The following is a 57671-nucleotide window of genomic DNA, read 5'->3' as shown; positions in this document are numbered from 1 at the left end:
CGGCCGCCGCGATCCGCCGCACCAAGGCCGGCAACCAGGTCCTCGTCGGGTACGTCGTCCCCGGCGACGCGGAGTTCGACCACGACCAGGCCGCGACCCGCCTGCGTGAGCAGCTGCCCGCCGCGCTGGTGCCGCTGCTGGCCGTCGTCGACGACCTGCCGACGCGGACGTCCGGCAAGGTCGACCGCAACGCCCTCCCGTGGCCGCTGTCCACAGTGGAGGCTTCCGGGCTGACCCCGACCGAGACGTGGCTCGCCGAAGGCTGGGCCGAAATCCTCGGCGTCTCGGTCGACAGCCCGAAGGCCGACTTCTTCACCCACGGCGGCGGCAGCCTGACCGCCGCGCAGGTGGTCGCCCGCATCCGCACCCGGCACCCGCAGGTGTCGGTCGCCGACATCTACGCCCACCCCAAGCTGGGCGCACTCGCCGCGATGCTGGACGCGCTGAGCGGCCAGGCCACCGAACGCCGGGACATCGCGCCGACCAAACGCCGCGCCGGTGTCGTCCAGACGCTGCTGATGGTCCCGCTGATGGGCCTGGTCGGCCTGCGCTGGGCGACGCTCGCCGCCGCGCTGTCGAACGTCCTGGCCCTGCTCGGGTTCGCCTGGGCGCCGACGCTGAGCTGGGCGTGGGTCGGCCTGGCCTGGCTGGTGCTGTTCAGCCCGGCGGGCCGGATCGCGATCGCCGCCGGTGGCGCGCGCGTGCTGCTGTCCGGCGTCCGCCCCGGCACGTACCCGCGCGGCGGGAGTGTCCACTTGCGCCTGTGGACGGCCGAGAAGCTCGCCGAGTTCAGCGGCGCGGACAGCGTCGCCGGCGCGTCCTGGATGACGACGTACGCGAAGGCGCTCGGCGCGCGGATCGGCAAGGACGTCGACCTGCACTCGCCGCCGCCGGTCACCGGCTTCCTCAAGCTGGGCCGCGGCGCCGCGATCGAGCCCGAGGTCGACCTGTCCGGCCACTGGGTCGACGGCGACGTCGTGCACATCGGCAAGGTCCGCGTGGGCGCCGAAGCCCGCGTCGGCGCGCGCAGCACGCTGTTCCCGGGTGTCCGCATCGGCAAGGGCGCGGAGATCGCGGCGGGCTCGACCGTCCGCGGCGCCGTCCCGGCCGGGCAGCGCTGGGCCGGTTCGCCCGCCACCCGCGTCGGCAAGGACGAGCGGGACGCGCTGAAGTGGCCGTCGAGCCGCCCGCCGCGGTCGCACTTCTGGGCCGCTGTCTACGGCGCGACCTCGCTGCTCCTCGGCTTCCTGCCCGGCATCGCGGCGCTGGCCGGTGTGGCGGTGCTCGGCTACGCGATTTCCGGCGCCCCGACGCTGCTCGACGCCTTCACCCGCGCGATGATCTTCGTCCCGGTCGCGACGGCCGCGTACTTCCTGGCGTACATGCTGCTCGTGCTCGTCGGCGTCCGGACGCTGAGCATCGGCATGGTCGAGGGCTACCACCCGGTGCACGGCCGCGTCGCCTGGCAGGTCTGGGCCACCGAGCGCCTGATGAGCATGGCCCGCGAAGGCCTGTTCCCGTTGTACGCCAGCCTGTTCACGCCGGTGTGGCTGCGGCTGCTCGGCGCGAAGGTGGGCCGCAACGTCGAGGCGTCGACGGTGCTGGCGCTGCCGAAGATGACCAAGGTCGACAGCGGCGCGTTCCTCGCCGACGACACGATGGTCGCCACCTACGAACTCGGCCACGGCTGGCTGCACGTCGCCCCGGCGCGGATCGGCAAGCAGGCCTTCCTCGGCAACTCGGGGATGACCGCGCCCGGCCGTTCGGTGCCGAAGCGCGGCCTGGTCGGCGTGCTGTCCTCGACGCCGCTGAAGGCGAAGAAGGGCTCGTCGTACCTCGGCATGCCGCCGCTGCCGGTCCGCCGCGCGGTCGGCGAGGCCGACACGAGCCGCACCTACACCCCGGCGCTGCACCTCAAGGCGGCGCGGGCACTGGTCGAGCTGTGCCGGATCATCCCGGTGATGTGCGGCGTCGCGCTGACCGTCGTGGTCGCCTTCGGCCTGCTGTGGACGGCGTCGGCGTTCGGCTTCGGCGTCGCCGCGCTGCTGGCCGGACCCGCGCTGCTGGCCGCCGGGATCGTCGCGGCGCTGACGGCGACGGCGATGAAGTGGCTGCTGGTCGGCAAGTTCCGCGAAGTCGACCACCCGCTGTGGAGCTCCTTCGTCTGGCGCAACGAGCTGGCCGACACGTTCGTCGAGGCCCTCGCGGTGCCGTGGCTGATCGGCTCGGTCGGCGGCACGCCCCTGCTGACCGCGTGGCTGCGCACGATGGGCGTCAAGATCGGCCGCGGCGTCTGGCTGGAGACGTACTGGCTGCCGGAGGCGGACCTGGTGTCGCTGGGCGACGGCGCGACGATCAACCGCGGCTGCGTCGTGCAGACGCACCTGTTCCACGACCGGATCATGAGCATGTCCCGGGTGACCCTCGGCGAGGGCGCGACGCTCGGCCCGCACGGCATCGTGCTGCCGGGCGCGGGCATCGGCGCGCGCACCACGGTCGGCCCGGGTTCGCTGGTGACCCGCGGCGACGAGGTGCCGGCCGACACCCGCTGGCTCGGCAACCCGATCTCGGCCTGGCCGGGTAAGTAACGAAAGCAGGGCCAGGCGCGCCGGACTCACCCGTTCGTGCGAGCCTGGTTCCAGCACGCACGACGAAAGGTTCGCCACGGGTGATTTCGAAGGCTCCCGCTCCCGGCGCGGACACCTCCGGCGACCCGTACCTGCCCGCGCACGGCAACGGCGGCTACCGGACCCGGCACTACGACCTGACCCTCGACTACAAGGTCGCACCGAACCGGCTTTCGGCGTCGGCGGTGATCACCGCGGAGGCGACGCAGGCGCTGTCCCGCGTCAGCCTCGACTTCGGCGAGTTCCGGATCAACCGGGTGCTGGTCGACGGGAAGGCCGCGAAGTACCTCAAGCGCGGCGTGAAGCTGCACGTCAAGCCGGCGAAGCCGATCCCGGCGGGCGCGGTGTTCACGGTCGAGGTCCACTACGTCGGCAACCCGCGCCCGGTGGGCAGCCGCTGGGGTGACGTCGGCTGGGACGAGCTGACCGACGGCGCGCTGGTGGCGAGCCAGCCGGTCGGGGCGCCGTCGTGGTTCCCGTGCAACGACCACCCGGCGGACAAGGCGGCGTACCGGGTGAGCGTGACGACGGCGTCGCCGTACCTGGTCGCGGTCACCGGAACCCTGGTCGAGCGCTCGACGTCGGCGAGCACGACCCGCTGGGTCTTCGAGCGGCCGGAGCCGACGGCGACGTACCTGATGAGCGTCCAGATCGGCCGCTACGACGACGTCGAGCTGACCGGCCGCGGCTGGGGATCACCCGCGGGGGCGGCCGGACGCCTCCTGAGCCTCGGCTTCGGCCGCGGCGGCGTCGAGTCGGTCACCCCGACGGTCCCGCAGCACGCGGCGGTACCTCCGCGGCTGCGGCGCGCGTTCGAGCGCGACTTCGGGCGGCAGGGCCGGATGATGGAGTTCCTGCAGCGGCTGTTCGGCCCGTACCCGTTCGCCGAGTACGTCATCGTGATCACCGACGACGACCTCGACGACCCGATCGAGGCCCAGGGGATGGCGATCTTCGGCGCCAACCACGTCGACGGCCGCCGCACCCACGAGCGGCTCGTGCTGCACGAGCTGGCCCACCAGTGGTTCGGCAACAGCCTGACGGTGGCGGACTGGCGCCACATCTGGCTGAACGAGGGCTTCGCGACGTACGCGGAGTGGCTGTGGTCCGAGGAGATCGGCGGGCCGTCCGCCGCGGCGCTGGCCGCGAGCTGGTACGCCCGCGTCAAGGCCAAGCCGGCGGACGTCCGGATCGCCGACCCCGGGGTGGCCCGGATGTTCGACGAGCGCGTCTACAAGCGCGGCGGGTTGACGCTGCACGCGCTGCGGGCGGAGCTGGGGGACCCGGCGTTCTTCGCACTGCTGAAGTCGTGGGCGGCGGAGTACCGGCACGGGCTGGTCACCACGGAGGCGTTCGTGGCCGCGGCGGAGGCGCAGGCCGGGCGGCCGCTGGGGGCGTTCTTCACCCGCTGGCTGCACACGCCGGCGCTGCCGCCACTTCCCTGATTCATCGGATGTCTCTGCCGCTTTCCGGGTGAACATCCCTGGCATTTTGGGCTGCCCTCTGCAAGTATGACCGGACGCCGCCGCATGATCTCGCCGAAACGTAGTATGAATTCGGAGGATGCTTCATGGACGCAGTGTCCCGGCGGACGGTGCTCCGCGCTGCCTCGGTCCTGACCGGGGCCGCCGCCTTCGGGGGTTTGTGGTCCCAGGCCGCCCCGCCCGCGCTCGCGAAAGCCGACCCGTACCGGGATGTCGCCGGCGATGCGCGGATGCTCTGGCGGCGGCTGCCGAAGAACTGGCGGGAAGGCCCGTTCCTCGCCAACGGCTACCTCGGCGTCCAGGTCTACGCCGGGAAGACGCCGGAAACCCTCAAGTTCATGCTGAGCCACACCCAGGTGCAGGACCAGCGCATCCAGTGGGAAGCCGGCATCGGACTCTCCCGCCTGCCGATCGGCTACCTCACACTCACCCTGGCCGGCGCGATCACCGCCGTCGACTGGACCCTCGACCTCTACAACGCCGAGCTCGGCGGCACCATCACCACCACGCAGGGTTCGGTCGCCTTCTCCGCCGTCGTGCACAACGACCTCGGCGTGCTGCTCGTCTCCCTGACGCCGAGCGCGGGAGAAGCGAAAGCCGCCTGGGCGTTCCAGCCCCTCGAATCCGCCACCACCCGGACCGTCCGCAAGCCGCCCGAGTACGTCGCCAACCCGGCGCCCGAGCAGGCCGACGGCTACTGCGCCCAGCCCCTGCTCGCCGGTGGCGGGTACACCACGGCGTGGCAGGAACGCGTCATCGGCACGAGACGGCTGTTCGCCGCCACGGTCGCATACAGCTTCCCGGGCACCACGCACACCGCCGAGGCGAAAGAAGCCGTGCGGAAAGCGCTTGCCGCCCGTCCGGACGCCCTGCTCGCCCGGCACCGCCGCTGGTGGAACGACTACCACCGGCGCAGCTTCGTCTCGGTGCCCGACAAGCAGGTGCAGCGCTTCTACTGGATCCAGCTGTACAAGATCGCCGCCGCCACCCGCGCGGAGGGGCCGGTCGTGTCCGAGTGGGGGCCGTGGTTCCCCGAGGTCGGCAACAGCTGGACCGCCGTCTGGTGGAACCTCAACGTCCAGGTCACCTACCCGATCGTCAACAGCACCAACCACCCCGAGCTCGACGCCGTCACCGAGACCTTCCGGCGCGACCACGCGAATCTCGAGGTGTCCGTCCCGCCCGCGTACCGCGACGGCGACACCTACGCCCTTTCGCACCCGGGCGATTGGCGGCTGCGCCCCGGTGGCACGCGCTCGGTGGGCGTCCCCGGGACGACGTCCAAGACCGACCAGACCGGGAACCTGCTGTGGGGCCTGCACAACGTCTGGCTGGCCTACCGCCACCACATGGACAAGCGCGTGCTCCGCGACGTCCTCTACCCGACACTGGCCAAGGCGCTGAACTTCTACCGCCACTTCCTGTTCACCGGCCCGGACGGGGCCCTGCACCTGCCGCTGACCCGGTCGCCGGAGTACGCCGACGCGCCGGACTGCACCTACGACCTGTCGCTGATCCGGTGGGCGGCCCGCACGCTCGTCGACTCCGCCCGGATTCTCCGCCTCGACGAACCGCGCGTGCCGATCTGGCGGGAAATCGGCGCGAAACTCGTTCCCTACCACGAGGACCCAGCTGCCGGAGTCCTGATCGGTGACGGCGTTCCGCTGGCCGCGTCGCACCGGCACTTCTCGCACCTGCTCTGGCTGTACCCGCTGCGCGAAAAGGTCTGGGACTCCCCGGGCGACCGGGACATCATGACGCGCACCTTCACCCACTGGGCCGCCGACCAGACGGCGTGGCACGGCTACAGCTACGCGGCCGCGTCGTCGATGAGCTCGGTGATGGACGCGCCCGAAGAAGCGTTGCGGTACCTGAAGTTCTTCCTCGACCGGAACGTCGTGGCCGACACCGAGCTGACCGCGAACACGATGTACCGCGAGGGCTCCAACTTCGCCATCGAGAGCCCGATCACCGCGGCACAGTCCGTGGTGGACATGCTCATGCAGGGCTCCGGCGGGGTGCTCAAGGTCTTCCCGTCGGTCTCGGCGACCTGGCGGGACGCCTCGATCGCCGGGCTGCGCGCGGAAGGGGCGTTCCTCGTGGACGCCTCCCGCCGCGACGGCCGGACTGAATTCGTCCGCGTGCGCAGCGAAGCCGGCGAACCCCTGGTGCTCCAGCACGGCGTCGCCGGGGACGTCGACGTCCGCGACGAGCACGGCCGCCGGCTGCCGTGGCGGGCGGCCGGGCCCGGGCGGATCGCCATCGGGCTGCGGCGCGGCGGCACCGCCGTCGTCACCCCGCGGGGTGGCCGGGCGGACTTCGCGCCACGGGACGTCCCCGCACTGGGTCCCGCCCCGGCGTGGGGCCTGCCGAGCTGAACTCCGCTTTCGACAAGGAGGCCGGAATGGACATCACTCGCAGAACCGTGCTCGGCGGGGCGCTCGCCGGGCTGGCCACCGTCGGCTTGAGCCCCGCGTCCGCCGAAGCGGGCAGCGACGACTTCGGCTGGGCCGGGTTCCTGGGCACCGCGGACCTGGTCTGGCGGCGGCTGCCGAAGACGTGGTACGAGGGCCCGTTCCTGGGCAACGGGTTCCTCGGCTCCGGGATCTACGCCGAGCCCGGGCGGAATGCGATCCGGTTCAACGTCCAGCACAGCCAGGTCCAGGACCACCGGCCGGAGTTCGGCTCGCTGTTCGGCCTGGCCCGGCTGCCGATCGGGTACTTCACGCTCGAACCGGTCGGCGCGATCACCGCGGTCGACTGGCGGCTGGACCTGTGGAACGCCGAGCTGACCGGCACGATCACGACAGCGGCGGGAAGCCTGAGCCTGCGCGCGATCGTCCACACCGGACAGTCGTTGCTCGCCGTCGAAATCCGGCCGTCCGAAGGGGAACGCGGGTTCGAGTGGGTGTTCCACCCGGCGGTCGCGGTCAGCCCGCGAGCCGACCCGGTGTGGAACAAGCCGCCGCCCGCCGGGTACACCGCGAACCCGCCGGTACAGCTGTCGGCGAGCGGTGACACGCAGCTGGCCGTCCAGCCGCTGCTGGCCGGCGGCGAGCACGTCACGGCGTGGCGGGAAGTCGCACGCGGCGGCACGCGGACGCTGTACACGTCCGTGGCCTGGTCGCACCCGGAGAAGACGTCGGTGGCGCGGGCGCTGGGTACGGTCCGGACGAGGGAGTTCGCCGCGCTCACGCAGGATCACCGGCGCTGGTGGCACGGCTACTACCGGCAGAGCTTCCTGTCCATTCCGGACACCCGGCTCCAGAGCTTCTACTGGATCCAGCTGTACAAGGTCGCCTCGGCGGCGCGGCGCGAGGCGCCGGTGATGGCGACGTCCGGGCCGTGGCTGGAGAACACGCCGTGGCCGGCGACCTGGTGGAACCTCAACGTCCAGCTCGAGTACTGGCTGATCCACGGCTCGAACCACCTGGAGCTGGACGCCGTCAGCCACGCGTTGGACAAGTACCGGGCCAACCTGGCTTCGCAGGTCGCGTCCCCGTACCAGGCCGACTCCGCCGGTATTCCCCGGACGACGGACATGACGCTGCTCAACGGCGTCTCGAACGCCACGAGCGGCTTCCCGGTCGGGATCCCGGGGCAGGACACGCCGACACCGGAAGTCGGCAACCTGACCTGGGCGCTGCACAACGTGTGGCTGTCCTACCGGCACACGATGGACCCCGCGCTGCTGCGGAACACGCTGGTTCCGTTGCTGCGCAAGGCGATCAACTACTACCTGCACTTCCTCGCGCCGGGGCCGGACGGGAAGCTGCACCTGCCGCCGACGTTCTCGCCGGAGTACGGCGTCAACGCCCCGGACTGCACCTACGACCTCTCGCTGATCCGCTGGGGCTGCAAGACGCTGCTGCAGCACGCGCCCGGCGACCCGCTGGCGTCTCGCTGGCGGAACGTCCTGGCGACGCTGGTGGACTACCCGGCCGACGTCAACGGCTACATGATCGGCGCCGGCGTGCCGTTCGCGAAGTCGCACCGGCACTACTCGCACCTGCTGCAGATCTACCCGCTTTACGACGTCACGTGGGAGCAGCCGGAGCACCGGGCGATCATCGAGACGTCGCTGAACCACTGGGTCGGCTTCGAAGGCGCGTTGCAGGGCTACACCTTCACCGGGGCGGCCTCGATCTCGGCGCAGATGCTGCGCGGCGAGCAGGCCGCGTTCTACCTCGGCGAGCTGCAGCGGCGGTACATCCAGCCGAACACGATGTACAAGGAGTCCGGCCCGGTCATCGAGACGCCGCTGTCGGCGGCGAAGTCCCTGCAGGACATGCTGGTGCAGAGCTGGGGCGGGGTGATCCGGCTGTTCCCGGCGGTGCCGGCGGCCTGGGGCGACGTCGCCTTGCGGGACTTCCGCACCGAAGGCGCGTTCCTGCTCAGCGCGTCCCGTGCCGGCGGGAAGACGCGCTGGCTGAAGGTGCGCAGCGAGGCCGGGGCCCCCTGCGTGCTGCGGCCGGGCATCGACGGCGAGCTGGCGGTGACGGACGCGCGAGGCCGGGCCCGGCGCTGGCGGCGGCTGGCGAACGGCGACGTCCAGGTCGAGCTCGGGTGCGGCGAAGACGCGTTCGTCCACCGGAAGGGGGATCGGCCGGACTTCGGCGTCCGGCCGGTCGCGCCGGGCGGGGCGAGCGCGCCGTGGGGACTGCCGTGATCGGCGTGTTCGCCCGGTCCTGACGCAGTAAGGTGCTCTCCGACGAAGGGGAGCGTGGATGAGCGAGCCGGGCGGCAGACCGGGGCCGTATTCGCCGTGGCCGCAGCCGAAGCAGTCGTCGACCACGGCGATCGCGCTGGTCACCGGCTCGGTCCTGGTCGTCGTGGTGATGGCGCTGGTGTTCCTGGCCTGGGGCTACCCCGGGTTCCTGCGCAAGCCGGACGGTGAGGCAGGCGGCGTGATCTGGACCGCGACGACGTCTTCGTCCCCGCGGACGACCGTGTCCGGCACGCCGGCCGCGATCCCCGGCGGCCGGGCGCCGATGCCGAAGCGGGCGAAGCCGCTGGCCGACCCGGTGACCTGCGCGTTCACTCCGGACCCGACCTCGCCGGCCCCGAAGAAGGTCGCGCTGCCGCCGGACGGCCCGGCGCCGTCGAAGGGGACCGTCGACGTCCGGCTGGCGACGACCGCGGGCGACATCGGGCTCACCCTGGACCGCGCCTTGGCGCCGTGCACCGTGGTCAACTTCCTGAGCCTGGCCCGGCAAGGGTTCTACGACGGCACGTCGTGCCACCGGCTGTCGGTGAGCACCGGACTGCAGATGCTCCAGTGCGGCGACCCGACCGGCGACGGCACCGGCGGCCCGGGCTACACGATCCGCGACGAGCTGTTCCCCGGGCTGACGTACGGCCGCGGCGTCCTCGCGATGGCGAAGACGCAGGCCCCGGACTCCGGTGGTTCCCAGTTCTTCCTGGTCTTCGGCGAGATCACGATCCCGCCGGAGTACACGGTCTTCGGCAGCATCGACGACCCGGGCCTCGACGTCCTGGACCGCGTCGCCCGCGCCGGAACCGACCCGGCCAAGCCCGGCATCGGCGACGGCAGCGGCCCACCCAAGGTCCCCGTCACCTTCACCCGCGTTTCTTGACCGTGCGGCAAGAGGCATCACCCGTGATTGAGCGGGCATCACCTGTGATTGGCGGGGCATCGCGTCCGATGCCCCGCCAATCACGAGTGATGCCTCTCCAGACACGTGTGATGCCCCTTCAAGCACGGGTGGTTCCGCCGTTCGGCTGTAACACGCAGGGTGATCGTCACGACTCGTGAGAGGACGGATACGGACACGGCTCATCGGGGGTCGGGATGGCCGAGGGAAGCTTCTGGAAAACGGCGCCGGGTGTGCTGACCGCCGTGGCGGGCGTGATCACGGCGGTCGGCGGGTTGCTGGCCATCCTGTTCCAGGTCGGGGTCCTCGGCGGCGCCGACAAACCGCCGCCCGCGGCTTCCAGCGGGAGTCCGACCTCGGCGGTGGCCTCCTCGACGGCCGCCGACACGGCAGGCCAGGGCGGGAAGCCGTGGAACGAGGCCACCGCGGTGATCACCCCGAAGGAGGGCGATCCCGTCGAGGCCCCCGCCTCGACGGTCCGCTTCTGCATCGGCGCCGGAATGGGGATCAACCTGAACGACAGCCTGGACGTCGCCTTCGAGAAGATGTCCGGGCTCGAGGTCCTGCGGTCCGACCCAGCGCTCTCCGCCGGCGGCAAAGCCACCGTCAAGGTGCACCTGACCACCGGAAAGGACGTGTCGGGCACGATCACGTCGGGCTGCGACTTCTTCGCCCAGACCGACATCGGCCGCTACAGCCTCTACCCGGACCGGCTGGCGAAGATCGAGTTCCGGCGCTGACCGCTCAGAGGTCCAGCACGAGCCGCGGCGAGCGGGCGCGGGACACGCACGGGTACGTCCGGCCGGCAGCGGCGCCGATGTCGTCGCGGTGCTCGGGTTCGCCCTCGACGACCGCGACTTCGCAGCTGCCGCACACCCCCTCCCGGCACGCCGACGGCACCGGCTTCCCGGCGTGGTTCAGCGCGTCCAGCAGCGACTCGTCCGCCGGGACCTCGACCACGTCGCCGGACCGGGCGCACACCACCGAGAACGCGGTATCCGGCCCGAACGTCCGCCGGGTCGGCTCGAAGCGTTCGGTGTGCACCGCGGGGAACACCGCTTCGGCCGCGTCGACCATGGCCGCCGGGCCGCAGCAGTAGACGTCCGCGGCCGGGAACTCGCGCGCCAGCGCCGCGAGGTCCGGACGGCCGAGCCGCACGCGTTCCCCGTACCGGGCCGACAGCTCCGCGGCGAACGGCCGGCCCGCGTACGCCAGCGTCACCGCGGCACCGGCCGCGACGGCGGCACGCAGCATCGGCATGATCGGCGTGATCCCGATCCCGCCCGCCACGAACAGGTACTCGCCGGCGGGCATCAGCGGGAAGTGGTTGCGGGGCAGCGAAACCGGCAGCGTGCGGCCCGGTTGCAGGAACAGGTGGACGTACTCCGAGCCCCCGCGGCTCAGCGGGTCGTGGCGGACGGCGACGCGGTACTCCGAGAGATCGCCGGGGTCGCCGCACAGCGAATACTGCCGTGTCAGCCAGTTGGGCAGCTCCAGGTCGATGTGCGCGCCCGGCTCCCACGGGGCCAGCGGGCCTTCGTCGCCGCGCAGCACGAGCAGGACGACATCGTCGGTGACGTGCTCGAGGCGCTCCAGGATCGTCTTCTGCATGTCAGTACAGCTTCCGGTAGCCGTCTTCGAGGAGCCGGTCGAGCAGGCCTGCGTCGAGGTTCATCTTCTCGGCGGCTATCTCGCCCGCCGACGGCAGTTCCGCGGCCAGCGCCCGGCTCGCCGGGTCCCACAGGCGCGACCGGATCAGCGCGCGGCCGCAGTGGAAGTACACCTCGGCGACGTCGACGACGATCGCCAGCACCGGCGCCTTCGCCTCGGCGCGCATCCGGGCGAGCACGTCCGGGTCGTCGGTGACGTACGCGCTTCCGTTGACCCGCAACGTCTCCCGCATGCCGGGGACGAAGAACAGGAGGCCGACGCCGTCGTTCTCGGCGATGTTGCGGAAGGAGTCGGCGATCTTGTTGCCGGGCCGGTCGGGCAGGGCCAGGGTGCGCTCGTCGAGCACCTTGACGAAGCCGGGGTAGTCGCCGCGCGGCGAGCAGTCGGCGCGGCCCGCGGCGTCCGCGGTCGCCAGCGTGAGGAACGGCGAGTGCGCGATGAAGCGGCGGGCGTGGATGTCGACGCGGTCGCCGATCTTGGCCTTGATCATCGCCTCGGGCTCGCCCAGCCGGGTCGCCACCTCGGCCGCGGAGACGCGGCGCAGCGTGTTTGTGCTGGTCATGCCACAATTATGAGCAAATACTCAGTTCTTGACTACTCGCTTTCCCGGAGGGTTCCGTGCCGTCGGACCAGCGCCGCATCCAGCCACGTAAACAGCCGCGCCAGGTGCGTGCCGAGCTGACCCGGCAGCGGATCCTGACCGCGGCTGCTCACGTTTTCGCCGAGCACGGCTACGCGGCCGGCACCACCAACCGCATCGCCGAGCGCGCCGGGATCTCGATCGGCTCGCTGTACCAGTACTTCCCGAACAAGGACGCGATCCTCGCCGAGCTGCTGACCCGCCACCTCGACGGCGGCACGGCGGCCGCGACGAAGGTCCTGGCCGGCCCGCTGCCGGACTCGATCGAGGAGATCTTCCGCGTCTTCGTCCGGCTCGCCCTCGAGGCCCACCTCGACGACCCGCACCTGCTGCGCATGCTGCTGGAGCAGGCCCCGCGGTCGGACGAGCTGCTCGAACGGGTCGGCCGGGTGAAGCGGACGATGGTGGGCCACACCCGCGACCTCCTGGACGGCCACCCCGAAGTCCGCGTCGCCGACACCGCCACGGCGGCCCGCCTGGTCATCGCGACGGTCGAGCTGGCCGTCCACGACCTGCTGGCCGAGCCCGACCCGATCGACGCCCGGCGGCTCGAAGACGAGATGGTCGCGATGCTGACCCGGTACGTCACGGGGTGAACTGGTAGGCGCCGGCGTCGATCCGGGTGCCGACCGCGGTGCCGTCGACGTCGATGTCCGCGTACTTCGTGACGCCGAGGCCGATCGCCGGGCTGCCGGCCTTGAGGACGAGGTTCGTCGCGGACGTGAACTTCGGGTCGGCGACCTTGTCCGTGGTGCCGGGGGTGAACTGCCGCCGGCCACCGAAGAAGACGTTGTGGTCGGTTGCGGTCCAGCCGGTGTCGGCGTACCCGGCCTTCAGCGCGGCCTGGATGACGTTCTGGGTGAGCTTGAGCGTCTGGTTGGTGCAGCCGCCGTAGCAGACGAACCCCTCGGATTCGGCGTGGCTCAGCCGGACGGAGTTGTTGCGGAAGACCGTGCCGGTCACCGGGCCGTTGCCGTCCTGGGCGCCGCGCGTCACGATGCCGCCGCGCGTCTTGGCGCCGAAGACGGCGTTGTACTCGTAGACGTTGTTGCGGGACACGCCGTCCGGGTCCTTCGCGTCGGTGCCGAGCTCGGTGAAGGACTCGTTGTCCTCGGAAATGTTGTGGTGGATGACGTTGTCCGAGCCGTAGAAGACCTCGACCGCGGCGCCGTCGAGGCCACCGAAGTCGTCGCTCACCGCGATGGAGCCGCTGATCCGGTTCCAGCCGATGTCGGACCCGTTGCCCTGCACCAGGATCGCGAACGCGCCGGAGTCGTCGTTGCCGCCCGGCGTCACGACGGTCATGTGGTTGTTGTCGACGAGGTCGTTCTGGGTGACCTCGGTACCGTCGGCGCTCGGCGCGATGTAGACGCCCGCGCCGGCCCCGGTGATGTGGTTCGAGAGCACCTTGTTGTGGTCCCCGCCGACCTCGACGCCGGCCCACGAGCAGCGCCCGGCGTCGGCCGCGACGCCGACCTGCAGGTCCCGCACGGTGATGTAGTCGCCCGGGAGGTTGACGCAGGCTTCGTCGTTGCCCTGGACGATCGGGCGGGCGCCGGTACCGTAGGCGCCGATGGTCACCGGCGCGGCGGCCGAGCCCTTGCCGGAGACGGCGAGGCCACCGGTCCAGGTCCGCCCGCGCCGCAGCAGCACGGAGTCACCGGGCTTGAGTTCCGTCGCGGCCACCTTGGCGAGGGACTTCCACGGGGCGGCCTGCGTCCCGGCCGCGCTGTCGTTGCCGAGGGCCTGGTCGACGTAGTAGGTGTTCGGCGCGGCGGCGGCGCCGGTGGCGGTGACCGTGGTGGCGGCGAGCGCGGCGAACACGCCGAGCGAGAGCAGTTTCCACTGGTTCGACATGGCGGGCGACGGTAACCCGGTGGCGTACACGGGCCGTACAAGTTCAAGCGCCCGCCCGGCGGAGCCGTTCGGCGGCCTGGTGGCGGACCGCGTCGCCGCACACCGGGCGGTCGCCGTGCAGCGCTTCCCAGCGGGCGTTGTGCAGGGCCGGCCACAGGCTCGCCGCCCACGCGATCTCCAGCTCTTCGGGAGTGAACCGGCGTCCCCGGAGCTCCTGGTAAGCCGCCAGGAACGCGGCCGAACTCGAGACCGGTGCCAACGTCGGCGGTGCCGCACTGGCGAACGCCCCGGACGCCGCACCCGCCAACGCGGCTTCCGGTTGCCACGCCAGGCTGTCCCAGTCGTCCACCGACCAGATCTCGCCGTCGCGCCAGCGGAGGTTCTGCGCTTCGAAGTCGGCGTGCCCCAGGACGCCGGGCAGGTCCGCGGCCAGCAAACGCTTGCGCGCCCGGACCGCCGTCTCGGTCACCACCGCGGGCACCGCGCGCTGGTCCCGCGAGTCCAGGAAACCGAGAGCCGGCCACAACCCCGGGTCAGTGTGGTCCCACCGCGCCCACCGCGGGTTCGGCAGCGGCGGGGGGACCACCACGCCGGTCAGCTCGGCCATCAGCCGGGCGAACACCGCCGCGTAGCGCACGGCGACGTCCGGGCTGTCGCCCGGCAGCAGGACACCGCCGGGCCGGAACTCCTCCGCGTGCACCGCCAGCCCGCCGGCGGCGATCGCCGGTGTCAGCGGCCGCGGACACGGGAACCCGCGCTCCGCCAACCCGGTCTGCGCGGCGACGCACGCCGCCGCCCGGCCGTCGTCCTCGCGGGCCTTGACCACGACCTCCCGGCCGTCGGCCAGCCGCAGGCCGGCGACCTCCGACAGCGACCGCCGCTCGAACAGCACCGCGGCCGGCGCGGCACCCAGATGGGTCGCGCACCAGGACGGCAGCCAGTCCACTCAGCGGTCCCGGGCCACGAGCGCCGCCTGGGTCCGGCTCGTCACGCCCAGCTTGGCCAGGACGTTGCCGACGTGCACCTTCACCGTCCGCTCCGCCAGCCGCAACCGGGTGGCTATGTCGCGATTGGACAGTCCCTCGCCCAGCAGCTCCAGCACGTCCCGCTCGCGCGGCGTCAGCGCCCCGCCGCCGCTCAGCGCCGACGCCACCGCCGGGCTCAGTGCCGTCACGCCCTGGTGCGCGGCGCGGACCGCGGCCGCGAGCTCGTCGCCCGAGGAGTCCTTCAGCACGAACCCGGCCGCGCCCGCGCCGAGGGCTTCGCGGATTTCGCGGGGACGGCCGACCGTCGTCAGCATCAGGACCCGGGGCGCCGCCGGGCCGAGCCGGCGCAGGACTTCGAGGCCGTCCAGCCCCGGCAGGTAGAGGTCGAGCAGGACCACGTCGGCCTCGACGGGCGAGGCGAGCAGTTCCGGCCCGCTCGAGTACTGCGCGACCACCTCGAGGTCCGGCTGCGCGCCCAGGATCAGCGCGATCCCCTCGCGCACCAGCGCGTGGTCGTCGACGACCTGAACCCGGATCATGTCCGGCACTCTACTGTCGGCGCATGCGCCAGTCTCTCGTCACGACGGCCGCGGTCGCCGCGGTGTTCTTCGCCAGCGGGGCGTGGACGCCGCAGCAGGGGTGGCTCGCCGCCGGGCTCAGCGCGGCCCAGCTCGTCCCGCTGCTGTGGTCCCGCCGGGCGCCGGCCCTCGTGCTCGTGGTGGTGACCCTCGCGACGGCCGGGCACCTGCTGCTCGACCAGCCGCGCAACACGATGTACGTGCCGGTGCTGCTCGCCCTCTACAGCACACCGCAGCGGTGGCTCGCGGCGTCGGCGGCACTGGTGGTCGGCGTCGCCGTGTTCCCGGCGAAGGGCCTGCTCGACGGCACGGTCCTGGCGGTTACGATCGCCGCGGTGGCCTGGCTGCTCGGCGCCGAACGCCGGCGCGCGCTCGCCGACCGGGCCGAGCGGGCGGCCCGGCGGCTGCACGACACGCTCGCCCAGACCACGGCCGTCATGCTCGTGCAGGCCGAGACGCTGCGCGCGGTCGGCGACCTGACCGCCGCCGACCGCGAACGCCTCGACACCCTGCTGGCCGCCGGCCGGGGCGCGCTCACGCTCGTCCGCCGCACGCTGGACGACCTGCGCGACGACGCCGAACGCGCCCCGGACCTGGCCGAGGTGCTGGCCCGGCTCCGCACCGCGGGCCTGGTCCTCGACCGCGACCCGGTGCTGCCCGAGCTGCCGCGCCCGGTGCGGGAGCTGGCCGAGCGGTTCATCGCCGAGACGGCGGTGAACGCCTTGCGGCACAACGGCCCGGGTGTCCGGCTGCGCCTGGCCGTCCAGGCCGGCGACCGGGTGACGATCACCGCGCGGAACACGCTCAAGGGAACGGCACCCGCGGGCGGCGGCTACGGGCTGGCCGGGCTCGCGGAGCAGGCCGCAGCCGCCGGGGGAGCGGTGTCGTTCGGGCCGCGCGACGGCGAGTGGGTCGTCAGCGTCGAGCTGCCAGCAGCTGCGCCACGGTCACGAACCGGAAGCCGCGCTGCTTGAGCTGGTCGACGATCGGCCCGATCGCCTGCCGGGTCTGCTCGCGCGCCGGGTACATCGGGTGCAGCAGGATGATCGACCCGGGCCGCACCTGCTCGACGGTCGTCTTCTCGATGGTGGCGGCGTCGGGCGTGCCGGCGGAGTCCGGTTCGACGTCCCAGGTGACGGTCGTGCGGTTGTGCTCGGCCAGGTAGTACGGCAGCGCGAAGAGCTTCTTGCCGTTCGGCGGCCGGAACACGATGTCGCCGGTGTAGCCGGTGGTGCGGATGAGGGCGTCGGTGGCTTCGATCTCGTCGGCGACCCAGGACGGCGTCACGCCGATCATCCGGTCGTGGCTGAAGCTGTGGTTGCCGAGCTCGTGCCCGGCGGCGGCGATGTCCTTCGCCAGGTCGGGATGCGCGGCGATGTCGCGGCCGATGAGGAAGAAGCTCGCGGGCACCTGACGGCTCTTCAGCGTGTCGAGGACCGACTTCGTCCCGGCCGGATCGGGCCCGTCGTCGAAGGTGAGGGCGACGAGCTTTTCGCCGGTCTCGACGCGGCTCACGAGGGTGCCGAAGAACTGGAACGTCCGCGAGTCGGCGACCTGCAGCAGCGTGTAGGCACCGGCGATGACGACGACCAGCACGCTCGCCACGGCGATGGTCCACTTCCGGGCCCGGCGGGATTTCAAGATCATGGCCGTCACCCTGGCGGCGGTGCCGGGCGGGGGGAAGCCGCAAAGGTACTAGTACCCGTCAGCATATGTTGACGCGCGTCGAGGTGTCAGCATAAGCTGACGAGGTGAGTCTGACGACCGATCTCGACCACGCGATGCGCAGCACCGATCCGGACGTCGCGCTGCGGGCCGTCGCGCGGTTGCGGCGGCTGACCGAGCAGCTCGAGGCCGACCGGGTGGCGGCCGCGCGGCGGGCCGGCTGGTCGTGGCAGGACATCGCCGAGCGACTCGGCGTCACCAAGCAGACCGTGCACCGCAAGCACCGCGGCCGGGAGGGCTGATGTTCCAGGGCGACGATCCCGCGGTGGGGCGGGCGATGCGCCGGGCGTGCCGGCTGGCGCGCGAGCTCGGGCACCCCCGGGTCGGCAGCGAGCACTTGCTGCTCGCGCTCACCGAAGGACCGTTGTCCGGGCTCGCCGGCATCGAGCAGGCGGTGCACCGGGCGGCCCCGGACGGCGCGGGCGTGGCCGCCGACCGCGAAGCGCTGGCCACACTCGGCGTCGACCTCGGGACACTGCCGGGAGCCTTCGCGGACCGGCGACCGGCCAAGGAGCCCCTGTTCCCGCTGGGCGTGGGGAAAGCCCGGCGGCGGTGCGCCCGGGCGGTGCCGCCGGTCGGCCTGGACGTCCAGGCGGTCTACGCCGCGTCCCTGCGGCTCGCGCTCGCCCGCCGGGAGCGCCGGCACCGCGTCGAGCACCTGGCGCTGGCGCTGGTCACACTCGACCCCGGCGCCGAGTGGATCATGCGGACGGCCGGCGCGGACCGCGCCGAGCTGCTGGCCCGCCTCGCCGCGGCCTTCCCGCCGCCGCGGCGCAACCGGCTGCTGCGGGCCGAGCGCCGGGTGGGCCGCCGGTCCCGATGCGGCGACATCGTGCGGCGCTACCAGCACACGACGGGCCGCTCGGCGGTCGCACCATCGGCGCTCGCCGCTCTGATCCACTGACACCGCCCCGGCTTGTTGCCCGGTCGCCAGCGCCCCAATGTGGCCTTCGGTGCGTTCAACGCACCGAAGGCCACATTGGGTGCGTTGAACGCAACCAAGGCCACATTGGGGCGCTCGGGGCGGACCCGTCAGAGCGGGTTGAACACTCCCAGCGGCGCCGTGCAGAACGGGCCGCCGACGTACTCGGCCGCGGGGCCCGTCGGCGCCGGCTTCGAGGCCAGCTGGTCCGCGTACACCTCCGCGTCGTCCAACGACTTGTAGCCCAGCGCCTCGGCTTCCTCCAGCGAGTAGATCCGGCGCGTGTTGTCCGAGACGCCCCAGATCAGCCGGTACCCCGGCGAAGGCGCCGAAAGACACGCCTCGAACAGCCGCGCGGCGTCGTCGGGGGACAGCCACGTCGTCAGGCCGCGGGGGCCCAGCGGCAACGGAGTCTCGAAGCACGAGCCGATCCGGATCACGATCACGTCCATGCCGAACCGCGAGTGGTACAGGCTTCCCAGCGCCTCGATCGCCGCCTTCGAGACGCCGTAGTACGTGTCCGGGCGGGGTGAGCTGTCCGCCGGGAGGTCCGAATCCACCCGGCGGAACCCCACCGCGTGGTTGCTCGACGCCAGGATCACGCGCGTAATGCCCGCCGCGCGCGCCGCTTCCAGGACCGTCTGCGTCCCGTTGATGTTGACGTCCAGGGTCTCTTCCCACGAGTTCTCACGGCTGTGCCCGCCCAGGTGGATCAGCGCGTCCACGCCCTCGCACGCCGACGCCATCGCCGCGGCGTCGGTGACCGACGCCGTCACGATCTCTTCGGAAGCGTCGGACGCCGTCTGCGGGGCCAGGTCGAGCAGGCGCAGCACCCGGCCGGGGCGGCGCAGGCGGGGGCGCATCAGGGTGCCGACGACACCCGCCGACCCGGTGATGAGCACGCGCTGGTCCGTCATGGGGTTCCTTTCACACAGAAGGGTCAACGGATGCCGGCGCGGCGCAGCTGCTGCCCGAGCTCGGCGGTGGTTTCGGTGAGCAGCTCGCCGACGCGGCGGGCGTCGTCGTCGGTCACCTGGGCGATCGGCATCGAGCAGCTGATCGCGTCGGTGCCCGGGATGCGATAGGGGATCACCGCGGCGACGCACCGGACGCCGAGTGTGCCTTCCTCGACCTCGGCGGCGTACCCGCGTTCGCGGGTGGCGGCGAACTCGGCGTGCAGGCCTTCGAGCGTGGTGATGGTGTTCGGCGTCAGCGCCGGCAGCGTCGCCGGCATCAGCGCCTCGATCTCGTCGTGCGTCAGCTCGGCCAGCAGTGCCTTGCCCAGCGCGGTCGCGTGCGCGGGCAGCGTGCGCCCGACGCGCGAGACGAGGTGTGTCGAGCGCTGCGACTCCCGCGTCTCCAGGTAGACGACCTCGGTGCCGTTGCGGCGCGCGAAGTGCGCGGTGAAGCCGGTCTTCTCCCGGATGCGCTCCAGCGCTTCGGTGGCGAACGGGACGACGGCGTCGCGGTCGAGGTACGCCGTGCCGCAGATCAGCGCGCGGACGCCGAGGCGGTAGCGGGCGGTGTTCGTGTCGGCTTCCAGCCAGCCGGCCTCCAGGAGCGTCCGCAGCAGGCCGTGCAGCGACGAGCGCGGGAAACCGGTACGCGCGTGGAGGTCCGAAAGCGAGAGCCAGACGTCGTTCGCCGCGAACGTCTCGATGAGGTCGATGGCCCGGCGCGCGGACTTCACGCCCGACGACTCGGCCGGGGCGCTCTCGGCCGCGTTGTCCACCTTCTGCGGCATTTGTGCTCCTCCGTCCGGCCGTTGACTTGTGACCCCGGCCATATTAGCGTCCCGAACGATGTTCTTATGGATGAACATAATCACTATAACAGACTCCGTTCATAGATGTGAACAGCAAGACCGCATCGACGTGGACGCGGAAGGGAGCCTGCGGTGCACGCACTCGACTGGACGATGATCTGCGCGTACTTCGCGCTGATGATCGTGATCGGCTGGTGGTCGCACAAACGGGTCAGCGACGTGAAGGACTTCTTCACCGCCGGCGGCAAGATGCCGTGGTGGCTGGCCGGCATCTCGCACCACATGTCCGGTTACAGCGCCGTGCTCTTCGTCGCGTACGCGGGCGTCGCGTACACCAGCGGCGTCACCGTGTACTTCTGGGGCTTCGCCAGCATCGGCATCGGTGTGGGCATCGGCAGCTGGCTGTTCGCCGCCCGCTGGAACCGGCTGCGCTCCAAGCTCGGCGTCGCCTCGCCGCTGGAGTACCTGGCCAAGCGGTACAACGTGCCGACGCAGCAGGCCCTCGCGTGGAGCGGCAGCCTGCTGAAGATCTTCGACATCGCGGCCAAGTGGTTCGCCGTCGCGACGCTGCTGCACGTCTTCGCCGGCCTCGACTACAACCTCGGCATCCTCATCACCGGCGCGGTCACCCTGATCTACTGCACCATCGGCGGCCTGTGGGCCGACGCGCTCACCGACTTCGGCCAGTTCGTCATCCAGGCCATCGCCGCCATCGTGATGATCGTCGTCGTCCTCGGCAAGCTGGGCGGGATCTCCGCGCTCTGGACGATGTGGGACAAGCTGCCCGAAGGGCACGTCAACCCGGTGACGTCCAAGTACACCACCATCTTCCTGCTCGTCTACGTGCTCGTGAAGACGCTGGAGTACAACGGAGGCATGTGGAACCTGGCGCAGCGGTACATGGCCGCGCCGAACACCCACGAGGCCAAGCGCGGCGCCCGCCTTTCGTCGGCGCTGTACCTGCTGTGGCCGCTGGTGCTGATGTTCCCGATGTTCGCGGCGCCGCTGCTCATCCCCGGCGTCAAGGACCCGACGCAGTCGTACGCGATCATGACCACGACGTTCCTGCCGCCCGGCCTGATCGGCCTGGTGCTGGCCGGCATCTTCTCGCACACCATGGCGATGGTCTCCTCCGACGCCAACGCGATCTCCGCGGTGATCACCCGCGACATGATCCCCGCGGTGTTCAAGAAGACCCGGCGGTGGACCGACGTCCAGGGCCTGAAGGCGGCGCGGGTCACCACGGTCGTCTTCGTCGCGCTGACCATGCTCGTGGCCACGCAGGCGCAGAACCTCGGCGGGGTGCTGCAGATCGTCGTCAACTGGGTCGCCGCGCTGATGGGCCCGATCTCGATCCCGCTGCTGCTGGGCATGCTGCCGTGGTTCCGCAAGTGCGGTCCCCGCGCCGCGCTGATCTCCTGGGCGGGCGGCCTGATCGACTACGCACTGGTGTACTACGTGTTCGAGGCGAACCAGACCGTGCTGGTCGCGACGCCGATCCTGGTTTCGCTCGCCCTCTACGTCGGTCTCGGTCTGCTGTTGCCCGAGCGCAGCGCGGCCGCCGATGAGATCGTCGACACCGTGAACACCGCCGACGACGACGTCGACCGCAAGAAGGAAGGCACGGCCGTGCCCGCCTGACGTGGCCACCCCGGCCGAACCGAAAAAGGACGAGAGAGCAGAAAACTGATGGCACAGAACGAGATCGAGCTGGACGGCCTGCTGGCGTTCCCCCTCACCCCGTTCACCGAGGACCTCGAGGTCAACCTCGACGCGCTCGCGGAGAACGTGGAGAGCCACATCGCGGCGGGCGCCGGTGCGCTGTTCGTCGCGTGCGGCACCGGCGAGTTCAGCTCGCTCTCGCCCGCCGAGGTCACCTCGGTGCTCGCCCGGGCCCGGGAGGTGGCCGCCGGCCGCGTCCCGGTCTGGGTGGGCGCCGGGGGTGGCGCGGCGTCGGCGCGGGCCGGCGTCGCGGCGGCTCAGGCCGGCGGCGCGGACGGCGTCCTGCTGCTGCCGCCGTACCTGGTCACCGGGCCGTCGGCGGGCCTGGTCGACTTCGTGCGGTACGCCGTCGGCGACTCGTCCGTGCCGGTCATCGTCTACCACCGCGGCACCGGCGTGTTCACCGCGCCGGCCGCCGCGTCGCTGCTCGACATCCCGTCGGTCGTGGGCTTGAAGGACGGCTACGGCGACGTCGAGTGCATGACCCGGATCGTCACCACGATCCGGGCGCCGGCCACCGAGCGGGCGCGGAACTTCCTGTTCTTCAACGGGTTGCCGACCGCGGAGGTCTCGGCCAGGGCGTACGCCGCGATCGGTGTCGCCCGGTACTCCTCGGCGGTGCACTGCTTCGCGCCGGAGATCGCGCACCGCTTCCACCGCGCGCTCGGTGAAGGCGACACGCGGGTGATGGACGCCCTGCTCACCGGCTTCTACCTGCCTCTGGTGGCGTTGCGAGACGAGACACCCGGCTTCGCCGTCTCGCTGGTGAAGGCCGCCGCCCGGCTGCGCGGCGACAAGGTCGGCCCGGTCCGGCCCCCACTGGTCGAACCGACACCGGAGCAGATCCGCCGGCTGGAGAAGGTCGTCGAGGACGGCTTCGTGACGCTGAAGGGGCTCGGCTGATGCGGATCCTCGACGTGGTGCTGACCCCGGTCGCGTTCGCGGACCCGCCGCTGCTCAACGTCATGGGCGTGCACGAGCCGTTCGCGCTGCGCAGCGTCGTCCAGGTCAAGTGCGAGGACGGGATCGTCGGGCTCGGCGAGTCCTACGGCGACGACGCCTTCCTCGGCGAGGTGCGCAAGGTGCTGCCGCGGCTGCGCGGCCACGACGTGTTCGACCTGCCCGGCCTGCAGCGGCTGGTCACGGAGGCGCTGTCGGACACGGTGCTGACCGACGCGCACGGCCTGATCGGCGGGTTCTCCATCCGCAAGACCATCGGCAGCGTGTACTCGCTGTTCGAGGTCGCCTGCCTGGACGCGCAGGGGCACTACCTGGGCCGTCCGGTGACCGACCTGCTCGGCGGCCGGGCCCGCGACGCCGTCGAGTTCTCCGCCTACCTGTTCTACAAGTACGGCAAGCACGTCGACGGCCGCGAGGACTCCTGGGGCGAGATCACCACGCCGGAGTCGCTGGTCGGGTCGGCGAAGCGGATGGCCGACGAGTACGGGTTCAAGTCGATCAAGCTGAAGGGCGGGGTCTTCGAACCCGCCCAGGAGATCGACGGCATCCGCGCGCTGGCAGAGGCGTTTCCCGGGCACCCGCTGCGGATCGACCCGAACGGCGCCTGGACGGTCGAGACGAGCATCCGCGTCGCTCGCGAGCTCGACGGCGTCCTGGAGTACCTCGAAGACCCGACACCGGGCATCGACGGCATGGCGCGGGTCGCCGCGGCGGCGTCGATGCCGCTGGCCACCAACATGTGCGTGGTGAACTTCGGCGACATCGAGCCGGGTTTCCGGGCGCGGGCGATCGGCGTGCTGCTGTCGGACCACCACTTCTGGGGTGGCTTGCGCGCGACGCAGGCGTTGTCGGTGACGTGCGAGAGCTTCGGCGTGGGCCTCTCGATGCACTCCAACAGCCACCTCGGGATCAGCCTGGCCGCGATGGTGCAGGTCGCCGCGGCGACGCCGCACCTGACCTACGCGTGCGACACGCACTGGCCGTGGAAGGTCGAGGACGTCGTCGAACCGGGGGTGCTGGAGTTCCGCGAGGGTGCCGTCGCGGTGCCCACGACCCCGGGCCTGGGTGTCACGCTCGACGAGGACGCGCTGGCCCGCCTGCACGAGAACTACGTCCGATGTGGACTGACGAAGCGCGACGACGGGACCTACATGCGCAACTTCGTCCCGGGTTTCGAAGCCAACACGGCGAGGTGGTGAGCGGGTGAAGGTGACGGGGTACGCCTATCCCTGGGACGTTCTGGAATCCGGGTTCGTTTCGCGGGTTCAGGCGCTCGGCGTCGACGAGGTGGCGGTGGCGCTGTCGTACCACAGCGCTCGCGCGGCGACGCCGTGGTCGCCGTCCCGGACGGCCGTCGTCGCGCGGCACGCGGCGTTCTACCGGCCGGTGCGCCCGGACGCGTGGGGCACGCTGCTTCCGTCCACACCGGACTGGATCTCTTCCGAGGACTCCGGGGGTGACGCCGTCCGGCTGCTCAACGAGGCCGGGATCCCGGCCGCCGCCTGGATCGTGCTGACCCACAACTCCCAGCTCGGCTACGAGCACCCGGACGTCGTCGTGCGCAACTGCTTCGGCGAGGCTTATCCGTGGGCGTTGTGTCCTTCGCAGCCCGCCGTGCGCGAGTACGCCGCCGCGGTGGCCGCGAATTCCGTCGCCGGGCTGGAGCTGTCTTCGGTCATCCTCGAGGCCTGCGGCCCGCTCGGCGCGGTGCACCAGCACCAGCACGAGAAGACCGACGGCGTGTGGGCGCCCGCGGTGGCCCGGCTGCTGTCGATCTGCTGCTGCGAGGCCTGCGCGGCCGCGTGGGACGTCGACGCGGACGCCGTGCGGGCCCAGCTCGCCGAGGAGGTCCGGCGGCTGGTCGCCACCGGCGATCTCGGGGTGACGGCCGACGGCTTGCCGCCCTCGCTGACCTCGATGCTGCTGCGGGTCCGGCAGGAAGCCACCGATGCCCTGCGGGCCGCGGTTTTGGCGACGTTGCCGCCGGGCATCCGGGTCGTGCTGCACGGCGCGCTCGACCCGTGGGTCACCGGCGCGCTGCCCGGGCTGACGTCGTCGGCGCCCGAAGACGTCGACGCGGTCGTATTGTTCGGGTGGGTGCCCGCCAACGGTGCCGATGCCGTCGCGGCGGCCCGGGAGGCCCTGCCCGAGCGGGTCGCGATCGCCTGCTACATCACGGCGGTCGCCGCCGCGCCGGTGCCGGACATCGCCGGCTACGTCGGCGAGCTGGCCAAGGCGGGTGCCGCCGAGCTGCACCTGTACCACCTCGGCCTGGCCGGCCCGGGTCGCTGGGGCGACCTGGAGACGGCCACCGCCGCCGCCCATGAGAACTGAGGAGCTGCTTCACCGATGAGCCAGGCCACCGACGCCGCCACGCTCGAGAAGATCCTGGCGGGAGCCGCCGACGCGGCCCGTCCCGCCGCCGAGGCGACCCCGGCCGAACGGGCCGGTTGGCTGACCGCCGTCGCCGACGCCCTCGACGCCGCCGCGGGCGAGCTGGTCCCGCTGGCGCACGCCGAGACGCACCTGCCCGAGTCGCCGCGGCTGGCGGGCGAGCTGAAGCGCACGACGTTCCAGCTGCGCCTGTTCGCCGAGGTCCTCGCCGACGGCGAGTACCTCGGCGCCACCGTCGACCACGCCGACCCGGACTGGCCGATGGGCCCGCGGCCGGACATCCGCCGCGTCAAGACCGCGATCGGGCCGGTGCTGGTGTTCGCGGCGAGCAACTTCCCGTTCGCGTTCAGCGTCGCGGGCGGGGACACGGCGTCCGCGCTGGCCGCGGGCTGCCCGGTGGTCCTCAAGGCGCACCCGGGGCACCCGGAGCTGTCCGCGCAGACCGGTTCGATCGTGCGGGAGGCGCTGATCAAGGCGGGCGCGCCGGCCGCCCTGTTCAACGTGATCTTCGGCCAGGACGAAGGCGTCACAGCGCTGAAAGACCCGCGCATCGCGGCAGCGTCGTTCACCGGCTCGATCCCCGGCGGGCGGGCACTGTTCGACATCGCCGCGGCGCGGCCGCGGCCGATCCCGTTCTACGGGGAGCTGGGCAGCGTCAACCCGGTGGTGGTGACCGAGGCCGCGATCGCCGCGCGCGGGGAAGCCGTGGCCAAGGGCTACGCCGGGTCGTTCACCCTCGGCGCCGGCCAGTTCTGCACCAAGCCGGGCCTGCTGTTCCTGCCGGAGGACCACGGCCTGACCGAGGCGTTGCGCGCGGCGCTCTCCGGGGCGGCCGCCCAGCCGATGCTGAACGACCGGATCGCCGGCGGGTATTCGTCGCAGTTGGCGAAGCTGCGGAAGGTCCCGGGCGTGGAGGTCGTGGCTTCGTCGGATTCTTCGTCGCCCGCGTTCACGCCGACGCTGCTGGCGACGACCGGCAAGCAGTTCCTCGAGGGCGGCGCCACGGTGCACGAGGAGTGTTTCGGGCCGGCGTCGCTGATCGTCACCTACGCCGACCAGGCGGAGCTGCTGCGCCTGCTGGAGGTGATCGAACCGGGGCTCACCGCCACGATTCACGGCGAGGAGTCCGATGTGGACTGGCTGCGCCCGGTGCTGCCGTCGCTGGCCCGCATCGCCGGCCGGCTGCTGTGGAACGACTGGCCCACCGGGGTGACGGTGAGCTGGGCCCAGCAGCACGGCGGCCCGTACCCGGCCACAACCGCACCGACGACGACGTCGGTCGGCACCGCGGCGATCGAGCGCTTCCTGCGCCCGATCGCCTGGCAGGGCTTCCCCGACGCTCTGCTGCCCGAACCCCTGCAGGAGGCCAACCCCTGGCAGCTGCCCCGCCGCACCGACGGCTCCCGCTGACCCGGGGGGCGCCTCCGGCCCGCGGGGGCGCCCCCCGGTTCCACTCTATCGCTCGGCACCGACAGTTTCCGGGGCCGAGCGCCCGCACAGAACAAAATCCGCCGCCGCACAACTGAATCCCGTTCCCCCCGCAAGCCAAGGATGTCTTGATCCTGGGAGGCATTGTCATGCCCGTGAACCGGAGAAATGCCCTGCGCGGTGGTGCCCTGGCGGCCGCTTCCACCGTGCTCCTGACCCGCCCGGCCCTCGCCGCGCCCCCGAACAGAGCGAAAGCGGCGAGCGCGGTGCCCGCCGCGACCGCGCCGATCGTCGCCGCCTACCGGCAGCTGCAGACCGGCATCAACCGGCCGTCGCCGGAACGCGCCGAAGCGCTGGCCCACCTCGGCCGCGTCGCCAAAACCTACAACGCGAGCCTTTCCGTGGCCGGTGGTGGGGTTCCACTGTGGACCGACCTGCCGCTCGGCCCGGGCAGCGACTACACGACGTCGATGTACGCGCGGCTGCGCGCGATCGCCGTCGACTGGGGTACGCCGGGCAGTGCGCTGTCCGGTGACGCGAACGTCCTCGACCGCGTCAAGGCCGCGCTGGAACTCCTCTACACCAGCCAGTACAACGAAAACGTCGGTGAAATCGGCAACTGGTACACCTACGAAATCGGCATCCCGTACTACCTGCTGCACACGCTGGTGGTCGTCGCCGACGAGCTGACCGCCGATCAGCTCGCGCGTTACCTCAAGCCGGTCAAGCGGTTCGTCGGCAACCCGAACCTGCGCGCGAACAACCCGTCGGTGATCGAAACCGGCGCCAACCGCGCGGACAAGGCGCTCATCTCGATCGTCTCGGGCGCGATGCTCGGCGACACGGCGTGGATCAAGGCCGGCGTCGACGCGCTCACCGACGTCGCCGGCGGGGGCGCGGCGAGCGTCGTCGCGAAACTGGACCGCGCGGCCGGCGACGGCTTCCACGTCGACGGCTCGTTCATCCAGCACGACACCATCCCGTACCCCGGCCACTACGGCATCGTGCTGCTGAGCGCGCTCGCCGGCGCCATCCACGTCACGCAGGGCACCGAACACGCGCTCCCGCAGCCGTTGAAGGACAAGATCTACGCCCTGGTCGCGGACAGCTTCGCCCCCTTCGTCCACGCGGGCGCGCTGATGGAACCGGTGCGCGGGCGGATGCTCTCGCGGCAGGGGGAGACCGGCCACGACATCGGCCACCAGCTCACCGTCGCGACGCTGGTGCTGGCCCGGACGGCGTCGGGCAGGACGAAGACCGAACTGAACGCCCTCGCCGCGAAGTGGATCAAGGAAGGCGAGTACGCGCCGTTCCTGAAGATCCCGGACCCGGAGCGGTTCGCGCCCGGCCCGGACCTGGTGGCGACGCCGGGCATCGAGTTCGCGCAGGACATGCTGGCCTCGGGGGCACGGCCGGCGCGGGTCGAGGCGACGCACCGGATCTTCGGCCAGCAGGACCGGCTGGTCCACGTCACCGACGGCTGGTCGGCTTCCCTCGGCGTCAGCTCGACGCGGATCTCGCGCTACGAGGCCATCAACGGCCAGAACCTGAAGGGCTACCACGTCGGCGACGGCGTGCTCTACACGTTCCTGCCGAACGCCAAGGGCCACTACACCGACGCCTACTGGCCGACGGTCGACCCGCTGCTGCTGCCGGGCACGACCGAGCACGACGGCCCGGTCGACCCGAAGTTCGGTGGGGTGCCGGTCGGCCCGAACCCGCACACCGGTGGCGTCCGCTGGGACACGCGGCACGGCGCCCACGCGTTCGGCTTCACGAGCTGGGACGGGTCGCTGGTCGCGAAGAAGTCGTGGTTCTTCACCCCGGACGGGATCGTCTGCCTCGGCGCCGGGATCACCAGTACATCGGGGTACGCGGTGCGCACGACGATCGAGAACCGCAACCTCGGCGAAGGTGGCCGCGGCGCGCTGCTGGCCGACGGCCGGCGTGTGACCACCGACCTCGGGAAAGCCTCCGCGCTGCGGCGGCCGCGCTGGGCGCACCTGGAGAACGTCGGCGGGTACGTGTTCCTCGACGACGCCTCGGTGACGGCGGTGCGCGAAGACCGGACGGGCGCGTGGCGCGACATCGACACGGGCGCCAACACCAAGGGCACCACGACGCCGAACACGCGCCGGTACCAGAAGCTCGTCCTGGAACACGGCGTCAAGCCGACGGACGCGAAGTACGCGTACGCGGTGCTTCCGGGCGCGTCGGTGATCGACACGCTCACGGCGTCCCGGGCGTGGCGCGTGCTGGCGAACACCCCGGTGGCGCAGGCGGTCCGGGTGGCCGGCGGCACGGTGCTCGCGAACTTCTTCGCGGCGGGCTCCGTCGGTGAGCTGAGCGTGTCGGGCCCGGCGTCGGTCGCGCTCGGGCGGTGCGGGGGCCGGACCCAGCTCGCCGTGTCGGATCCGACGCAGCTGCAGGACAGCGTCACGGTCACGGTGCGTGACCGGGCCGTCGTGGTGCCGATGGCGGGCACCTTCGGCGCGACGAAGGTGATCCTGGTGTAAGGCCTCCTCGCCGGGCCGGTGCCCCGACCCGGTCCGGCGGGGTCCCCACCTCGTAGGCTGCCGTCATGACCGAGCACGTGGACGTCCTGATCGTGGGCGCCGGCCTGTCCGGCGTCGGCGCGGCCTGCCGGCTGCAGGAGCGGCTGCCGGGCAAGACGTACGCCGTGCTGGAAGCGCGGGACACGATCGGCGGCACCTGGGACCTCTTCCGGTATCCGGGCATCCGGTCCGATTCGGACATGTTCACTCTCGGTTACCCGTTTCGGCCATGGAAGGACCCGAAGGCGATCGCCGACGGCCCGTCGATCCTGAGCTACATCCGGTCGACGGCCTCCGCGTTCGGTGTCACCGCGCACATCCGCTTCGGCCACCGGGTCGTGGCGGCGTCGTGGTCGTCGCCGGACGCGCGGTGGACGGTCTCGACCGCGCACGGCGCCACGTTCACCTGCCGGTTCCTGTACCTGTGCAGTGGTTACTACTCGTACGACTCGGGGCACGTCGTCGACTTCCCCGGCCGGGCTGAGTTCGACGGCGAGGTCGTGCACCCGCAGCACTGGCCGGACGCGCTGGACTACACGGACAAGCGGATCGTGGTGATCGGCAGCGGCGCGACGGCCGTGACGCTGGTCCCGGCGCTCGCCTCGCGCGCTTCGCACGTGACGATGCTGCAGCGGTCGCCGTCGTACGTCGTGGCGCGGCCGGGCCGGGACGCGCTGGCCGACCGGCTCCGGGCCCTGCTGCCGGAGAAGCTCGCGCACCGGGTGGTCCGCGGCAAGAACGTGGTCATGGGCACGCTGTACTTCCAGCTGATGCGGCGGCTGCCCGGCCGGGCGGCGCAGGTGCTGCGCAAACGCGTGGCGGCGCAGCTGCCGGCGTCGATCCCGGTCGACCCGCACTTCGCGCCGTCGTACGACCCGTGGGACCAGCGGCTGTGCCTGGTGCCGGACGCGGACCTGTTCCGGGCGTTGCGTTCGGGCCGAGCGGACGTCGTGACGGATCGGATCGCGCGGTTCACGTCGTCCGGCGTGGCGCTGGAGTCGGGCCGCTCGCTGCCGGCGGACGTCATCGTGACGGCGACGGGGCTCCGGCTGGTGGCGTTCGGCGGGATCACGCTGACGGTCGACGGCCGCGCGATCGAGCCGGGCGAGCATCGGGCGTACAAGGGGACGATGTTCGGCGGGGTGCCGAACCTGGCGTGGTGCGTGGGGTACACGAACAGCTCGTGGACGCTGCGGGCGGACCTGGCGTCGCAGTACGTGTGCCGCCTGCTGGCGTACCTGGACCGGCACGGGTTCGCGTTCTGCGTGCCGGACGCGGCGTCGGCGGCGGGCGCGGGACGGCCGCGGCCGATCGTGGACCTGCAGTCGGGGTACATCAAGCGGGCCGCGGACGGCCTGCCGAAGCAGGGCGTCCGGCGGCCCTGGATGATGCGGCAGAACTACCTGCTCGACCTGGCCGACATGCGGTTCGCCCGGCTCGACGACGGAGTCCTGCGCTTCGCCCGCTGAGGTCCTTTTCGGGCAGCGGAAAGACGGTCTTTCCGGGTGGTGTTCCGTGTCCGCCGGCTCCTGGTGATCGATTTTCCGCCGTGTCACGGTGATGAGCACACACCATCACGTGATCAGGGAGGAAACACTGATGCGACTTGTCAACTGGGTGAAATCGGCGGCGGTGGCGCTGGCCGTGCTGAGTGGCGGCGTCGCCGTCGCCGCACCGGCTTCGGCCACGACCACCGGTATCACGTTCCGGACAGCCAACGACCTGCATGCGGGCGACTGCACGCTGTTCCACGGCGCGACGTGGGTCCTGAACCCGGACGGGACGGCCTCGTTCGACGGCACGGTCACCAGCAGCGACGACAACGACGCCTGGCTGATGTGGGCGCACGTGCTGGACCGCAACGGCGCCGAGATCGGCCTGGTGGGCAACAGCTTCCCGAACACGCCGGACCCGAACAAGTTCGCCCAGAACATGCCGGACAGCAGCCGCCAGTACCGCTTCCTGGCGACGGGCCACTTCCCGGCCTCGTGGTACGGCCTGATCGGCAAGCTGCGCCTCGAGTACCGCTGCTGAACGTGTGCCGCTGCCCGCCCGGTCACGGGTGATGCCCCTCGGGGCACGAGCGGGCCCCGGAACCGTGGGGTTCCGGGGCCGGTGCGGCTGCTCGGGTCAGCCTTGGCGGGCCTTCGAGCGCGGGTTGTCCTTGTTGATCACCAGCACCTTCGTGCCCCGGCGGATGACCTGGGCGCCCGGCCGGCGGGCGAGCGAACGGATCGAGCTGCGGACCTTCATCGTGAGCCGTCCTTCCCGTGGGAGCTGTCCCACGTTCCGGTCAACCGCCGCGGGGTCGGTTTCATTCCGCAACTCAGCTGCTCTCCCGGGCCACCCACCCCTGCAGGTCGTCGCCGCGAATGGCCGCGGCCATCAGCTCGGGGAACTGGTCCGGTGTGCACGCGAAGGCCGGGATGCCCAGCTCGGCCAGGGCCGCCGCGTTCTCGTGGTCGTACGACGGGGCGCCCGAGTCCGACAGCGCCAGCAGCGTCACCACCTGGACCCCCGCGCCGGCCAGCTCGGCGATGCGGTGCAGCAGCTCGTCGGAGTCGCCGCCCTCGTACAGGTCGCTGATCAGAACCAGCAGCGTCCGCTCCGGGCGCTCGACCAGGCCCTGGCAGTACGCGATCGCCCGGTTGATGTCCGTGCCGCCGCCCAGCTGGGTGCCGAACAGGACGTCGACCGGGTCGGCGAGGTGCTCGGTGAGGTCCGCGACCTCCGTGTCGAACGCGACGAACGACGTCTTCAGCGCCCGCATCGACGCCAGCACCGCGCCGAACAGCCCCGAGTACACCACCGACTCCGCCATCGACCCCGACTGGTCGACGGCCAGGATCACGTCCCGCTGCACCGCCTGCTGCCGCCGGCCGAAGCCGATCAGCTTCTCCGGGACGATCGTGCGCAGGTCGGGGGAGTAGTGCTTGAGGTTCGCGTGGATCGTGCGCGCCCAGTCGACGTCGCCGGGACGCGGCCGGTGCGTGCGCGACGCCTTGTCCAGCGCGCCCCGGATCGCCGCGCGGGTGCGTTCGGCGAGCCGCTCCTCCAGCTCGGTGACGACCTTGCGGACCACCTCGCGCGCGGTCTCCTTGGTCTCCTCGGGCAGCACGCCGTTGAGCGACAGCAGGGTGCCGACCAGGTGGACGTCCGGCTCGACCGCCGACAGCAGCTCCTTCTCCAGCAGCATCCGGGTCAGCCCGAGCCGGTCGACCGCGTCGCGCTGCATGACCTGCACGACAGTGCTCGGGAAATACCGCCGGATGTCGCCCAGCCAGCGCGCGACCCGCGGCGCCGACGCACCCAGGCCCGCGCTGCGCGGCCCGCCCGTGGCCTCCTCGTCGGGCTTGTCGTAGAGCGCGGCCAGCACCGCGTCCACCCCACTGTCCTCATCGGACAGCTGACCGTCCAGGCCGGACCCCGGCCCGGCGCCGTCCCCGCCCAGCACCAGCCGCCAGCGCCGCAGCCGGTCCGTGTCCGTGCTCATGTCCCCACCCCCAGCAGCGTCGCCAGCACCGGCAGCACGCGCTCGGCCCGGTCCTCGTCGAGTTCGTCGGCCGGCGCCACGGCCCGCGCGGCGCCGGCGAGCCCGGCCGCGCGCTGCCCGATCGCCCGCTTCTCGGGGCCGCTGAAGGCCCCGAAAGTGCGGCGCAGCAACGGAAGCACCTCGGTGAAGAGGTCGGGGGGGATCGCCGCCAGCCACGCGTCGATCACCCGCAGCAGGCTTTCGTCGTGCACCAGCAGCAGGGCCCCGCCGTCGAAGAAGCCTTCGACGTACGCCGCGCCCGCCGAGGGCGTGACGCCCGGCGTGAGCGCGCGACCCAGCCGCAGCTCGACGTCGAGCGCGTCGAACTGCCCGGCGTCGTGCAGGATCCGGGTGAGCCGCCCGGCCAGCAGTGGGGGCAGCGACGGCCGTTCCGCCAGCCGGGCCAGCGCCGCCAGCCAGCGTTCCTTCGGCTCGTCGCCCAGCAGGGCGGTCGCGTCGTGCACCCCGTCGACCAGCTGGGCCAGCCGGGCCGCGGCGTCGTCGTCGATGCCGTGGGTGGCCGGTGGCAGGCCGGCGCAGATGCGGTCCAGCATCCGGTCGGCGACCGCCCGCAGCGCGCCGGTGTCGGTGCCGCGGACGTTGCCGTAGCGGGTTGCCCTGGCCAGCGCCGGCAGGGCCGACATCAGCCGGGCGACGTCCGCGTCCGCCGCCGCCCGGGCGTCGAGCGCCGCCAGTGCTTCGGGCAGCGCCTCCGGCAGGTCGGCGAGCAGGCAGTTTTCGACGGCCGTGGTGACCTCGTCGAGCGGGGGCGTGCCTTCGACCGTGCCGCGGACCGCGGCGGTGGCCGCCGAGGGCACGGTGGTGCCGTACACCGCCGCCGCGACCAGGTCGACCTCGAACGACGGTTCCCAGCAGAGCGCCCACGTTTCGCGGAACGTGCCCTTGTTCCGCCGCGCCGACGCCTCGCGGCTGCCCCACTCGATGCCGAGGATCCGCAGCCGGTGCAGCAGCTTCGAGCGGTCGAGCCCGCCCGGCGTGCGCAGGTCGAGGTCGAGCTCCTTGACGATCGGGTCCTTCTTGAGCCGCAGGCGTTTCGCGGTCGCGGTCAGGTCCGCGGCCAGCGGCGGCTGCGGGACGCGGCCGGGTACCTCGCCGAGCCGTTCACCGACCACCAGCCGCCGCGTGACGAGCTCGACCTGCACCTCGTCGCCGCCGCACAGCACGGACCGGGTGGCTTCGGTGACCTCGGCGAGCCCGGCCGACGACCGGCCCCGCAGCGTGGCCAGGGTCTCGGCGAGGCGGACCGCCTCGATGACGTGCGCGGTCGAGACGGGCAGGTCCTCCTCCCGCAGCACCGCGGCGACACCGGCCAGCCAGCGGGTGGTGACGTCGCCGGCCGTGGTGAAGAGGTGGTGGTACCAGCCGGGCGAGCGCACGCCCGCGCCGTAGCCGCTGGCCGTGGCGAGGCGCCCGTGCGTCCACGGCACCCAGGTGCACGCGACCTTCCGCTTCGGGAGTCCTTTGAGGACGGCCTGGTCGTGCGACGCCGGCGGCAGCGGGTCGGCCAGCGCGGGCACGTGCCACGCCCCGCAGACGACGGCGATGTTCTCGAAGCCGTCCTTGCGGGTGCGGCGCAGCACCGAGCGCATGTAGGCCTCGCGCCGGGCTTCGTTGCCCCGCGGCGGTTCTTCGTCCTCGCGCACCGCGGTCATCGCGTCGGCGATCACCTCGAACGGGTTTTCGGTGTCCCGCCGCGACTCGACGACGTCGTCCCACCAGCGTTCCGGGTCGTCGTAGCCGCCGGCCGAGGCCAGCAGGGCCAGCGGATCGACCGGCGGGCCGGCGTGCTCGTCCGGCGCCGCGGCGAACGTGTGCGCGGCCGGGAGGTCGCAGAACCGGACCGGGATGCCGGCCTCGCGGGCGTAGGTGAGCGCCTGCCATTCGGGGCTGAAGACGGCGAACGGCCAGAACGCGGCGCGCGAGACGTCGTCGGGGGCGTAGGCCAGCAGCGCGACCGGCGGCCGCATGGCCGGGTCTTCGGTGAGTTCGACCAGGGCGTCGGCCTCGGGCGGGCCCTCGATGAGGACGACGTCGGGTTCGAGTTCGGCGAGCCGCGTCGCCACGGCCCGGGCGGACCCCGGGCCGTGGTGGCGGATGCCGAGCAGGTGTGTGGTCAAGAGATCTCCTGGCCCGCCCGGTAGAAGTCGGCCCAGCCGTCGCGTTCGCGGACCACGGTTTCCAGGTATTCGATCCAGATCGCGCGGTCGGCCACCGGATCCTTGACCACGGCGCCGTGGATGCCCGCCGCGACGTCGTGCGGGCGCAGCACGCCGTCGCCGAAGTGGGCGGCCAGGGCGAGCCCGCCGGTGAGCACGCTGATCGCCTCCGCGGTCGACAGCGTGCCGGACGGCGACTTCACCGCCGTGCGGCCGTCTTCGGTGCGGCCCGAACGCAGCTCGCGGAACACCGTGACCACCCGGCGGATCTCGGCCAGCTCGGCGGCTTCCGCGGGCAGCTTCAGCGACGCGCCCAGCTCGGCGACCCGCCTGCTGACGATCTCGACCTCGGCTTCGGCGCTGTCCGGCAGCGGCAGCACGACCGTGTTGAACCGCCGCCGCAGCGCGCTCGACAGCTCGTTGACGCCCTTGTCGCGGTTGTTCGCCGTCGCGATCAGGTTGAAGCCCGGGCGCGCCTGCACCTCGGTGCCCAGCTCGGGGACCGGCAGCGTCTTCTCGGACAGGATGGTGATCAGCGAGTCCTGGACGTCCGCGGGGATGCGCGTCAGCTCTTCGAGCCGGGCCAGCTTGCCGTCGCGCATCGCGCGCAGCACCGGGCTTTCGACGAGCGCGGCGGCGCTCGGGCCCTCGGCGATCAGCCGGGCGTAGTTCCAGCCGTAGCGGATCGACTCCTCGGACGTGCCCGCGGTGCCCTGCACCAGCAGCGTCGAATCACCGCTGATGGCCGCGGAGAGGTGTTCGGACACCCACGTCTTCGCCGTGCCGGGCACGCCGAGCAGCAGCAGCGCGCGATCCGTGGCGAGGGTGGCGACGGCGACCTCGATCAGCCGCCGCGGGCCGACGTACTTCGGGGTGATCACGGTGCCGTCGGCCAGGGTGCCGCCGAGGAGGTACTCGACGACGGCCCACGGCGACAGGTTCCAGTTGGGCGGCTTGGCCCGGTCGTCGGCGGCGGCCAGCGCGGCCAGCTCGGCGGCGTGGTCCTGTTCGGCGTGCGGCCGGAGGACGGTGGGGGCGGTCATGCGAGCTCCTCGTACATTTCGCGGCGGAAGTTCAGGGTTTCGGTGAGCGCCCGGCGCCACGGCCCGGCGTCCATGGTCAGGCGGGTGGTGGCCAGCGGGTGGCGCAGGCACTCCGCCGGGACCGCACGGGCGATCACGACGGCGGCGTGCGAGACCAGGCGGTGGTCGTCCTGGCGGGCGATCCAGTCGAGCAGTGCGGTGCCGAGCTCCTTCGTCCACGGCCGGGGCAGTTCGTGCACCAGCCGCGCGAACGATTCGACGGGCAGCCGGCTGATCAGGTGCCCGATGGTGGCGGCCTGGCTCGCCGGGCTCAGCACACCGAGCAACGGTGGCGTGGTGCGCCCGCCGGGGTCGGCGCCGATGAGGGCCTGCGCCCAGGTTTCGTCGCGCTGCCGCAGGGCGGCGGTGGCCCAGGAGTCCCGCAGCACGGCGGCCGGGCAGCCTTCGACGGTCATCCGCACGACCTCGGCGGGTGGGCCGAACTCGGTCCAGAAGGACAGTGGAGCGGCCGCGACGAGGGTGCGCAGCCGGACCGTGCCGTCGCCGCGCTCGCCCGGGGGCAGGGCGACGGTGAGCACCCGGTTCCGGCGGTGGACCAGCGGTTTGAGCCGTTCGGCCATGCCGCGTCCGTAGCGCGTGCCGGGCAGCCGCCCGAGCAGCTCGGCGGCCTGTTCCCGGACGGCGGCCGCGCGGTCGGTCAGCGCGGCTTCGAGGAAGGCTTCGTCGTCGGCCCGGACGTGCCCGGCGAGCACGCCGAGGAAGTCGGCCCGGACGTCGGCGGGCTCGCTCTTCCAGGAAGCGATGAGGGCTTCCCGGGCGGCGTCGGGGTCTTCGGCGAGCTTGGCGGCGAGCCAGCGACGGCGCTGGGCGAGGCTGCCGTACTGCCAGACGTCGGCCTGCTCTTCCGCGGGTGCGGCGAGGAAGGCCCAGTCGGGATTGCGTTGCCCGAGCCAGGCGCCGGTCGGCCCGGCGACGGCGGCCAGCGGGCTCCGCAGCGCGGCTTTGGTGCGGGCGGCCTCGGCGAGCAGCGGCAGGGTCTCCGGCGGGAGCCGGTAACCGGTGCCGGCGACGATGCCGAGCCATTCGAGCAGGAGGTCGGGATGGCTGGCGGCGAGGAGGCGGCCGAGCCGTTCCCGCGCGAGCGGGGGCACGAAGGGTCGCTCGTCTTCGGCGGCGACGGGCAGCGGCCGGACGTCGCGGAGCGGCTGCCGGCCGGCCCTGCGGTAGGTGCTGAGCACGGCCGCGGCGGCGAGCAGTTGTTCGGCGGGGTCTCGGCGGTCGGCGAGGAGCTCCCGGACGGCCGGTGGCTGGGTGGCGGGGTCGAGGGTGCGCCGCCGGGTGCCAAGGAGGGCGGTGCCGACGAGATCTTCCCAGGCTTTCACGGGCGGACCTCCGGTTTCCGGATGTGGTGCGGGGAAAAGACGTTCACAGCCGCACCGCCCGGTTCTCGTGCCAGCACGTCAACGGCCGCAACCCCGCCGGGCTCCATTCGGCCGCCACCGTCAGCGGGCGACCCGCCGACAACGCCAGCAACGACCACGGGAACACCGAGGGCACCAGTGGCAGCGCCGTTCCGTCCTTTTCGGACAGACACCAGCCACCCGCGTGCTCGGCGGGGGTCACGCCCGACAGCAGCACCGGCCAGCGTTCCAGCCAGGGATCCGCCGCCATGGCCCGCGCGTACGTCGCCAGTGCGGCCGAGATCGACCCTCCTTCGGCCGTCGGGGCCGGCAACGGGATCCCGCGCTCGGCCACCAACGCCCGCAGCGGTGCCGCGCCCGGGTGGAACGCCAGCTCCGCCGTCAGCCGGTGGCCCGGTGGCAACGACGTGTCGAGGGGACGGCCCGGTGGCGCGAACGACAGCACCAGCGCGTCCCGGCCCGTGCCGAGGCCGCGCAACCACGTGCGGCGGGTCAGCAACCGGTCGTTCTCCTCGTCCGCCGCGCCCGTGATCAGCCACTCGTCCGCGACGCGCTCGCCGCTCTCCAGGACCTTGGCCGTCTCCACCGAGAACCCGAGCCGGGTGCGGACCGTCTCCGCCAACGCCGGCGGCAGGGACGCCAACCGCGTGGCCGCGTCGGCGAGCAGGTACAGCTGGGACAGCTCGGCCAGCAGCGCCTCCGGCCAGTCGCGCCGGCCGACGATCCCCGCCGCCCGGCGGAGGCCGCCCGCGAGGCCGGACGCCTGCGCGTCGACCATCCGCGCCGCGACCGTGCGCAGCTCTTCGCCGCCGGTGCGCTCGAACCCCGCGAAGCCGGCGCCGATCCGGTCGGTCAGCCAGACCTTCAGCTCCGCGACGCCGCTTTCGACGCGGGCCGCCCGTTCGGAAGCACGCCGGGCGGCCGCTTCCTCGTCCTTCGGCCCCGCCGCCTCGGCGCGCTTCTCCGCCCGCCGGGCGCGGTCGGCGCGTTCGGCCAGCCACGTGTGCACCCACTCGGGCGGCTCCGCGGCGTCGATCCGCCCGGCCGCCCACAGCATCAGCAGCCCCAGCGCGTGCTTGCACGGGAACTTCCGGCTGGGACAGGAACACCGGAACGCGGGCTCGGCGAGCTCGACGCACGTCTGGTACGGCTTCTTGCCACTGCCCTGGCAGAAGCCCCACACGGCGTCTTCGGACGCACCCGCGCCCGACCACCGAGCCGGCGCGGCCAGCGCCCGGCCCGCCTTCTCCGAAGCGGGATCCGGCGCCATTCCGGCCACGCGTTCCGCGGTCCACGGCACTGCCGTCACCACCTGTCCCCCCACTGTTCTCCCCTCGCTTTCCGGTCTTCGCTGAAGCATGCCAGCACCCACCGACAATTTCGGGAAGCCGAGTATTCTAGTGCTAGAGTACGGCGGTGCTGACCGACGCGGAACTGACGGTGCTCGGCCTGGTCGCCGAGCGGCCGAGGCACGGCTACGAGCTGGACGAGGTCGTCTCCGAGCGCGGCATGCGCGACTGGACGGCGCTCGGCTTCAGCTCGATCTACTACGTCCTGGGCAAACTCCGCGACAAAGGCCTGGTCGCCGAGGTCGAAGGCGAACGCGCGCACCCCAAGGCCAAGAAGACGTTCACGGCCACCGAAGCGGGCCGGCAGGCGTGCGCGGCCGCCGCCGAAGCCGCCATCGCCGAGCTGCGTCCGGTGCACCCGCCCGTGCTCGTCGGCCTGGCCAACAGCCCGGCCATCCCACCCGAACGGCTCGCGGCCGCGCTGGCCAAGCGCGCGGAAGCGGTCGGGGAGCGGCTGGCCGAGGTGCGGCGCGCCGCCGCGGCCCAGGACCACGCCCCGCCGTTCGTCCGGGCGATCTTCGACTACTCCCTCGCCCAACTCGAGGCGGAAGCCCGCTGGCTGGAAGGAATGACCTGATGCCGTACGACATCAAGAAGGACCTCAAGCAGCTCTACGCGCCCAAGAACCCGGACTGGGCACTGCTCGACGTCCCCGCGCAGCAGTTCCTCGCGATCGACGGCCGCGGCAACCCGAACACGGCGGAGAGCTACCAGAAGGCCGTCGAGGCGCTCTACACCTTCGCCTACACGATCAAGATGGCGGCGAAACAGCGCGGCGAGGACTTCGTCGTGGGTCCGCTGGAAGGCCTGTGGTGGGCGGAGGACTACGCCGCCTTCACCGTGCGCGCCAAGGACTCCTGGCAGTGGACGATGCTCATCGCGCAACCGTCGTGGATCGGTGCGGACGCCGTCGAGGAAGCCCGGGAAACGGTGCGGCGCAAGAAGAAGCTCGACGCGCCGGTCCGGTGGGAGAAGCTGCGCGAAGGCCGCTGCGCGCAGGCGCTCCACGTCGGCCCCTACGACGACGAAGGCCCCCTGCTGGCTCGCCTGCACGACGAGTTCCTGCCGGAGCGGGGCCTGAAGCCGACCGGCCTGCACCACGAGGTGTACCTCGGCGACCCCCGGCGCGTCGAGCCCGCGAAGCTGCGGACGGTGCTGCGGCAGCCGGTCGGCTGAGATCAGTATTCGCTGGTCGCCGGCCAGGTGTCGTCGTGCAGGAGGCGCTTGAGGATTTTGCCCGTGGCGTTCCGCGGCAGGTCCGGCACGAAGTACACGTCCCGCGGCACCGCGAACCGGGCCAGGCGGTGGTGGATGTACTGCCGGATGTCCTCCGCGTGCAGGGACGCGCCCCGCCGCGGGACGACGTACGCCGCCAGGCGCTGGCCCCACTCCGCGTCCGCCACGCCGACCACCGCCGCGTCGTGCACGCCCGGGAGCGCCACCAGTGCCTCCTCGACCGGGCGCGGGAACACGTTCTCGCCGCCGGAGACGATCATCTCGTCGGCGCGGCCGGTGACGAACAGGCGGCCGGCCGCGTCGAGGTAGCCGACGTCGCCGCTGGCCATCATGTCCGCCGCGCGGGCCGGGTCGGTGCCGCTCGTGTAGCCCTCGAACAGCATGTCGTTGCCGACGAAGATCTGGCCCTCACCGCCCGGCGGCACCGGCTTGCGGTCCTCGTCCAGGATTGCCAGCCGGGTGCCGAGCGGGCAGCGGCCGGCCGTCGTCGGCGCCGCGCGCAGGTCGGCCGGGTCGGCGATGCTCGCCCAGGACACCTCGGTCGAGCCGTAGAAGTTGTAGAGGATGTCGCCGAAGGTGTCCATGAACTGCGTGACGAACGACCCGGACAACGCCGAGCCGCTGCTGGCCACGATCCGCAGCGACGACAGGTCGTAGCGCGCGCGGACCCGTTCCGGCAGGTCCATGATGCGCTGCAGCATGATCGGCACCGCGAACAGCGCGTCGCACTTCTGCTCGGCGATCGTCCGCAACGTCTCTTCGGCGTCGAACTTGCGGATCAGCGCGAGCGACGACCGCAGCGCCATGCCGATCTGCATCGCGGCGAGGCCCCAGGTGTGGAACAGCGGCGCGGCCACGAGCAGCCGGTCGCCGGCGCGCAGCGGGATCCGGTCGAGGATCGCCGCGGCGGTCCCCAGCCCCTTCGGCGTGGGGCGGCGCGCGCCCTTCGGCGTGCCGGTGGTGCCGGAGGTGAGCACGATCAGCCGTCCCGGCCGCTCGACCGGCTTCGGGCGGTCGGCGGGCGCGGCGTGGATCAGCTCGTCGACGGTGGGGTAGCCGGCGTCGGCGTCCGGCCAGGTGCTGATCCGGGCGAAGTCGCCCGGCACGTTGGCGATGGTCTGCGCGAACTCGTCGTCGGCCAGCACGGCGGACGGCTGGTGCTCGGCGATGACGTCCTTGACCGAGGCGGCGGACAGGCCGGTGTTCAGCAGGATGACGTCGGCGCCGAGTTTGCTGGCCGCGACGAACGACTCGATCATCGCGGAGTGGTTGCGGCACATCAGCGCGATCCGGTCGCGCTCGACGACGCCGAGTTCGCTGAGCGCGTTGGCGAGCCGGTCACTGCGCTCCTGGACCTGCCGGAAGGTGCGGACGCTGCGCTCGTCGTGCAGGGCGAGCTCGTCCGGGACGCGGGCCGCGGCGGCCTGGTAGCCGCCCGCGACCGTGGCGCCCCACTGCGCGAGGGAGTTCAGCTGGCGCGCGAGCTTGTCCGGCCGGCCGGCGCTGAGCACGCCGGCGCGCAGCAGGATGCTGGTGGTGCGCAGCTTGGTGGCCTTGTTGGTCTCGCCGTCGGCTTCGGGGTCGTGCTCGCCGGCCAGGTGCAGCTCGAGGCGCCGGCCGAGCGCGCGGACGTCCTTCTTGATCGACGACACCAGGTCGACGTGCGCCGGCGGCAGCATCATCCGCACGAACAGCTCGGTCCCGCCGCCGGCCAGTGGTCTCAGCTCGAGGGAGACCCAGGTGCCCTCGTCGGGGACCCCGCACCACACGACGTGCTCGCCCGGCCGGTAGACGACGGCCTGCATCTGCGTCTCGAACATCGGTCCCCGCGCGGGGACGATCCGGATCACGCCCTTCGGGCCGCGCCCGCGCCCGGCCGGCTCCTGGATCTCGCACCAGCTGATCTCCGGCACGAACCGCGAGTACCACTCCGGCGATCCGACGATCTGCCACACCACGTCCGGCGGGTGCCCGACCACCGCACTCGCTTCGACCACATCATCACGCATTGTCTGCCCTCACCGAGATGTGTCACCGAACGCACGTTCAGGTCACGGAGGCGTCACAGTAACAGCAAACGGGTGATCAGGCATACTCCGAACGGCCAGATACCGACGGGTAACGGACACTCGCAGTGGGCCTCTGGATGTCCATTGTAGACCGATTAACGGCGTTCACCGAGGATAGCGGCGATCGCATCGTTCGACGTGATCGACAGCGGGGTTCGAAGTCCGGACCAGCGACCTTCGGCGGGTGCGGCCGCCGAGTCGGACATTTGCGACATCGGACGTGGAGTGGGCAACGGACGGCCGGTCACTTTCCGTAGCGGGCGACGAGCTCCGCGCCGAGCCGTGCCAGCTCGGCCTTCACCGACTCCGGTCCCTCCACCTCCACGAGCGCGCCCCACCCCGCCAGTTCCTGTGCGATCATCACCGGCGCCGGCGCGGCGACCCGGGCGCGGACCCGCTCCCCGGGCAGCTCCGCGACCAGCTCGCAGTGCCGCCCGAAGCGGCCCTGCAGCACCCCGAAGTGCCGCCGGTCGAGGACCACGTCCGCACTCAGCAGCGAACGGCGCTTCTCCACCTCCTCGACGACTTCCCGCCACACCTCAGCCAGCTCCAGGTCCGACGGGCGGTCCGCGGGCTCGTCGGTCACTTCCGCGGCGATGATCCGGTCGACGCGGAACGTGCGGCGGCCCTTCTTCGTCCCCGCGACCAGGTACCAGACCTCGTCCTTGTCGACCAGGCCCCACGGGTCGACCAGCCGCGACGACTTCTCGCGCCCGGCGTACGTCAGGCGGACGCGGCGGCGGCCGATGACGGCGTCCTGCAGCCGCGCGACCATCGGCGGCCGCTCCTTCGGGCGCTCGCCCCAGCCCGCCTGGTCGACCACGATCGCGTCCGCCGCCGCCTCGGCGTCCGCGCGGAACGTGCCCGGCAACGCTCCCATCAGCTTCCGCAGCGCCGACTTGACCTCCGGAGCGCCCGCCGCCGCCGGCCCGGCCAGCAGGAACAGCGCCTGCGCCTCGCTCGCGCTCAAGCCCGAGAGGTCGGTGCGGGCGCCGCCGACGAGCTGCCAGCCACCGCCGCGGCCCGGCTGCGGGTAGACCGGCACGCCCGCCGACGAGAGGGCTTCGAGGTCGCGGCGGGCCGTCGCCACCGAGATCTCCAGCTCCGCCGCCAGCTCGGCGGCCGTGACGCGGCCGCGGGTCTGCATCAACAGCAGGGTGGCCACGAGGCGGTCGGCGCGCATGGACGCAGTGTCGCACCTCGCGTCCGCGCCGCTCGTTTCCGCCGGACCTGACAATTTGTTGTCAGTACCGGGTCAATTGCGGAAATCGGCGGGTCTCCGGCCTAGGCTGGGCCGCCCGTGTGACCCCCCGCCACGGGGTATTCGCACGAACCAAAGGAAAATCGGTGACGAACGACCCCCATTCCCGGCAGAGCGTCCACAACAGCGACGGTGGGACGGTGTACGCCAATCAAGGCGGTGACCAGACCATATACACGGAGTCGGTCAAGGACCATCTCCAGAACGGCCTGATGGCCCTCAAGGGCCGCATGTACGCCAAGGCGGTCGCCGAGTTCGAAGAATTCCTCAGCGACGCCCGGAAGATCGGCGCCCAGAAGATGCCCGAGGCGCAGCGGGACCTCGCGACCGGGCACTTCTGCGCGGCGCTGGCCATGCTGGACGGCCGCCCGCCCAATGATCGCTCGCCCGAGCAGATCGACCGCGTCGAAGCCCACGTCGAGCAGGCCATCGGCTACGGCGACGTCGTGGTGACGCACCAGGCCAACGTGTTGTGGGCACTGGTGAAGGACGACTACTACACGGCGATCGGCATGCAGCCCAAGCCGCCGGCGGCGGGCGACCTGGCCGCGAGCATCGGGCAGCTGCAGCCCACGCAGCTCGAGCCGCTGGTGACGCATGTGAGGCGGGCGCAGGGCCGGACCTTCAAGCTCCTGCAGGCGCGGGCCGGCGAACTCGGCATGGTCGCGGCGGCGGAACCCGAGCAGGCACCCGTGGTCCGCGACTTCGACCCGGGTCGCGGGGACGCGGTCCGGCGCTACTTCGTGCGCACGCCGCGCCACCGCAGTCCGGCACCCGGGGCGATCGCGCTCGCCGTCACGGCGCTCTGCGTGGCCTTCGCCGCGTGGGCGCACGACATCCGCAGTCTCCTGCCGCTCGCCATCGCCTACTTCGCCGGGAAGTGGGGCTGGCAGAAGGTGCGGCAGTACCGCACCTACCTGGAGCGGTACGCGGCCGCGGAACCGAAGCCGAGCGACGCGCAGATGGACGCCTGGCTGCAGCAGGACATCGCCGCGCTGCAGCTCAAGGCGAGCCGTCAGGTCCGGCTGGTGGCGACGACCAAGCACGAGGGCGGCGACCTCGTCTACCCGATCCAGGCCGTGGTCGGCGTGCCCTCGCCCGCGGGGGCCATTGTGGACTCGCTGCGCGTCCGGCGCGGCGACGACCATCGGTGGCGCGCGAACCACTACGACGTGCTGATCATGTTCCTGACCAACGACCTGATCAGCCTCTACCGGTGCGCCCTCGACTTCCACACCGGCGAGCCCGTCTACGAGCAGCTCACCGAGTGGCACTACCGCGACATCGTGGGCGTCTCCACCGACCGGATCCCCATGCCCGCCTCGATCACCGCGCTGTTCCGCAAGGTCGACGAGCTGTTCGAGCACGACGTCGACGGCGAGAAAGAGAAGTACGCCGACATCCCCTACGCCCAGGAGTTCACCATCTCGATCGTCAACGGCCAGCGGGTCAACCTGAACACCGGCTTCGGCGAGACGCTCGGCGCCGACAACGAAATCGCCTGGCTCAACAACGAACGCGCGCTCACCATCATCAAGAAGATGGTCCGGGCGCGGCACGCCTCGGCCTGAGACCTGTATCGAAGCCGTCTCGGGCTGGGTTTCATGCACGGCTTCGCCGTGGCGTGGGAAATCGGCGCTCCACGGGGTTGCGTCACGTCGTGGGTCGCTAGCGCCGATTCCCCACGCTTCGGTTGCCCTGCCGGACTTTTCGGTGTTCTGGGGTGCGGACAGCGGCTTTACCTTTTGTTCCCACCGCATCGAGTGATGACCCTGTGTTCGATGGCCGGTAGCTTGGAGGTATGACTAGCAACGTGATCCCCTCGCCCGACGCGGTGGCATTCGCCGACCGCATCGGCGAGTTGGTCGCGCGCATGCGGTCCGCCGAAGCGGAACTTGGTGCGGTGCTGGTGGAAATCGAGCAGCGGGGTGTGATGGAGCTGTTCGGCTACCGCTCCGCAGCCCGGCTTATGGAGCACCTCGCCGATGAGCCGAAGCCGGCTACGGAACGGCTGATCAAACGCGCCCGCTTGGTGAATCCGGGCCGCAACCTCGACGGCTCCCCGATTCCTGCCTTGGCTCCCGCCACTGGTGTTGCGGCTCGGGCGGGGCGGTTGAGCAACCCGATGATCGACGTGATCACCAACGTGCTGGCCCAGGTTCCGCCCGAGCACTGCGTGAGCGCCGAGACCAACCTGCTGGCCTTCGCCGAAGAGGCCGGGCACAAACAGGTCGCCGCCCTCGGCGCCCGCATCCTCGCCCACCTCGTCCCCGACGGCCCCGCACCCGACGACACCGAACCCACCGCCCCCACCCGGGAACTGTTCCTCCGCCACAAAAGAACCGGCATCTGGGAACTCAGCGGCCGGTTCGACGACGAAACCGGCACCCGCGCCCACGCCCTCCTCGACGCCCTGGCCGAACGCCGCACCGGCGACGAGGGTCCCGACTTCCGCACCACCCCGCAGCGTTACGGGGATGCTTTCTCCGATGCCGTCGACCTGGCTCTGAATTCTCCGGAGTTGCCGATGCAGGCCGGGGAACGAGCCCACGTCATGGTCGCCGTGTCTCTAGACGACCTGAAATCCGGTGTTGGCAAGGCGACCCTTGGCGATACCGGGACGATGACCGCGGCCGAAGCCCGGGTGCATGCCTGCGACGCCATGATCATCCCGGCGGTGCTGGGCGACAAGAGCGAACCGCTGAATCTCGGTCGCCTCCGCCGGTTGATCTCCGCCGGGCTGCGCCGAGCGTTGTTCCTCCGGGACCGGGGGTGCGCGTTCCCCGGCTGTCATCGGCCACCCCGGCACTGTCAAGGCCACCACATCCGGCACTGGGCAGATGGCGGCTCCACTGATCTCACCAACCTGGTGCTGATGTGTGCTCATCACCACCGGCTATTGCACCGCTCAGGCTGGGAAGTCCGCATGGCCGCCGACGGCCTGCCGGAGTTCCTGCCACCGGTGTTCATCGACCGTCGCCGAAGACCCCGGCGGAACAACCTGCACGAACCACTCCCATTCACAGCCTGACCACGGGACAGGCCCGCAGCCCCACGGCTACGGGCCTACACCCACGAGCACACCAGACCACACCAGCTCGACACAACTTCGATACAGGCGCTGGCCGGGGACGGCCTGCCGGTGGTGTGCGCCACCGGCAGGCCCGTCACATCGAGACGTTCTGGTCGCCGCCCTGGTTGACGATCGTGATGCCGCCGCCGCGGGAAACGATCTTCTGCCGTAGCGGGGCCGGGCTCGCCGGCCGCGGTGGCAGGTGCGGCTGACGCGCGCCCGGTGCCGGCTTGACGTGGGGCGGCTGGGCCGTGAGCACGCGGAGCAGGGCTTCGCAGCCCGCGACGGTGAATTCGGCGACGAGGTAGTGGTCGGCGGTCTGCGGCTGCAGGAATGCCGGGATTTCCGCCGGTGTGTGGCCCGGCAGGACCACCGGAAGGATCTTGCGAGTCCACGCCGGCCGGTCGCTGTGCAGTTTCTCGCGCAGCAACGCGGCTTCGGATTGCAGGCCGCGGTTGCTTTCCGGCGATGCGTAGCCGTCCGCGACTTCGCGGTACCGCGCCGAGGCGACGACAATGACGTGATCGGCTTTTTCGATGCTCGCGATGGCCCACGTGTACCAGTCCTGGCGATGGGCCAGGTTCCACTGGTCCAGTGTCACGTCGAGGCCGTTCCGCGCGAGGAACTCGCTGAACGCGAGCACTTGATCTTTGTGCTCCGGTGAATCGTGTGTGTACGACACGAAGACCCGCGCCGGATCGGTTCTCGGCATCTGGGAACAATAGCATTGCCGCCGCAAAAGAATGTCAGGGAAGACGCTCGCCAAAGTGCTCACTTGGTGAGCACTTTGACCCCGCATGATGGCTCCACACCGTTGAGAGGAGCAGGACATGCTGCGAGGGATGGCCACCGTCACCTACTACGCCGAAGACCACCAGGCCGCGAAGGCCTGGTACACCGAGTTCCTCGGGGTCGAGCCGTACTTCGAGGTCCCGGGGTACTTCGAGTTCCGGATCGGCGACTACCAGCACGAATTCGGCGTCATCGACCGCAAGCACGCCCCCTTCACGCACACCGAGCCGGGCGGTGAGGTCGTCCGCTGGCACGTCGACGACCTCGAAGCGACGTTCGCGCGCCTGCTGGAGCTGGGGGCGACGGAGTACGAGCCGATCATCGAACGCGGGCCGGGGTTCGTGACGGCGTCCGTGGTCGACCCGTTCGGGAACGTCCTGGGCATCATGACGAACGCGCATTACCTGGCGATGCTGGCGGAACGCTCATGACATGTGGTCCGGCACCACTGGATCTTCCCGAGGTATAGCTGGTGCGCACATGGTGAGCGACGGGGGTCACGCTTACCGTTCCCGTCCATGACCAGCGATCTGGACGGGCGCACCGCCCTCGTCACCGGCGGGGCGAGCGGCATCGGCCTCGCCTGCGTCCGCGCGCTCGCCGCGGCCGGGGCCAAGGTGCACGTCGTCGACTTGGACCTCGACCGGGCCGAAGCCGCCGCCACCGAGGTCGGGGGGTGGGCGCACGCCGCCGACCTCAGCGACCCCGCCTCGATCGACGGGCTGCCCGCCGAGGTCGACGTCCTGGTCAACAACGCCGGCGTCCAGCACGTCGCGCCGATCCAGGACTTCCCGCCCGATCGGTTCACGCACATCCAGAGCCTGATGGTGACCGCTCCCTACCTGCTCATCCGCCGCGTGCTTCCGTCGATGTACGCGCGCGGGTGGGGCCGGATCGTCAACATGTCGAGCGTCCACGGGCTGCGGGCCTCCGCCTACAAGTCCGCCTACGTGGCCGCCAAGCACGGGCTCGAAGGCCTCTCGAAGGTCGCCGCGCTCGAAGGTGCCGAACACGGCGTCACCAGCAACTGCGTGAACCCCGGGTACGTCCGCACGCCGCTCGTCGACGGCCAGATCGACGCCCAGGCCGCCGAGCACGACATCCCGCGGGAGGACGTCGTCGCCGAGGTGCTCCTCAAGCGTGCCGCCATCAAGAAGCTCATCGAGCCCGAGGACGTCGCTTCCCTGGTGGTGTGGCTGTGCTCGCCGCACGCCGGTCACATCACCGGGGCCTCAATCCCCCTCGACGGCGGCTGGACCGCCGCGTAACCCCACCGCCGCACAACCACAAGGAAGTGGAGCCCGCAGTGAGCCAACCCCACCGGTCGGCGATCGCCAAGATCGTCGGCGCGAGCCTGATCGGCACCACCATCGAGTGGTACGACTTCTTCCTCTACACCTCGGCCGCCGCCCTCGTCTTCAACAAGCTGTTCTTCCCGACGGCGAGCCCGCTCACCGGCACGCTGCTGGCGTTCCTGACCTACGCCGTGGGGTTCCTGGCCCGCCCGATCGGCGGCCTGGTCTTCGGTCACTTCGGCGACCGGCTCGGCCGCAAGAAGCTGCTGATCTTCAGTCTCGTCCTGATGGGTGGCTCGACCTGCCTGATGGGCGTCCTGCCGACGTACGCCACCGCGGGCGTCGTGGCGCCGTTGCTGCTCACGCTGCTCCGGCTCGTCCAGGGCTTCGCGCTCGGCGGCGAGTGGGGCGGGGCCGTCCTGATCGTCTCCGAACACGGCGACGACCGGCGCCGCGGCTTCTGGGCGAGCTGGCCGCAGTGCGGCGCGCCCGGCGGCAACCTGCTCGCCACCGCCGTCCTGGCGCTCCTGTCCGCGACGCAGTCCGACGCGACCTTCATGTCCTGGGGCTGGCGCGTTCCCTTCCTCCTCTCGGGTGTGCTGCTGCTGATCGGCCTGTGGATCCGGCTGGCCGTCGCCGAATCCCCGGTGTTCCTCGCCGCCCAGCGCCAGGCCGAAGCCCGTGCCGAAAAGCACGTGCCGGTCGTCGACGTCTTCCGCCGCAGCTGGCGCCAGGTGCTGATCACCATCGGCGCGCGGATGGCCGAGAACGTCTCGTACTACGTGATCACCGCGTTCATCCTCGTGTACGTCACGACCGGGCTGCACCTGCCGAAGGGCGTCGGCCTGAGCGCGGTGCTCATCGGCTCGGCCGTGCACTTCGTGACGATCCCGGTGTGGGGCGCGCTGTCCGACCGCGTCGGCCGCCGTCCGGTCTACCTGTTCGGCGCGATCGGGATGGCCGTGTGGGGCTTCGCGTTCTTCGCGCTGCTCGACACGAAGTCGTCGGCGGTGATCGTGCTGGCCGCCACCGTCGGGCTGGTGCTGCACGGCGCGATGTACGGCCCGCAGGCCGCGTTCTTCGCCGAGCAGTTCCCGACGCGGGTGCGCTACACCGGCCTTTCGGTCGGCGGGCAGCTGTCGTCGATCGCCGCCGGGGCCGTCGCGCCGCTGATCGCCGTCGCGCTGTTCTCGGCTTGGGGCAGCACCGTGCCGGTGTCGCTGTACGTCGCGGCGATGTGCCTGATCACGGTGATCGCGCTGCTCGCCGCCCGCGAGACCCGCGGCGAATCGCTGCACGACGACGTCGAGGCGGAGAAGGCGGCCGTTTCCTCCTAGCATGACCGTCGTGACCGCACCCTCGGACGCACTGCGCCGGCTGCTCGACCTGCTCGCCTCCGGGGCGAGCACCGAGCAGCTGGCGCACGTCGTCGTGGCCGCCCGCGCCGAAGGCGCCCTCGACGCGGCCGACCTGGCCGCGCTGGCCAGCGCGGGCGAGCTGGCCCTGCGGATCCGCGAGACGCTGGCCGAGCACCGGCGGCGCGAGGCCCAGCTCACCGCGTTGTTCGAGACCGCGAGCGAGCTCGCCGCACTGTCCGATCCGGACACCGTGCTGCGCTCGATCGTCCGGCGGGCGCGGGCGCTGCTCGGCGTCGACGTCTCCTACCTCAGCCTCAACAACGAAGCCGAGGGCAAGACCTACATCCGGGTCAGCGACGGGTCGGTGTCGGCGGAGTTCCAGCAGATCGTGCTGGGCATGGGGGAGGGCCTCGGCGGGCTGGTGGCGCAGACCGCGCGGCCGTACGCGACGTCGGACTACTTCAACGACGACCGGTTCAAGCACACCCGGCACATCGACTCCGGTGTCGAAGACGAAGGCCTGACCGCGATCCTCGGCGTCCCGCTGGCCATCGGGCCGAAGGTGCTCGGCGTGCTGTTCGCGTCCGACCGCGCCACCCGGGAGTTCTCCGCCGACGAGGTGGCGCTGCTGTCGTCGCTCGCCGACCACGCGGCGATCGCCCTGGACAGCGCGAACCTCCTCGACCAGACCCGCCGCGCGGTCGCCGAGCTCAACGAGGCCAACGCGACGATGGAACGCGCCGAGGACGCGCACGACCGGCTGACCGACCTGGTGCTGCGCGGGGGAGACCTGCCGGACGTCGCCGCCGCGGTCGCCGGTGTGCTGCACGGCGATCTCACGGTCTACGACGCCGACGGCACGCTCCTGGCGAACTCGGCGGAGCCGGTGGCGCTCGACCCGGAGGCACTCGCCGCCGCCCGCACGAGCGGCCGCGCGGTGTCCACAAAGGACAACTGGGTGTGCGCGGTGCAGGCGGGGCCCGAGCTGCTCGGCAGCCTGGTGCTGGCCGGCCGGCCCGGGCTCCCCGACCCCGACCGGCGGTTGTTCGAACGCGCCGGCGTCGTGACGGCGTTGCTGCTGATGCTGCGGCGGTCGGTGGTGCGCGCGGAGGACGAGGTCCGCGGCGAGCTGCTGACCGACCTGCTCACCGCGCCCGGTCGCAACCCCCGCGCGCTGCTGGCCCGCGGCCGCCGGCTGGGCATCGACCTGTCGGCCCCGCACGCCGTCCTGGTCGCCCACGCGGACGGCGGTTCGCGGCGGCGCGTGGCGAGCGCGGCGGCCCGGCACGCGACGCTGGTCGGGGTGCACGCGGAGGAGGTCGTGCTGCTCGCGGCGGGCGACCCGGACGAGCTGGCCCGCCGCGTGGCGGCCGACCTCGGCTCGGCGACGGGCCGCCCGGTCACGGTGGGCGCGGCGGGCCCGGCGAGCGGCCCGGCGGCCATCGCGGACGCGCACGCGGAGGCGGCTCGCTGCGTCCGGGCGCTGCTGGCGCTCGGCCGCGCGGGCGAAGGCGCGGCGATGGCGGGGCTGGGGTTCCTCGGCCAGCTGCTGGGGGACCGCGCGGACCTCGACGCGTTCGTCCGCCAGACGCTGGGCCCGGTCCTGGACTACGACGAGCGCCGCGGAACGGAGCTGGTCGCGACGCTGCGCGCGTACTTCGCGAACGGCTCGCAGCTGGCGCGGACGAAGGACGTGCTGCACGTGCACGTGAACACGGTGGTGCAGCGGCTGGAGCGGGTGGCGTCGCTGCTGGGGGAGGACTGGCAGGCGCCCGATCGGGCGTTGGAGATCCAGCTGGCGTTGCGCTTGCTGCGGCTGGCTTCACCGCGGTGAGCCCGTTTTTTGTCGGTGCTGTGCGGTAGCGTGGAAATCGGGGGGCGCCCCGCAGGCTCGGCCGGCGCCGCCGTTGAGCCGCTCGGCCGTCCCGGTGTCCGCCGCCCGGCCCTAGCGGAACCCGGCCGCAGCGGGCACGGTGGGAGTTGACGGAAACCGGCGTCGAGGGGGTCCCGTGATGGAATTCGCCAGCGCGCTCGCGGCAGCGTTCGAGGTGGGGCCGGCCGAAGTGCCCGGGCTGGCGATCGACCGGCTCGACGGCCGGACGATCGCAGCCGGCCCGGTGCCGGCCTGCGGGCACACCGTGGCCGAGTCGGTGGGCGCGAACCTTTGCCGGGCCGAGCCGGCGGTCGCGACCATCTGCCGGGGCGAGCCGGCGGTCGCGACCCTTTGCCGGGCCGAGCTGGCGGGCGGGACCATCTGCCGGGCCGAGCCGGTTGTCGCGACCATCTGCCGGGCCGAGCCGGTGCTCGGGTCGGTCAGCCCGTGCCTGGCCGATGAGCCGGTCCGGCTCTGCCTGGCCGAGGTGGCCGAACCGGTGGCCGCGGCCGCCGGGTGACCGAACCTCCTCCGCTCGTCGTCGGGTTCAAGCGGCACCTCCGGACCGCCGTGGTGCCAGGCGACGCGGTTTACGTGCTGTCCGAAGACGGTGCGACGGCACTGCGCGGGCCGCACCTGGAGTCCCTGGTCCCGTTGCTGGACGGCACCAGGGACTTCGCGGCCCTGCGCCGTGACCTGCCCGCCGGCGTCCCGGCCGACGAGGCCGCCGGGGTGCTCACCCGGCTCGCCGAAGCCGGGCTGATCGGCCTGCGTCCGGCCGCTTCCACCCCCGAGTCGGCCTACTGGGACGCCGTGGGCGGCGAAGCGGCCAGCGGCCGCGTTGCCTTGATCGGCGGGGATTCCGCGGCCGCAGACGCCCTGTGCGCGGCCGGCCTCACCTTGGCCGACGACGCCGGCCTTTCCGTGGTGCTGTGCCACGACTACCTCGACGAGTCACTGTCCGAAGTAGACGCTCGGCACCGCGCGTCCGGCCGGCCGTGGCTGCTCGCCAAGCCACTCGGGGCGCGTCCGTGGATCGGGCCGTTCTTCACCCCCGGCGACGGCCCGTGCCGGCACTGCCTGGCCGCCCGGCTGTGGGGCAACCGGCCCGCCGAGGCCCACGTCCGCGCCGCGCTCGGCCTGCCCGGCCCCCTGCCGCGCCCGGAAGTCACGCTCGCTCCGCTGACCGCCGTCGCGCTCAACCTGGTCGCCCTCGAAGCCGTCAAGTGGCTGGCCGGGCAGCGGTACGCGGGTCAGCGGGCCCTCTGGACGTTCGACAGCCGCGACCTGACCGGCGAACGGCACGAGGTGCGGGCCCGGCCGCAGTGCCCGTCGTGCGGGAACCCGGACCTGGTGCGGGAACGGACCCGGCGGCCCGTCGTGTTCGAGTCCCGGCCGAAGTCCCGCACCGACGGCGGCGGGCACCGCGCGCTGGCCCCCGAGCAGGTGCTCGGCACCTACCGGCACCTCGTCAGCCCGCTGACCGGCGTCGTCAAGGAGCTGCGCCGGGACACGCGCGGCCCGGCGCTGTTCGCTTCGTTCCGCTCCGGGCCGAACATCGCGCTGGGCCGGCGTGGGGCCGAGCGGCTGACCTCGGCGTTGCGCAGCCAGAACGGCGGCAAGGGCGTCACGCCGCTACAGGCCGAGGTCGGGGCGCTCTGCGAAGCCCTCGAACGGCACAGCGGCCACCACGACGGCGACGAAGAACGGGTGCGGGCCAGCTTCTCCGCACTGGGCGACAAGGCCGTACACCCCGACACCTGCCAGCTGTTCCACGAACGCCAGTTCGCCGACCGGGCGCGCGGCAACGCCGGCCACGGGCCGTTCCAGTTCGTCGGCGAGCCGTTCGACGACGACGCCGTGCTGGACTGGACGCCGGTGTGGTCGCTCACCCGCGGCGAGCACCGGCTCTTCCCGACCGCCATGCTCTACTTCGGCGCACCGGGGCCGTCGTCCCTGCGTGCCGACTCCAACGGCAACGCCGCCGGCGGCACCCTGGAAGACGCCGCCCTGCAAGGGATGCTCGAGGTCGTGGAACGCGACGCCGTCGCGCTGTGGTGGTACAACCGCACCCGGCAGCCGGCGGTCGACCTCGACGCGTTCGGCGACCCCTGGATCGCCCAGTTGCGCGAGGTGTACGCGGGTCTCGGCCGCGAGGTCTGGGTCCTCGACGTCACCTCCGACCTCGGCGTGCCGGTGTGCACCGCGGTGTCCCGGCACACCGGCGGGCCGCGCGAGGCGATCATGCTGGGGTTCGGCGCCCACCTCGACCCGGCCGTCGCCGTCCGGCGCGCGCTGACCGAGCTCAACCAGATGATGCCGGCGCTCCTCGACGGGTGGGACGGTGGCGACGACCCGGACGCGGTGCGGTGGCTGCGGGACGCGACCGTGGCCGGCCAGCCGTACCTCCTGCCCGACCCGGCACTCGGGACGGCCCGGTTCGAGGACGCCTCGTCGCCGGACCTGCTGGCCGACGTGCGGCTGGTGCGGGACAGGCTCGAAGCCGCCGGGCTCGAGGTGTTCGTGCTCGACCAGACGCGGCCGGACATCGGCCTGCCCGTGGTCAAGGTGATCGTCCCGGGCCTGCGCGGGTTCTGGGCACGGTTCGCGCCCGGCCGGCTCTACGACGTGCCGGTGCGGCTCGGCCGCCTGGCCGAGCCGACCGCCTACGAAGACCTCAACCCGATGCCGATCTTCCTCTAGCCCCGGATCAGCACTCACCGTCGGCGAGCACCCAGTATCCCGGGGACGTCTCCCGCAGCGCGTGGACGGTGAAGGTGTTCCACAGCCCCATGGCCTGGTTCGAACCGTTCGCGTACGTCTGCCCGCCGCTCTGGTGCGCCCGCCCGGCCTGCGTGTGGGCGTAGTTGCTGGCGCTCACGCAGGTTCCGGACTGAGAGCTGGTGGTGGTGATGGTCGTCGTCGGAGTGGTGCCGGAACCGTTGTCCAGTCCGAAGAACACGCCGGTGTGGTAGCTGGAACAGATCCCGGCGAGGAAGTACGCGCCGGTGCTGCCGCACTGCGCCGGGCCGGTGCCCGGGTCGACCGCGGTGCCGTGGCCCATGCCCGCGATCGAGTACAGCTGGACCTTGCCGCCGTAGTTCGTCAGCGTCGTGCCGCCGGGCAGGGACTGCGTGCTCGTCGGGGTCTGGGAGACGCCGTGCACCGCGGTCCACTGGTCGCGCAGCTCGGTGCCGTTGACCGGGTAGACGGTGTAGTCGGCGGTGCCCTGCCAGATCGCGACGCGCGGCCACGGCCCGCCGTAGCCGGGGTACTGCGCCTTGACCTTCGCCGCCCACTGCGCCGGCGTCAGGCGCTGGTCGTTCTGCTGGCAGTTCGTCGCTTCGACGACGCTCGTCGCGCACTGGGCGGGCAGCCCGGCGTTGATCCCGCCCGCGGCGAAGACGTCCGGGTACGCGGCGAGCAGGTTGGCGGTCATCCCGCCGCCGGCCGACAAGCCGGTGACGAAGACCCGGGACCGGTCCGAGCCGTGGTCGGCGACCGCCTTGTCCACCATGGACCTGATCGACGCGGCTTCGCCGTTGCCGCGCGTGTCGTCGGCGGTGGAAAACCAGTTGAAGCACTTCAGCGAGTTGTTTGCGGTCGACTGCTGCGGGAACACGACCGCGAACCGCCAGCGGTCGGCCAGCTCGGGCCAGCCGGAGTGGGCGTAGTAGTCCGCGGCACTCTGCGTGCAGCCGTGCAGCGCGACGACCACCGGACGGCCGGTCCCGAGCCCGGCCGGGGTGTAGGTGTACATCGCCAGCGCGCCGGGATTGGCGCCGAAGGAGGAGACCTGCACGAGGGACGACGGCGGCGGATCGGCGGCGGCCACCCCGACTGTGGTGAGCACGGCGGCGGTGATCGCGGCGAGTCCCGCGAAGGCGAGCTTGCGCATGGTGGGTTCCTTCTCGTCGTTGAGAGGGTCCCGAGCGACGCTAAAGCGGCCTCGCGGTTCGGACCATGTGGCCGTCCACCACAACGGTCCGCCGATTCATGGTGGCCGGCGGGATGGCTCGCGGGTGCCGCGCGCGGTTGGCTTCGGACATCGGACATCGGACGACGTGGAGGTGGACCGTGCGGGGTTGGCTGGCTGGGGTTCTGGCGGGCGCGCTCGCGGTGGCGCTGCCCGCGCCGGCGTCGGCGTCGGCCGGGCGTTGTGCTGCGAACGTGCCCGGCGCGGAGAGGTCCGTGGCCGTGTGCCTGGCCGACCTGACGACGACCGGCACGCTCGCGTCCGGGCACACCGTCGAGGCCGACTGGGCGGGCCTGACGTCGGCCGGGCTGCCGACGTTCGGCGCGGTGCCCGGCGTCCAGGTCGACGGGTACTTCCCGGACTCCTCGACGGGGAACACCAACCACGGCTGGAACCACGACGCGCAGTTCGTGCTGCGCCTGCCGGACCGGTGGAACGGCGGCCTGGTCGTCTCCGGCTCGCCCGGCGTCCGGCGTCAGTACGCGAACGACCGCGCCATCGGCGACCAGGCACTCGCGGAGGGCTACGCGTTCGCCGCCACCGACAAGGGCAACACCGGCGCGGGGTTCTTCACCGACGGCGTCCGGCCCGGGGACGCGCTCGCGGAGTGGAACTCGCGCGTCACGCAGCTGACGCTCGCCGCCCGTGCCGCCGCGGCCCGGCACTACGGCCGTCCGGTCGCGAAGACCCTCGCCGCCGGGCTGTCGAACGGCGGGTACCTCGTGCGGTGGCAGCTGGAGAACCGGCCGTGGCTCTACGACGGCGGTGTCGACTGGGAGGGGACGCTGTGGCGGGCCGACGGGCCGAACCTGCTCACGTTCCTGCCGCCGGCGCTGCGCGCGTACCCGGCGTACGCGGCGGGGTCGGCGGCGGCGCACCAGTCCATTTTGGACGCCGGATTCGCGCCGGGGTCGGAGTTCCTGTGGGACTACCACTACCGCGTCTACTGGGACCTGACCCAGCGGATCTACCGCGAAGAGGTCGACCCGTCGTTCGACGGCGCCCTGGCGGCCGGGACCCCGTTCTGCGCTTCGGGAACGCCTGCCTGTGACGCCGACTACGCGTATGCGTCCCGGCCGCCGTCGGTGGCGCGGGCGGTGGAGCGGGTCTCGCTGACCGGGCGGATCGGCAAGCCGCTGCTGACGCTGCACGGCACCCTCGACACGCTGCTGCCGATCACGCGCGACTCCGACGTCTACGACCGGATGATCACCGGCGCCGGGCGCGGGGCACTGCACCGGTACTACCGGATCGAGGGCGGCAACCACGTCGACGGGCTCGTCGACGCCTTCCCGGACCGGCTGCGCCCGCTCGGCCCGTGCTTCCGGACGGCGTTCGACGCGCTCGGCGGCTGGCTGCGCGGCGTGCGCCCACCCGCCTCGGCGACGATCGCCCGCCCCGCCGGGGCGACCCCGGCGGAGCTGGCCCGCACCTGCCCGCTCGGCTGACCCGCTTGCGCCCCAATGTGGCCTTGGTTGCGCTCAACGCACCGAAGGCCACATTGGGTGCGTTCAACGCACCGAAGGCCACATTGGGGTTGTTTCATCGTGGTTGTGGCTGGTCGGGGGTGTTGGGTTGGTGGTGGTTGCCTGTGGTGGCAGGAAGTGGTGCCGGGACCAGCGTGGCGGATCTGGAGATGGGTGAAGCCCTCGGCAGGATCGAGATGTGAGTCAACCACCCGCCGAGGGCTTCGAGCCTCTTTCCTACCAGGTTGTCCTTCCGATCTCGCAGGCGACCCTGCAGATGCTGGCCGGGCTGATCCGTGCCCACCGGGCGCGGTTGCGGTCCCGCTGGTGCAAAGCCACCCCCGCCCGGCAGGCCCTGGTGGTCCTGGCCGTGCTGCGCCATGACCCGCGCCTGGCCCACCTCGGGGCCGGGATGGGTGTCTCCGCCGCCACGGTCCGCCGGTGGGTGCTGGAAGCCATCAGCCTGCTCGCCGCCCGTGCCACCCGCCTGAACCGGGTCTTGCGTCGCCAGGCCACCCAAGGCGCGCAGGTGGTGCTGGTGGACGGCACCTTGATCCGGACCCGCCGCCGCACCGGCAAGCACAACCGGGCCCACTACAACGGCAAACACAAACACCACGGCCTGGTCGTGCTCGCCCTCACCGACGAGACCGGCCGGCTGCTGTGGGTCTCAGCGGCACTGCCGGGCCGGACCGCCGACATCACCGCCGCCCGCCGGCTACGGATCCGCCAGCACCTGCACCACCACGGCCTGACCCCGGCCGGAGACAAAGGCTTCCACGGCTGGCACAAAGACGTCCGCACCACCCGCGACTGCCCCG

48 protein-coding genes (1 of these 48 running past the window's edge) are annotated in these 57671 nt (G+C 72.1%); 30 read left to right on the top strand and 18 right to left on the bottom strand.

The features are described 5' to 3' along the window. The 6 genes from I4Q55_RS43980 to I4Q55_RS43955 form a co-directional block, all read left to right on the top strand. Window positions 1-2588, top strand: partial view of a Pls/PosA family non-ribosomal peptide synthetase gene (locus I4Q55_RS43980; protein ID WP_206796703.1) — the 3' portion only. The gene continues 1297 nt to the left of window position 1, outside the view; only the last 2588 of its 3885 coding nucleotides appear in the window; the start codon falls outside the window, past its left edge; its stop codon occupies window positions 2586-2588. An 80-nt stretch (window positions 2589-2668) separates the two neighbouring features. After that, on the top strand, window positions 2669-4072 hold the full coding sequence (locus I4Q55_RS43975; protein WP_206796702.1) for a M1 family metallopeptidase: 1404 nt from the start codon (window positions 2669-2671) through the stop codon (window positions 4070-4072). Between the two features lie 125 nt (window positions 4073-4197). Then, complete coding sequence (locus tag I4Q55_RS43970) at window positions 4198-6489, top strand: glycoside hydrolase family 95-like protein (protein WP_206796701.1); 2292 nt, start codon at window positions 4198-4200, stop codon at window positions 6487-6489. A 26-nt stretch (window positions 6490-6515) separates the two neighbouring features. Next, the gene (locus tag I4Q55_RS43965) at window positions 6516-8780 is read left to right on the top strand and encodes a Tat pathway signal sequence domain protein (RefSeq protein WP_206796700.1); all 2265 of its coding nucleotides are present in this window, start codon (window positions 6516-6518) and stop codon (window positions 8778-8780) included. Window positions 8781-8838: 58 nt separating this feature from the next. After that, a complete protein-coding gene (locus I4Q55_RS43960) occupies window positions 8839-9708 on the top strand; it encodes a peptidylprolyl isomerase (protein WP_206796699.1) in 870 nt (289 codons plus the stop codon). Window positions 9709-9923: 215 nt separating this feature from the next. Continuing rightward, a complete protein-coding gene (locus I4Q55_RS43955; RefSeq protein ID WP_206796697.1) occupies window positions 9924-10466 on the top strand; it encodes a hypothetical protein in 543 nt (180 codons plus the stop codon). A gap of 4 nt (window positions 10467-10470) precedes the next feature. Here I4Q55_RS43955 and I4Q55_RS43950 read toward each other — a convergent pair whose 3' ends face one another. Together I4Q55_RS43950 and I4Q55_RS43945 are read right to left on the bottom strand one after the other, a co-directional pair. After that, the gene (locus I4Q55_RS43950; protein WP_206796695.1) at window positions 10471-11337 is read right to left on the bottom strand and encodes a PDR/VanB family oxidoreductase; all 867 of its coding nucleotides are present in this window, start codon (window positions 11335-11337) and stop codon (window positions 10471-10473) included. A gap of 1 nt (window position 11338) precedes the next feature. Beyond that, window positions 11339-11959 carry an MSMEG_1061 family FMN-dependent PPOX-type flavoprotein gene (locus tag I4Q55_RS43945; protein ID WP_206796692.1) on the bottom strand — a complete coding sequence of 207 codons (621 nt, stop codon included), beginning with the start codon at window positions 11957-11959 and terminating at the stop codon, window positions 11339-11341. A 56-nt stretch (window positions 11960-12015) separates the two neighbouring features. On the opposite strand from I4Q55_RS43945, the gene I4Q55_RS43940 reads away from it, so the two are divergent. Further along, window positions 12016-12633, top strand: coding sequence for a TetR/AcrR family transcriptional regulator (locus I4Q55_RS43940; RefSeq protein WP_206796690.1), 618 nt, complete (start codon window positions 12016-12018; stop codon window positions 12631-12633). Here the strand turns inward: I4Q55_RS43940 and I4Q55_RS43935 are convergent. Genes I4Q55_RS43935 through I4Q55_RS43925 form a run of 3 tightly spaced genes read right to left on the bottom strand, consistent with a single transcriptional unit; the run spans window position 12623 to window position 15419 of the window. Then, window positions 12623-13894, bottom strand: a complete 1272-nt coding sequence (locus I4Q55_RS43935; RefSeq protein WP_206796688.1) for a right-handed parallel beta-helix repeat-containing protein — start codon at window positions 13892-13894, stop codon at window positions 12623-12625. The two genes, I4Q55_RS43940 and I4Q55_RS43935, sit on opposite strands and share 11 nt — an antisense overlap. Before the next feature lie 43 nt (window positions 13895-13937). Then, a complete protein-coding gene (locus tag I4Q55_RS43930; RefSeq protein WP_206796685.1) occupies window positions 13938-14840 on the bottom strand; it encodes a phosphotransferase in 903 nt (300 codons plus the stop codon). Next, window positions 14841-15419, bottom strand: coding sequence for a response regulator transcription factor (locus tag I4Q55_RS43925; protein WP_206796683.1), 579 nt, complete (start codon window positions 15417-15419; stop codon window positions 14841-14843). Between the two features lie 23 nt (window positions 15420-15442). Here I4Q55_RS43925 and I4Q55_RS43920 point away from each other — a divergent pair, with 23 nt between their 5' ends. Further along, on the top strand, window positions 15443-16432 hold the full coding sequence (locus I4Q55_RS43920; protein ID WP_206796681.1) for a histidine kinase: 990 nt from the start codon (window positions 15443-15445) through the stop codon (window positions 16430-16432). On the opposite strand, the gene I4Q55_RS43915 is transcribed toward I4Q55_RS43920, so the two are convergent. Then, a complete protein-coding gene (locus I4Q55_RS43915; RefSeq protein ID WP_242547822.1) occupies window positions 16374-17105 on the bottom strand; it encodes a polysaccharide deacetylase family protein in 732 nt (243 codons plus the stop codon). The two genes, I4Q55_RS43920 and I4Q55_RS43915, sit on opposite strands and share 59 nt — an antisense overlap. Window positions 17106-17215: 110 nt before the next feature. Here I4Q55_RS43915 and I4Q55_RS43910 point away from each other — a divergent pair, with 110 nt between their 5' ends. Both I4Q55_RS43910 and I4Q55_RS43905 read left to right on the top strand, forming a co-directional pair. Beyond that, on the top strand, window positions 17216-17425 hold the full coding sequence (locus I4Q55_RS43910; protein ID WP_374194541.1) for a helix-turn-helix domain-containing protein: 210 nt from the start codon (window positions 17216-17218) through the stop codon (window positions 17423-17425). After that, window positions 17425-18087, top strand: a complete 663-nt coding sequence (locus I4Q55_RS43905; RefSeq protein WP_206796679.1) for a Clp protease N-terminal domain-containing protein — start codon at window positions 17425-17427, stop codon at window positions 18085-18087. Before I4Q55_RS43910 ends, I4Q55_RS43905 begins: the two co-directional genes overlap by 1 nt. Window positions 18088-18215: 128 nt before the next feature. Here the strand turns inward: I4Q55_RS43905 and I4Q55_RS43900 are convergent, their stop codons facing one another. Then, entirely contained in the window at window positions 18216-19022 is an 807-nt protein-coding gene (locus tag I4Q55_RS43900) for an NAD(P)-dependent oxidoreductase (RefSeq protein WP_206796677.1), read from the bottom strand. A 23-nt stretch (window positions 19023-19045) separates the two neighbouring features. After that, the gene (locus I4Q55_RS43895) at window positions 19046-19849 is read right to left on the bottom strand and encodes an IclR family transcriptional regulator (protein ID WP_206796675.1); all 804 of its coding nucleotides are present in this window, start codon (window positions 19847-19849) and stop codon (window positions 19046-19048) included. A 153-nt stretch (window positions 19850-20002) separates the two neighbouring features. Between I4Q55_RS43895 and I4Q55_RS43890 the strand changes: the two genes are divergently transcribed. The 8 genes from I4Q55_RS43890 (at window position 20003) to I4Q55_RS43855 (ending at window position 30963) form a co-directional block, all read left to right on the top strand. Continuing rightward, entirely contained in the window at window positions 20003-21511 is a 1509-nt protein-coding gene (locus I4Q55_RS43890; protein ID WP_206796673.1) for a sodium:solute symporter family protein, read from the top strand. 48 nt (window positions 21512-21559) lie between these two features. After that, entirely contained in the window at window positions 21560-22495 is a 936-nt protein-coding gene (locus tag I4Q55_RS43885) for a 5-dehydro-4-deoxyglucarate dehydratase (protein WP_206796670.1), read from the top strand. Further along, window positions 22495-23751 (top strand): glucarate dehydratase family protein, encoded by a 1257-nt coding sequence (locus I4Q55_RS43880; protein WP_206796668.1) that lies wholly within the window; start codon window positions 22495-22497, stop codon window positions 23749-23751. Before I4Q55_RS43885 ends, I4Q55_RS43880 begins: the two co-directional genes overlap by 1 nt. A gap of 4 nt (window positions 23752-23755) precedes the next feature. Continuing rightward, the gene (locus tag I4Q55_RS43875; protein ID WP_206796666.1) at window positions 23756-24886 is read left to right on the top strand and encodes a hypothetical protein; all 1131 of its coding nucleotides are present in this window, start codon (window positions 23756-23758) and stop codon (window positions 24884-24886) included. 15 nt (window positions 24887-24901) lie between these two features. Further along, window positions 24902-26356 (top strand): aldehyde dehydrogenase (NADP(+)), encoded by a 1455-nt coding sequence (locus tag I4Q55_RS43870; RefSeq protein ID WP_206796663.1) that lies wholly within the window; start codon window positions 24902-24904, stop codon window positions 26354-26356. Between the two features lie 167 nt (window positions 26357-26523). Further along, complete coding sequence (locus tag I4Q55_RS43865) at window positions 26524-28890, top strand: polysaccharide lyase 8 family protein (RefSeq protein ID WP_206796661.1); 2367 nt, start codon at window positions 26524-26526, stop codon at window positions 28888-28890. Between the two features lie 65 nt (window positions 28891-28955). Then, window positions 28956-30398: an NAD(P)/FAD-dependent oxidoreductase gene (locus I4Q55_RS43860; RefSeq protein WP_206796659.1), complete on the top strand. Its 1443-nt coding sequence runs from the start codon at window positions 28956-28958 to the stop codon at window positions 30396-30398. Between the two features lie 130 nt (window positions 30399-30528). Further along, window positions 30529-30963 carry a DUF6294 family protein gene (locus I4Q55_RS43855; protein ID WP_206796657.1) on the top strand — a complete coding sequence of 145 codons (435 nt, stop codon included), beginning with the start codon at window positions 30529-30531 and terminating at the stop codon, window positions 30961-30963. Window positions 30964-31059: 96 nt separating this feature from the next. Here the strand turns inward: I4Q55_RS43855 and I4Q55_RS43850 are convergent, their stop codons facing one another. The 6 genes from I4Q55_RS43850 to I4Q55_RS43825 form a co-directional block, all read right to left on the bottom strand. Next, a complete protein-coding gene (locus I4Q55_RS43850) occupies window positions 31060-31182 on the bottom strand; it encodes a ribosomal protein bL36 (protein WP_103347484.1) in 123 nt (40 codons plus the stop codon). 73 nt (window positions 31183-31255) lie between these two features. Then, window positions 31256-32422 (bottom strand): VWA domain-containing protein, encoded by a 1167-nt coding sequence (locus I4Q55_RS43845; RefSeq protein ID WP_206796656.1) that lies wholly within the window; start codon window positions 32420-32422, stop codon window positions 31256-31258. Next, complete coding sequence (locus I4Q55_RS43840; RefSeq protein WP_206796654.1) at window positions 32419-34599, bottom strand: DUF5682 family protein; 2181 nt, start codon at window positions 34597-34599, stop codon at window positions 32419-32421. The genes I4Q55_RS43845 and I4Q55_RS43840 overlap by 4 nt, the downstream gene beginning before the upstream one ends. Next, window positions 34596-35681 carry an AAA family ATPase gene (locus I4Q55_RS43835; protein WP_091314914.1) on the bottom strand — a complete coding sequence of 362 codons (1086 nt, stop codon included), beginning with the start codon at window positions 35679-35681 and terminating at the stop codon, window positions 34596-34598. The genes I4Q55_RS43840 and I4Q55_RS43835 overlap by 4 nt, the downstream gene beginning before the upstream one ends. Continuing rightward, the gene (locus I4Q55_RS43830) at window positions 35678-37063 is read right to left on the bottom strand and encodes a DUF5691 domain-containing protein (RefSeq protein WP_206796652.1); all 1386 of its coding nucleotides are present in this window, start codon (window positions 37061-37063) and stop codon (window positions 35678-35680) included. The genes I4Q55_RS43835 and I4Q55_RS43830 overlap by 4 nt, the downstream gene beginning before the upstream one ends. 43 nt (window positions 37064-37106) lie before the next feature. Further along, window positions 37107-38414, bottom strand: coding sequence for an SWIM zinc finger family protein (locus I4Q55_RS43825; RefSeq protein WP_206796650.1), 1308 nt, complete (start codon window positions 38412-38414; stop codon window positions 37107-37109). Between the two features lie 104 nt (window positions 38415-38518). Here I4Q55_RS43825 and I4Q55_RS43820 point away from each other — a divergent pair, with 104 nt between their 5' ends. Continuing rightward, a complete protein-coding gene (locus I4Q55_RS43820; protein ID WP_206796648.1) occupies window positions 38519-39028 on the top strand; it encodes a PadR family transcriptional regulator in 510 nt (169 codons plus the stop codon). After that, complete coding sequence (locus I4Q55_RS43815; RefSeq protein WP_206796646.1) at window positions 39028-39627, top strand: GyrI-like domain-containing protein; 600 nt, start codon at window positions 39028-39030, stop codon at window positions 39625-39627. Before I4Q55_RS43820 ends, I4Q55_RS43815 begins: the two co-directional genes overlap by 1 nt. Before the next feature lie 2 nt (window positions 39628-39629). Here I4Q55_RS43815 and I4Q55_RS43810 read toward each other — a convergent pair whose 3' ends face one another. Further along, window positions 39630-41696: an AMP-binding protein gene (locus tag I4Q55_RS43810; RefSeq protein ID WP_206796645.1), complete on the bottom strand. Its 2067-nt coding sequence runs from the start codon at window positions 41694-41696 to the stop codon at window positions 39630-39632. 304 nt (window positions 41697-42000) lie between these two features. Then, window positions 42001-42939, bottom strand: coding sequence for a YafY family protein (locus I4Q55_RS43805; protein WP_206796644.1), 939 nt, complete (start codon window positions 42937-42939; stop codon window positions 42001-42003). A 164-nt stretch (window positions 42940-43103) separates the two neighbouring features. Between I4Q55_RS43805 and I4Q55_RS43800 the strand changes: the two genes are divergently transcribed. Then, complete coding sequence (locus tag I4Q55_RS43800; RefSeq protein WP_206796643.1) at window positions 43104-44588, top strand: hypothetical protein; 1485 nt, start codon at window positions 43104-43106, stop codon at window positions 44586-44588. Between the two features lie 230 nt (window positions 44589-44818). Next, window positions 44819-46048, top strand: coding sequence for an HNH endonuclease signature motif containing protein (locus tag I4Q55_RS43795; RefSeq protein ID WP_206796642.1), 1230 nt, complete (start codon window positions 44819-44821; stop codon window positions 46046-46048). 136 nt (window positions 46049-46184) lie between these two features. Here the strand turns inward: I4Q55_RS43795 and I4Q55_RS43790 are convergent, their stop codons facing one another. Next, entirely contained in the window at window positions 46185-46865 is a 681-nt protein-coding gene (locus tag I4Q55_RS43790) for an SEFIR domain-containing protein (RefSeq protein WP_206796641.1), read from the bottom strand. A 55-nt stretch (window positions 46866-46920) separates the two neighbouring features. Between I4Q55_RS43790 and I4Q55_RS43785 the strand changes: the two genes are divergently transcribed. From I4Q55_RS43785 to I4Q55_RS43760, 6 genes are all read left to right on the top strand, one after another. Next, window positions 46921-47313, top strand: coding sequence for a VOC family protein (locus I4Q55_RS43785; RefSeq protein ID WP_206796640.1), 393 nt, complete (start codon window positions 46921-46923; stop codon window positions 47311-47313). 87 nt (window positions 47314-47400) lie between these two features. Further along, window positions 47401-48150 (top strand): 3-hydroxybutyrate dehydrogenase, encoded by a 750-nt coding sequence (locus I4Q55_RS43780; RefSeq protein WP_206796638.1) that lies wholly within the window; start codon window positions 47401-47403, stop codon window positions 48148-48150. A 38-nt stretch (window positions 48151-48188) separates the two neighbouring features. Continuing rightward, window positions 48189-49514: an MFS transporter gene (locus I4Q55_RS43775; protein WP_206796637.1), complete on the top strand. Its 1326-nt coding sequence runs from the start codon at window positions 48189-48191 to the stop codon at window positions 49512-49514. Between the two features lies 1 nt (window position 49515). Continuing rightward, window positions 49516-51369, top strand: a complete 1854-nt coding sequence (locus I4Q55_RS43770; protein ID WP_206796635.1) for a GAF domain-containing protein — start codon at window positions 49516-49518, stop codon at window positions 51367-51369. Window positions 51370-51547: 178 nt separating this feature from the next. Beyond that, window positions 51548-51928, top strand: coding sequence for a hypothetical protein (locus I4Q55_RS43765; RefSeq protein ID WP_206796633.1), 381 nt, complete (start codon window positions 51548-51550; stop codon window positions 51926-51928). Continuing rightward, window positions 51925-54111: a TOMM precursor leader peptide-binding protein gene (locus tag I4Q55_RS43760; RefSeq protein ID WP_206796631.1), complete on the top strand. Its 2187-nt coding sequence runs from the start codon at window positions 51925-51927 to the stop codon at window positions 54109-54111. The genes I4Q55_RS43765 and I4Q55_RS43760 overlap by 4 nt, the downstream gene beginning before the upstream one ends. Before the next feature lie 7 nt (window positions 54112-54118). Here I4Q55_RS43760 and I4Q55_RS43755 read toward each other — a convergent pair whose 3' ends face one another. Next, window positions 54119-55306: a PHB depolymerase family esterase gene (locus tag I4Q55_RS43755; protein ID WP_206796628.1), complete on the bottom strand. Its 1188-nt coding sequence runs from the start codon at window positions 55304-55306 to the stop codon at window positions 54119-54121. Between the two features lie 221 nt (window positions 55307-55527). On the opposite strand from I4Q55_RS43755, the gene I4Q55_RS43750 reads away from it, so the two are divergent. Further along, window positions 55528-56832, top strand: coding sequence for a tannase/feruloyl esterase family alpha/beta hydrolase (locus I4Q55_RS43750; protein WP_206796739.1), 1305 nt, complete (start codon window positions 55528-55530; stop codon window positions 56830-56832). Between the two features lie 217 nt (window positions 56833-57049). Beyond that, window positions 57050-57671: transposase family protein (locus tag I4Q55_RS43745; protein ID WP_206796626.1), on the top strand; the 622-nt coding region annotated here is incomplete at its 3' end.

Source organism: Amycolatopsis sp. MtRt-6, from assembly GCF_017308975.1.
GTDB lineage: Bacteria > Actinomycetota > Actinomycetes > Mycobacteriales > Pseudonocardiaceae > Amycolatopsis.
Note: the sequence above shows the minus strand (reverse complement) of the source record. Positions and strands in the feature narration are given on the sequence as shown.

Bases quoted from the DNA above. Each gene is read 5' to 3' on its own strand.
- I4Q55_RS43765 (WP_206796633.1), top strand. From the start codon at position 51,548: ATGGAATTCGCCAGCGCGCTCGCGGCAGCGTTCGAGGTGGGGCCGGCC.
- I4Q55_RS43920 (WP_206796681.1), top strand. From the start codon at position 15,443: ATGCGCCAGTCTCTCGTCACGACGGCCGCGGTCGCCGCGGTGTTCTTC.
- I4Q55_RS43755 (WP_206796628.1), bottom strand. From the start codon at position 55,306: ATGCGCAAGCTCGCCTTCGCGGGACTCGCCGCGATCACCGCCGCCGTG.
- I4Q55_RS43900 (WP_206796677.1), bottom strand. From the start codon at position 19,022: ATGACGGACCAGCGCGTGCTCATCACCGGGTCGGCGGGTGTCGTCGGC.
- I4Q55_RS43915 (WP_242547822.1), bottom strand. From the start codon at position 17,105: ATGATCTTGAAATCCCGCCGGGCCCGGAAGTGGACCATCGCCGTGGCG.
- I4Q55_RS43845 (WP_206796656.1), bottom strand. From the start codon at position 32,422: ATGAGCACGGACACGGACCGGCTGCGGCGCTGGCGGCTGGTGCTGGGC.
- I4Q55_RS43970 (WP_206796701.1), top strand. From the start codon at position 4,198: ATGGACGCAGTGTCCCGGCGGACGGTGCTCCGCGCTGCCTCGGTCCTG.
- I4Q55_RS43960 (WP_206796699.1), top strand. From the start codon at position 8,839: ATGAGCGAGCCGGGCGGCAGACCGGGGCCGTATTCGCCGTGGCCGCAG.
- I4Q55_RS43955 (WP_206796697.1), top strand. From the start codon at position 9,924: ATGGCCGAGGGAAGCTTCTGGAAAACGGCGCCGGGTGTGCTGACCGCC.
- I4Q55_RS43785 (WP_206796640.1), top strand. From the start codon at position 46,921: ATGCTGCGAGGGATGGCCACCGTCACCTACTACGCCGAAGACCACCAG.
- I4Q55_RS43870 (WP_206796663.1), top strand. From the start codon at position 24,902: ATGAGCCAGGCCACCGACGCCGCCACGCTCGAGAAGATCCTGGCGGGA.
- I4Q55_RS43780 (WP_206796638.1), top strand. From the start codon at position 47,401: ATGACCAGCGATCTGGACGGGCGCACCGCCCTCGTCACCGGCGGGGCG.
- I4Q55_RS43945 (WP_206796692.1), bottom strand. From the start codon at position 11,959: ATGACCAGCACAAACACGCTGCGCCGCGTCTCCGCGGCCGAGGTGGCG.
- I4Q55_RS43935 (WP_206796688.1), bottom strand. From the start codon at position 13,894: ATGTCGAACCAGTGGAAACTGCTCTCGCTCGGCGTGTTCGCCGCGCTC.
- I4Q55_RS43855 (WP_206796657.1), top strand. From the start codon at position 30,529: ATGCGACTTGTCAACTGGGTGAAATCGGCGGCGGTGGCGCTGGCCGTG.
- I4Q55_RS43810 (WP_206796645.1), bottom strand. From the start codon at position 41,696: ATGCGTGATGATGTGGTCGAAGCGAGTGCGGTGGTCGGGCACCCGCCG.
- I4Q55_RS43850 (WP_103347484.1), bottom strand. From the start codon at position 31,182: ATGAAGGTCCGCAGCTCGATCCGTTCGCTCGCCCGCCGGCCGGGCGCC.
- I4Q55_RS43795 (WP_206796642.1), top strand. From the start codon at position 44,819: ATGACTAGCAACGTGATCCCCTCGCCCGACGCGGTGGCATTCGCCGAC.
- I4Q55_RS43965 (WP_206796700.1), top strand. From the start codon at position 6,516: ATGGACATCACTCGCAGAACCGTGCTCGGCGGGGCGCTCGCCGGGCTG.
- I4Q55_RS43865 (WP_206796661.1), top strand. From the start codon at position 26,524: ATGCCCGTGAACCGGAGAAATGCCCTGCGCGGTGGTGCCCTGGCGGCC.
- I4Q55_RS43885 (WP_206796670.1), top strand. From the start codon at position 21,560: ATGGCACAGAACGAGATCGAGCTGGACGGCCTGCTGGCGTTCCCCCTC.
- I4Q55_RS43880 (WP_206796668.1), top strand. From the start codon at position 22,495: ATGCGGATCCTCGACGTGGTGCTGACCCCGGTCGCGTTCGCGGACCCG.
- I4Q55_RS43835 (WP_091314914.1), bottom strand. From the start codon at position 35,681: ATGACCGCCCCCACCGTCCTCCGGCCGCACGCCGAACAGGACCACGCC.
- I4Q55_RS43805 (WP_206796644.1), bottom strand. From the start codon at position 42,939: ATGCGCGCCGACCGCCTCGTGGCCACCCTGCTGTTGATGCAGACCCGC.
- I4Q55_RS43950 (WP_206796695.1), bottom strand. From the start codon at position 11,337: ATGCAGAAGACGATCCTGGAGCGCCTCGAGCACGTCACCGACGATGTC.
- I4Q55_RS43895 (WP_206796675.1), bottom strand. From the start codon at position 19,849: ATGCCGCAGAAGGTGGACAACGCGGCCGAGAGCGCCCCGGCCGAGTCG.
- I4Q55_RS43860 (WP_206796659.1), top strand. From the start codon at position 28,956: ATGACCGAGCACGTGGACGTCCTGATCGTGGGCGCCGGCCTGTCCGGC.
- I4Q55_RS43925 (WP_206796683.1), bottom strand. From the start codon at position 15,419: ATGATCCGGGTTCAGGTCGTCGACGACCACGCGCTGGTGCGCGAGGGG.
- I4Q55_RS43815 (WP_206796646.1), top strand. From the start codon at position 39,028: ATGCCGTACGACATCAAGAAGGACCTCAAGCAGCTCTACGCGCCCAAG.
- I4Q55_RS43770 (WP_206796635.1), top strand. From the start codon at position 49,516: ATGACCGTCGTGACCGCACCCTCGGACGCACTGCGCCGGCTGCTCGAC.
- I4Q55_RS43905 (WP_206796679.1), top strand. From the start codon at position 17,425: ATGTTCCAGGGCGACGATCCCGCGGTGGGGCGGGCGATGCGCCGGGCG.